Origin of the sequence: Pandoraea terrae (genome assembly GCF_902459695.1) — a bacterium.
In the GTDB taxonomy this organism is placed as follows: domain Bacteria; phylum Pseudomonadota; class Gammaproteobacteria; order Burkholderiales; family Burkholderiaceae; genus Pandoraea; species Pandoraea terrae.
Genome location: NZ_CABPRZ010000023.1, coordinates 1 through 56,020, shown reverse-complemented (window position 1 = coordinate 56,020; position 56,020 = coordinate 1). Strand labels below are relative to the sequence as shown.

The window sequence follows — 56,020 nt, the reverse complement described above, 5'->3', positions numbered from 1 at the left end:
CGACGCCTCGATCGCGCTGGCCGAGTTGGTCGGCGGCTCGCAAGCCGGCTTCGTCGAACTCATGAACCGCGGCGCGCAGCGTCTGGGCCTGAAGAGCACGCATTACACCAACGTCGACGGCCTGACCGATCCGCAGCATTACACGACCGTGGCGGATCTGGCCACGCTGTCGACGCGCATGATCAAGGACTTTCCGGAGTTCTACTCGATTTACTCGGTGAAGAGCTTTACGTACAACAATATCCGTCAGCCGAATCGTAACCGCCTGCTGTCGCTCGACCCGACGGTCGACGGCCTGAAGACCGGCCACACCAATGAAGCCGGCTACTGCCTGGTGTCGTCGGCGTCGCGCCCGCTGCCGAATGCGCCGGGCGTGAGCCGTCGCGTGCTGTCGGTGGTCGTTGGCGAGCCGACCGAACGTGCGCGCGTGCAGGACAGCCTGTCAGCGCTCAACTACGCGTACCAGAACTTCGACACGTTGCGCGTCTACGGCGCGAACCAGGCCGTCGCGACGCCGAAGATCTGGAAGGGCAAGGAAAACGAACTGAAGGTCGGCGTCAAGCGTGACCAGTTCATCACTGTGCCGAAGGGCATGGCCGACAAGATCAAGCCGGTGCTGGAACTGCGCGAGCCGCTGGTGGCGCCGATCGCCGACGGCGCCGTGGTCGGCGCGGTCAAGGTCGTGGCCGACGGAAAGCAACTGGCCGAATTCCCGGTCGTGGCCCTGTCGGATGTGCCTCAGGCCGGCATCATCGGCCGCGCGTGGGACGCTCTGCGCCTGATGTTCGTCAAGAAGTAAAAGGTTTTCCCAAATGGACAATCCCATTGTCTGGCTCAACGGCGAACTCGTGCCGCTGGCCGATGCCAAGATTTCGGTGCTCGACCGCGGCTTTCTGTTCGGCGACGGTATCTATGAAGTCGTGCCGGTCTATGCCGGCAAGCCGTTCCGGCTGGCCCCCCACCTCGACAGGCTCGAACGCAGCCTTGCCGAAGTGCGCATCGCGAACCCGTATTCGCGCGACGAATGGGCCGCCCTCGTGCAGCGCCTGGCCGATGCCTGCGGCAGCGATCCCTGCAGCGTCTATCTTCAGGTGACGCGCGGCGTCGCGCCGCGCCAGCATGCATTCCCGCGCGACGCCAAACCGACCGTGTACGGTATCGCCACGCCGCTGACGCTGCCGAATGCCGAGAAAGTGGAGCAGGGCGTCGCCGCCGTGACGCACGAAGACCGCCGGTGGCAGAACTGTCACATCAAATCGACATCGCTGCTCGGCAACGTCCTGATGGCCCAGCATGCGGCCGAGAACGACGCGATGGAGACCCTGCAGTTCCGCGGCGGTTTCCTGACCGAGGGATCGTCGAGCAACGTGTGGGTCGTGAAAAACGGGCAAATGTTCGCCCCGCCGCGCGATAATCTCATTCTGGAGGGCATCCGCTACACCCTGCTGGAGCAACTCTGCGCAGCGTGCGGGGTGCCTTTTTCGGCACGCGCCATCGGCGAGGCCGAAGTGCGCGCCGCCGACGAGCTGCTGATCACGTCGGCGACCAAGGAGGTGCTGGCTGTCGTGCAGCTCGACGGCAAGCCGGTCGGTGCGGGCGTGCCCGGACCGGTGTTCCGCGCGTTGTATGCCGCGTATCAGCGAGCGAAGGGGGCTGCATGACACCCGTCAACGAGTCGTTGCTGGAATTTCCATGCGACTTTCCCATCAAGGTGATGGGGAAGATGCAACCGGATTTCGCCGACACCATCATTGCCCTGTTGAAAACTTTCGATGCGCAATTCGACGCCGCTCGCGTCGAAATGCGGCCGTCGCGCGCCGGCAACTATCTGGGCCTGACCGTGACGGTGCGCGCCGAAAGCCGCGCGCATCTCGATGACATGTACCGCGCGCTGTCGGGCCATCCAATGGTGACTGTAGTGCTGTAGGGCCTGAACAGGCGCTGGGCACGTCTCATCCGCCGGGGGGCGATGCGGAGTCATCGGGGGATTCGGTGATCTCCGGCGCGCCGCGAATTCCGAGCGGCGGCAGCGCCAGAACATCGCCCACGCCGGGCACATCGGGGCGCAGGGCCGCCATGGAGCCGGCCGGCAGCGGCGTGCTGCAGCGATGCACGTTCATCGTCGCCTTGAACGCCGCGATTTCTTCCATGAACCACTGATAGAACACCCGCACGCGCTCCGTCTGGAAAGCCGCCGGCGGGCAGACGAAGTAGTACGTCCATTCGCAAGGACTGTCGACGTCGAACAGGCGTACCAGACGCCCCGCCATGATGTCACCGACGGCCAGTGAGCGCCGTACGAGCGCCACCCCTTGGCCGACGATCGCCGCCTGCGAGAGCATCCCTGAATCCTGGTACAGCATGCCGTGAGCGGGCTCGGGCCAGTCGCCATGGCCCGCCGCCTCGAACCACGGCTGCCAGGGCTCGCCCACCGACCGCAGCAACGTGCTCCCGCGCAGTTCCTCCAGCGTTTGCGGAAGCTTCCCGCCGTTGTAGCGCGGACTGCAGGCAGGGAAGAACACCTCCTGAAGCACGGCTTCGACATGCAGCCCGGGCCAGCCGCCCTTGCCAAGCCGCAGCGCCACGTCGACATCGTCGCGATCGAAATCGACGAGATCGGCGCTGCAGCGTAGTTCGACTTCGAGTTCGGGGTGGCGGTCGATGAACCGCCCGATGCGTGGCGTGAGCCAGCGGCCGGCGAACGACGGCATGGTCGACAGCACAAGCCGCCGTTCACTGCGCGTACCCGCCTGCAAGGTGCGCGTGGCCTGCGCGATGTCGAACAGGGCGGCGCGGATCGACGCGGCGTACTGGCGCCCGGCCGTCGTCAGGCTGATGCGCTTCCCGTTGCGCGCGAACAACGTCACGCACAATTCCTGTTCCAGTGCACGGATCTGATGGCTGATGGCCCCGTGCGTGACGAACAACTCCTCGGCGGCACGCGAAAAGCTCTCGAGCCGTGCAGCCGCCTCGAAAGCGCGCAAGGCGCTCAGATTGGGAAGTTTCCTCAGGTCCATGTGAGGAATACTAGCAAAAGCTTGAAAATTTGTCGTTTTGTTTATGACTTGGCAGTCCCTATGATTGAGTCATTCTCTTGTAAGAGACGGAGGCCGCAAAATGCAAAGCAATTTGACAAAGGTCCAATATTTCTACGGGCTGCGCCCGGGCGAAGTGATCAGTCTCGATTTTCACCACGAGCACACGCTGGTGGCGCGCGGCGCCGCCGTCTGGGTCACCCGCGCCGGCGATCCTGCCGACTACTGGCTCAAGCCCGGCCAACGTCTTCAAGTCGAACCGGGCCGCCGGTACTGGCTGTCGTCCGAAGCTGCGGCGCAAGCGCAGCTCGAGCGGCACGTGAGCCGCCGTTTCTCGCCGTTGCGTCTGTTGAGCCGGTGGCTGGCCGGTCGGCGGGCGGCCCGCGAGGACATCTCCTGCCCCGCTGCGGCGTAGATCTGCGTAATGGGGCTCGGCGGGCTCGGGGGCTCGGGGGGCTCGGGGGGCTCGGGGGGCTCGGCGGGAAATAACGCCGGCGGGCGCCGGGTACGGTTTCGCCGGGTAAAACCTCACCAGCAGAATGGCGCCGGTTTGGGTAAACTTGCGCCATGAATGTTCCGATTGAAGTGTGCTGGCGCGGCACGGAAGACTACGCCACGACGTTCGACGCGATGCGTGCGATGACCGACGCACGTGGCCCGGACACGCCCGACCAGCTCTGGCTGGTACAGCACCCGCCCGTCTATACCCTCGGCCTCGCCGGAGATCCTGCGCATCTGCTCATCGCCGACACCGGCATCCCGCTCGTCAAGGTCGACCGGGGCGGCCAGATTACCTATCACGGCCCCGGTCAGGTGGTCGCCTATTTGCTGATCGACCTGCGCCGCCGCAAGCTCATGGTGCGCGAAATGGTGCGTCTGATCGAGCAGGCGGCGATCGACACGCTGGGAGCGTATAATCTCGCCGTTGAGCGCCGGGCCGGCGCGCCGGGCATCTATGTGAGCCAGGGCGAGGCCGTCACGGCGTATGCCGGCGCCAAGATCGCCGCCCTCGGGCTCAAGATCCGCAACGGTTGCAGCTATCACGGCGTCAGTTTGAACGTCGCCATGGACCTGCGCCCGTTCGACTGGATCAATCCGTGCGGCTACGCCGGCCTGCAAACCGTTGACATGGCCACGCTCGGCGTGGCCGCCCGCTGGGATGAAGTGGCCGCGCGCCTGGCGCAGCAGCTTGGCCGCCACTTCGAACAGCAATGCGCGTCGGGCCAACCGATCACCGCCGCGCCCTGACTGGAAGCCTCATGACCACCACCGTGACCACCCCCGAATCCGCGACGAAGGAAGTCCGTACCGTCGACGGCGAATACGACGCCACCGCCAAGCAGAAATCGCAGGCCAAGACGGCGCGCATCCCGATCAAGGTGGTGCCGATCGAGCGTCTCAAGAAACCCGAATGGATCCGCGTCAAGGCGGCCACCCATAACTCCCGTTTCTATGAAATCAAGCAGATCCTGCGCGAGCATAATCTGCATACGGTCTGCGAAGAGGCCAGCTGTCCGAACATCGGCGAATGCTTCGGCAAGGGCACGGCCACGTTCATGATCATGGGCGACAAATGCACGCGCCGCTGCCCGTTTTGCGACGTCGGTCACGGCCGGCCCGATCCGCTCGACGCGGATGAGCCGCTCAATCTCGCGAAGACCATCGCCGCGATGCGCCTCAAATACGTCGTGATCACCAGCGTCGACCGCGACGATCTCCGTGACGGCGGGGCCCAGCATTTCGTCGATTGCATCCGCCATGTGCGCGAACTGTCGCCGACGACGCGCATCGAGATCCTGACGCCGGACTTCCGCGCGCGTCTCGACCGTGCGTTGGGGATTCTCAATGCCGCACCGCCCGACGTCATGAATCACAATCTGGAAACGGTGCCGCGCCTTTACAAGGAGGCGCGCCCGGGGTCCGACTACCAGCACTCGCTCAACCTCCTCAAGGAGTTCAAGGCGAAGCACCCCGACGTGGCGACGAAGTCCGGCCTGATGGTCGGTCTTGGCGAAACTGACGAGGAAATCCTCGACGTCATGCGCGATCTGCGTGCGCACAACGTCGATATGCTGACCATCGGCCAGTATCTGCAACCGTCGGAGCACCACCTGGCCGTGCGCCGTTACGTCACGCCGGATACGTTCAAGATGTTCGAGGAAGAGGCCTACAAGATGGGCTTCACGCACGCCGCCGTGGGGGCGATGGTGCGCTCGAGCTACCACGCCGACGTGCAGGCGCACGAAGCCGGCGTCGCGGACGCGATCTGATCGCTGCGGAATAACGACTGTAAGTCGACAAACATCCCGTAATAAGCGGGACCTTGCCCGACACCGGTTTTCGTTTCAGAATGAGAGAACCATGTTTCGCTCCATGAAACGCGTGCCGGCTTGCGAGGAGGTCCCATGTCGCGTCACGTCATCGACGGTCGTTACTTCGTGGAAGTCCCCAAGGGCGGACGTCTGCCGCTGGTGCTCGATTCCCCGCACAGCGGCATCGTCTTCCCGGCTGACTTCGATCCGGTCGCGCCAACGTCGGCTATTTACGCCAGCTGGGATGCGCACGTCGACGAACTCTGGTCCGCCGCGTCGCAGCACGGCGCCACGCTGATCGGCGCGCTGTTTCCGCGCGCGTACATCGATCCGAACCGCGCGCCCCATGATATCGATCCCGACCTGCTGGACCAGATGTGGCCGCATGATGCGCGTCCGAGCGATTACAGCGCCCGCGGCATGGGGTTGATCCGGCGCCTCGCCTTGCCCGGGGTGCCGCTTTACGACCGGCCCTTGTCCGTCGCCGAAGTCGAACGGCGTGTGCACGACTACTACACGCCCTACCGGCACGCCGTGCGCGATGAAATCGACGCGGCATGGCATCGCGCCGGCATCGTCTGGCACATCAATTGTCATTCGATGAAGTCGCGCGGCAACGCCATGAATCTTGATCCGGGCGAGCTGCGCCCCGACATCGTTGTCAGCGATCGGGAAGGCACGTCGGCCGATCCATCGTTCTCCCGTTGGGTGGTGCAGCACTTCAATCAGTTCGGTTACAAGGCGACGTACAACACGCCTTACCGCGGCGGCGATCTGGTGCGCCTGTTCGGCCATCCCGAACACCGCCGGCACAGCATCCAGATCGAAATCAACCGCGCCCTCTACATGAACGAAGAAAGCTGCGAGAAACATGAGGGTTTCGCGCAGTTGCAGGCCAACCTCACGCGCTTTCTGGCGGCGCTTGCCGCCTACGCGGAACGACACAGCGAGGAAGTTTGATGGATTACAAGGTAGCTTCGGTCGACACGGCGCTCTCGCTGTTGTCGCTGGTGGGCGAGTGCCCGGGCCTCGGCGTGACGGAATTGTCGCAGCGCGCGGGGCTCAACAAATCGCGCGCGTTCCGGTTGCTGGCCACGTTGGAGATGCATCGCTGGGTGGTCCGCGAGGGCGATCCCGTGACCTATGTGCTCGGCCCCCAGGCATTGGTGCTCGGCGTCGCCGCGCATGAACAGGTCAATCTCGTGAAGATTGCGCATCGCCACATGCAAACCCTCGGCCGCGCGCTCAACGAAAACATCCAGTTGCGCGTGCGTGACGGTCTCGAGTCGCTTTGTGTTGCACGCGTGGAGTCGACGCACGAACTGCGTATGCACGGTGTCGTCGGCAATCGCCGTCCGCTGTACGTCGGCGCATCCGGCAAGGTACTGCTGGCCTTCTCCGCCGACGATGTACGCGCGCAGGTCCTCGGTCGTCCGCGGCGCCGCTTCACGTCCGGCACGCTGACGGAGCGCGACGAACTCTTCACCGAGCTCGGCAATGTGCGCAGCAAGGATTGCGCGGTCAGCTTCGGCGAATTGACGCCGGAGGCGGTCTCGGTGGCTGTGCCGGTGCGCGACGCGACGGGTGAAGTCGTGGCAGCGCTGTCGGCGTCGGGCCCGTCGTCACGCATGACACGCGCACTGCTGCCCGATATCGCCGCGCGGCTTTCGGCTTGCGCTGTCGCCATTTCTGCCGGTCTCGGCTATCAAGAGGCGCCGCTCGACGCGCAAGACGCCGCCTAGCGTGAACAGGCCCGGGTCTTTCTCCATCACCCGCGCCACCCCGCACATCTTCCGCGCCCGCACCATCCGTCAAAAAAATTCTGGATATCCAGACGGATCGGGCGTAGATTTTCTGTAATTCCGGACAAACCGCTATCGGGTTTTCCTGAGTCGACAACTTTAAAATCAAGGCGTTAGCAATCTGGCACGGTGCTTGCTTTATGTAACCCGTGTCGCGTCGACGTCTGCGCTTTCCGAAATTCCATAGACGGTCGGCGTGGCGACGAACAGCGAAAAGACCAAGAGGAGACTCCATGCTCAAGCAATGCCTTGCCGCCGCAGTTCTGTGTGCGGCCTCCCTTCACGCGTTTGCCGACGACGTTGTCCGCCTGGGCAATTTGAAATTCGCCCATTACGGTGCCGTGTCGTACATGAAGGTCATCGGACCGAAATACGGCTTGAAGATCGAAGAGCGGATGTTCGCCAAGGGCGTCGACATCATGCCGGCGATCGTGGCCGGCCAGGTTGACGTCTCCGCCAGCGCACTCGACGCCGCCATCGCCGGCCGAGCGCAGGGCGCCCCGATTTACGCCGTCGCCGGCTTCGCCAAGGGCGGCGTGCGCCTGGTGGCGAGGAAGGGGCTGACGGTCACGAAGGCCGCCGACCTGAAGGGCAAGAAAGTCGGCGTGGCACGCGGCGGCGCACAGGAACTGATCCTCTATGCCGAACTGGCCAAGGCCGGCCTGACGTGGTCCGATCAGCCGGGCAAGGACGTCCAGATCCTGTTCATGGCCTACGCCGATCTGAACCAGGCGCTCGCCGCCGGCAGCATCGATGCAATGTGCCAATCGGAGCCGCAAGCCTCGCAGGCGATCAACAAGGGCTTCGGCGTGGAAGTGCTCAAGCCGTACGACACGCCGCTTGGCGAGCCGGTGCGCGCGCTTGTCATCACCGAGAAGCTATACAAGGAAAAGCCGGAAGTCGCGCAGCGTGTGATGTACGCCTTCGTCGAAGCGACCGATACGTTCATCAAGAACCCCGCACTGGCCGAGAAGTATGTGCGCGAGGACATGTTCAAGAACCAGATCAGCCCGCAAGACTTCAAGGACGGCATCGGGAATTCGCCGTACAGCTATGACCTGACCGTCTCGCATGTGCAACTGACCACCGACCTGATGAAACAGTACGGGGTTGGCAAGCTGCAGGTCCCGGTGCCCAAGGCAGACGACTGGGTCAAGCTCGATTTGCTCGCGAAGGCCAAGGCCAAGCTGAACATCAAGTGAGGTCGTCATGGCTGCGCACGTGTCCAACCGGACTTTACGCGCCCTGCGTGGCGCGCTCATTCCTGTCGTCGTCGTATTGATCTGGCAGGCGGTCACCGGCCTGGGCTGGATCAATCCGATCATCCTGCCGTCGCCGCTTGCGGTGCTCGCCAAGTGGTGGGAGTACCTGTTGCCGACGCAGGCGCTCGCCGACAACGGCTTGGCCGCCTGGCTGCATTCGAGCGAACTGATGACCGACGCTGCGAATAGCCTGTATCGGGTGATCATGGGTTTCTGCGTGGGCACCATCATCGCGCTGCCGCTGGGCCTGCTGATGGGCACGAGCACGCGCCTGTACGGACTCTTCAATCCGCTCGTGCAGGTGGTGCGTCCGATTCCGCCGATCGCATACATCCCCCTCGCGATCCTGTGGTTCGGCCTGGGCAACCCGCCGGCGTTCTTCCTGATTGCGCTTGGCGCGTTTTTCCCGGTGCTGATGAACACCATCGCCGGGGTGCGTCACGTCGACGGCATTTTCCTGCGCGCCGCGCGCAATCTCGGCGCGAACAAGCTGACGATCTTCCGCCGCGTCATCATGCCGGCCGCGACGCCCTACATCCTGTCGGGCATTCGCATCGGCATCGGGACGGCGTTCATCGTCGTGATCGTGGCCGAGATGATCGCCGTGAACAACGGACTCGGCTACCGCATCCTGGAAGCGCGCGAATACATGTGGTCGGACAAGATCATCGCCGGCATGCTGACCATCGGCGTGCTGGGGCTCATCATCGACCTCGGCATGGACCGCCTCAACAACCACCTGCTCAAGTGGCACCGTGGCCTCGAGACGAAATAAGGAAGCGCCATGCTGATCCAGATCGAAAACGTCAACAAGCAGTTCCCGATTCCCGGCGGCACGGTGGACGCCCTCAAGGACATCGACCTGTCGATCGCCGAGGGCGAGTTCGTCTGCCTGCTCGGTCCGTCGGGTTGTGGCAAGTCGACCCTGCTCAATGCGCTGGCCGGCTTTGTCGCGCCGACCTCGGGCGAGATCAAGATCGACGGACGTGCCGACGCGGCTGCCGAACCCGGTCCGGACCGCGGCATGGTCTTCCAGGAATATGCGCTGTTCCCGTGGATGACGGTTGCACAGAACATCGCCTTCGGTCTGGAGATCAAGGGCATGAAGCGGGCCGATATCAACGCCCGTGTCGACCTGCTGCTCGGCAAGCTCAACCTGCGCGAGTTTCGCGATCGCTACCCGCGCGACCTGTCGGGCGGCATGCGCCAGCGCGTGGCGATTGCCCGCGTGCTCGCGCTCGACAGCCCGATCTTGCTGATGGACGAGCCGTTCGGCGCGCTGGATGCATTAACGCGCCGGACCTTGCAGGACGAGTTGCTGCGCATTTGGCAGGAATTCAAGAAGACCATCATTTTCGTGACCCACAGTATCGAGGAGTCGATTTACCTCGCGGACCGCGTGGTGGTGATGACGTACCGGCCCGGAACGGTCAAACGGGACGTCATCATCGAACTGCCGCGGCCGCGCGATACGGCCGGCACCGAATTCAACGAGTTGAAGAAGGAATTGGCCCAGATGGTGATGGAGGAGCAAATGCGCTTTGCGCAAAGCGAGATTCGCGGATACACGGCGGACTGATAACGGAACGGCGGCTTGCCCCGCAGTTCAAGAGGAAACATCATGCATACCCAGACCAAAAAGCCCTTTTATCGCATCCTGTACGTGCAGGTGCTGATTGCCATCGTCATCGGCATCCTGCTCGGCTATGTCCGTCCGAGCCTGGCGGTCGAGATGAAGCCGCTCGGCGACGGCTTCATCAAGCTGATCAAGATGATCATCGGACCGATCATCTTCTGTACGGTCGTCGCGGGCATCGCCGGCATGCAGGACATGAAGAAAGTCGGCCGCGTTGGCGGCAAGGCGCTGATCTACTTTGAGGTGGTCTCGACCTTCGCGCTGCTCATCGGCCTGGCAGCGACGCACCTGCTCAAGCCGGGCGCCGGCTTCAACGTCGACATCGCCTCACTCGATCCGAAGGCCATCGCCTCCTACACCGAGAAGGCCGCGCACGGCGAGAGCTTGAGCGAGTTCCTGCTGCATCTGATTCCGAATACCTTTGTCGATGCGTTCGCCAAAGGCGAGATCCTGCAGATCCTCGTGATCGCGATCCTGTTCGGCGCAGCGCTGGCCATTGTCGGCGAACGCGGCCGGGTCGTCTCCGAGTTCATCGAGAAGATCTCCAGCGTGTTCTTCCAGGTCGTGCACATCATCACGAAGGTCGCCCCGCTCGGCGCGTTCGGCGCGATGGCGTTCACCATCGGCAAGTACGGCATCGCCTCGCTGCTGCCGTTGATGAAACTGATGGGCACCTTCTACCTGACGGCCTTGCTGTTCGTGCTGATCGTGCTCGGTGGCATCGCCAAGATGGTCGGCTTCTCGATCCTGAAGTTCATCGCCTACATCAAGGAAGAACTGCTGATCGTGCTGGGCACGAGCTCGTCGGAAGCCGCGCTGCCGCAACTGATGGAAAAGATGGAGAAGCTGGGCTGCTCGAAGTCGGTGGTGGGTCTCGTGATCCCGACGGGCTATTCCTTCAACCTTGACGGCACCAACATCTACATGACGATGGCCGTGCTGTTCATCGCACAGGCGACGAACACCGACCTGACGTGGGCGCAACAGCTGACGCTGCTCGCGGTGGCGATGTTGACCTCGAAGGGCGCCTCGGGCGTGACCGGCGCGGGCTTCATCACCCTGGCCGCGACGCTGGCCGTGATTCCGACCATCCCGGTGGCCGGGATGGTGCTGATTCTCGGTATCGACCGCTTCATGAGCGAGTGCCGCGCGTTGACGAACATCGTCGGCAACGGTGTGGCGACGGTCGTCGTGTCGGCCTGGGAAAAGGAACTCGATCACAACAAGCTCAAGCAAACGCTTGCGCGGGGCGAGCTCGAAATGGTCTGACACGTCATGTGAGTGACGGCGGGGGCAGCACGTCATGTGACGCGCCCCGCCGTTCACCGCGATGGAGAGGACCTTGCTGATACGCCGATGGCTGTGGATCGTCGCCATCCTGGCGGCGTGCGTAGCGTTTTGCCTGATGACTTATTCGCTCAGTTGGCAGCGCGGCGTGGCGGAGTTGCGCGTGAACGCCGGCGCGCGTGTCGAGCGCTACGCCGGCAGCCTGAAAAGCACCGTCGACCGTTACGAATTCCTGCCCTACCTCTTGTCGCTGCATCCGTTCGTTCACGACCTGCTCGCGAATCCGAAAGATCCTGCGCGCGTGCAGCGCGCGAATGACTATCTGTTCGACGTCAATCAGCGCGCGAAGGCGTCGGCGGCTTACGTCATCGATGCGGGCGGTGTCGCACTGGCGTCCAGCAACTGGCGCGAGGCGGCGACGTTCGTCGGTCAGGAATATCGTTTCCGTCCGTATTTCATCGATGCCATCAAAGGGGCGACGGGCCGTTTCTATGGCGTGGGCACGACCACCGGCGAGCCGGGGTATTTCGTGTCGCAGCCGATTGTTGTCGATGGCCAGATTCGCGGCGTGGTGGTTGTCAAACTGAATCTCGAATGGTTCCAGCGCGCCGGCGCAGACGCCTCCGAGCCGGTCGTTGTCACGGACGACCACGGCGTGATCTTCCTGTCGTCGGAGCCGCGCTGGCAATACCGTTCGCTCGCGCCCTTGCCCGAAGATGTGCGGGCGGCGCTCGAGCGCACGCGCCAGTACTACAACCAGCGCATCACACCCTTGTCGATGACCGGTGACGAAGCGCTCGACGCCGACGGCGACATCGTGACCATTCGCGAAGGCCGCGCGGGCCGCGACAGCCGGCGCTTTCTCGCCGTGCGCCGCAAGATGGGCGAGCCGGACTGGACCCTGATCTATTTCGCGCCGCTCGACCAGGTCGTTGTCAATGCGCGTATCGCGGCAGTTGCGGCCGCGTGCCTTGCAGCGTTTACCTGCCTGCTCGGCGTGGCGTGGAACCAGCGGCGCGAACGCATGGCCGACATGCTCCGCAGCCGTACGCTGCTGCAGACCGCCTATGCCGAACTGAACGAACGCGTCGCGGAGCGCACGGCCGATCTGCAATCGGCCAACGCGCGCCTGCAGACGGAAGTACAGGAGCGCGCGCGCACGGAACACGAACTGCGAGAGGCGCAAAGCGAGCTCGTGCAGGCCAGCAAGCTGGTGGCGCTCGGGCAGATGGCCGCGGGCATCACGCATGAACTGAATCAACCGCTGTCGGCATTGCGCAGCTTCTCCGACAACACACGCCTGCTGTTCGATCGCGGCGATCATGACGCCGTGCGCGAGAACCTCGAAGCGATTGCATCGCTCACCGATCGCATGGGCAAGATCACCGGCCAATTGCGGCTGTTTGCCGGCAAGGCGCGCCGTTCGGCAGGCCATACGGCGTCGGTGCGCCGGGCGCTCGACAACACCTGCACGCTGCTGCGCGCGCGGTTGCGCGACATTGCGCTGGTGATCGACTTCGCCGGCGATATCCCGGGCGCCGACGTCGATGTCGCCTGCGAGAGCCTGCGGCTCGAGCAGATCCTGATCAATCTGATCGGCAACGCCGTCGACGCCGTCTCGAACGGCCCGCAGCGAAGCGCGCATCCGTCCATTCGGGTCGACGTCACGGCCGACGATACGTGGGTGCGCATACGTGTTGGCGATAACGGGCCGGGCATTGCCGACGCGCATATGGCGCGCCTGTTCGAACCCTTTTTCAGCACCAAGGAAGGCGGCCAGGGCATGGGCCTTGGCCTTGCGATTTCGTCGTCGATTGCACAGGAGCATGGCGGCCAGCTGGTCGCGCGCAACGTGCCCGGCGGCGGCGCCGAGTTTCTGCTGACGTTGCGACGCGCAGCGCCTTGCGCTTCACCGTCTGGCTCACAAGCTTCCCCCCGGAATGATGTATAACGATCTCCAAATCCTCTTCGTCGAAGACGACGAACTCGTCCGCCGCGCCACGCTGCAAAGCCTGCAGCTCGCCGGCCTCGAGGCCTTCGGCCTCGCCTCGGCCGAAGCCGCGCTCGAACGCCTTTCGCCGGAGTTCGCCGGCGTCGTGGTCAGCGACATCCGCCTCATCGGCATGAGCGGGCTCGAACTGCTCGCCCACTGCCGCCAGCATGCGCCGGAGATCCCGGTCATCCTTGTGACGGGGCATGGCGACATTTCCATGGCCGTGCAGGCGATTCGCGACGGCGCCTACGATTTTATCGAGAAGCCGTTCGCGCCTGACCGGCTCATCGAATCCGTCAAGCGTGCGCTGGAAACGCGCAAGCTCGTGCTGGAGAACCGTGCCCTGCGGCGCGAACTTGCCCAGCAGGGCGGCCGCGCCTCACGCATCATCGGACGCAGTCCCGCGATGGAGACGATGCGCGCACTGATCGCCAACGTTGCAATGACGGACGCACCGGTGCTCATCAACGGCGATACGGGCACCGGCAAGGAGATGGTCGCGCGCAGTTTGCACGATCTGTCGCCGCGCCGCGACGCGCCGTTCGTCGCACTCAATTGCGGCGCGTTGCCCGAAGCGATCTTCGAGAGCGAAATGTTCGGACATGAAGTCGGCGCTTTCACCGGCGCGGCGAAACGTCGTGTCGGCAAACTGGAACACGCTTCGGGCGGTACGCTGTTTCTCGACGAAATCGAGAGCATGCCCGCCGCGCTGCAGGTCAAGCTGCTGCGCGTGCTGCAGGACGGCGTGCTCGAGCGCTTGGGTTCGAACCAGCCGATTCGTGTCGATTGCCGCGTTGTGGCCGCCGCGAAGGGCGATATGGAGGCGCTGGTGCGCGAAGGCGCGTTCCGCCGCGATCTGTATTACCGCCTGAACGTCGTGACCTTGTCGCTGCCGCCGCTGCGCGAACGCCGCGAGGACATCCTGCCCCTGTTCGAACACTTCCTGCTAGATTCGGCCGTGCGCTATGGGCGACCGGCGCCGCTGCTGTCCGAGCGGCTGCGGCAGGAACTGATGCAAGCCGATTGGCCGGGCAATGTACGTGAGTTGCGTAACGCCGCGGATCGGCTCGTGCTTGGCGTGGCCAGTACGCCCGAGGGCGGCGAGAACACGCCGTTGCCGCTCAAGGAGCAGGTCGAGCGCTTCGAGCGCAGCGTGTTGCAGGAGGCGCTGGAGCACAGCAAGGGCAATGTCGCAGCGACGGCCGAGGCGTTGCAGGTGTCAAAGGCGACGCTCTACGAGAAGCTGAAACGTTACGGATTACATACTCGCGGCGCGGGCGCTGAGGAAGGAGCGCGCTGACCGCGCCGCGGCGTAAAAACAAAAGCGCCCCGAGGGGCGCTTGTTCGTTGGTCAGGCCGCGAGGCCGCTCAAGCCTGCTTGGCCAAGGCTTTTTCGAGCAGCCGGTTGAGCTCGGCATACTCCGGTTCGCCGACATACTGCTTGAGAATCTTGCCGTCGCGATCGACGACGAAAGTCGTCGGCGTCAGTTGCACGTTGCCGTACTGCTTTGCGACACTGCCGTCGGAATCCATGGCCACCTTGAACGGCAGCTGGCGCGACTGCGCGTAATTCATCACGTACATCGGCGGGTCGTAGCTCATGGCGACGGCGACGAATTCCAGGCCCTGGCCCTTGTATTTCTCGTATGTCTGCACCATCGTCGGCATTTCCTTCATGCACGTGACACAGCTCGTCGCCCAGAAATTCACGAGGTAGACCTTGCCGCGCAATTGCTTGGTGTCGAGTTTTTGTCCAGACAGCAGCGTGAAGTTCGCTTCGGGTGCGCGCTTGGCGCCGGCGAACGCAAAATACGCAGCGATCGCGACGGCGAGCACCAGCACGACGGCGACAAGTTTGCCGAGCGGAAGCGGACGGGAGGTCGATGCAGTCATGGCGCAAACGGGAATGGCAGTGAGGTTTCGACGATTCTACCCTTATTCAGCCGCGCGCGTACGGCCCGCCCCCGTGTGCATTTGCGTGCGCGCGATGGCGCCGTCGGGCGCCGGGATGTCTCATAATGGACGCCTTGCCCACGACACGCCATCCGTCGCCCATGTTGCCTGTTGTCCGAGTCGTTGCCGCGCTTCTTTGCGCCCTGTTCCTGATGGCCTGTACGCCGCATTTCGACTGGCGCGAGGTGCATGCCGCCGATGCCGGCTATGGCGTGATGTATCCGGCGAAGCCGACGCAGGACGCCCGCGACGTGTCGCTCGCCGGCGAAAAGCTCCCGATGCTCATGCAGGCGGCGCGCGTGGACAAGACGCTGTATGCCGTCGGCGTTGTGACATTGCCGCGTGACGACGCGCAACTCCGGGCGGCCGTCCTCGCCGACCTTCAGCGCGGATTGCTCGCCAATATCGGCCAAACCGACGCCGCACCGAGCGCGGTCGCCATCAAGCAGGCGGGCAATGCCGCGTCGGTGCCGGGCGTCGCCGTGCAAGCGACAGGGCAGGCGTCGGACAAGAGCGAGCGCTTCGTGGCGGCGCGCTTCGTAGCGCGCGGCTTGCATGCCTATCAGGTGGTCATCCTCGCGCAAACGCCGCCGCCACAGGACGTCATCGACCAGTTCTTCGACTCGTTCACCCTGGAGTGAGCCACCGCGGCGCGCATTTTTTGACGCGCGCTATATATGCCGGCCGTCGCGCCGGCCGTCCGCAATGCCCACCATCCCCTGCGGATGACCGCCGCGCTTGATAAATCAATCAAATTTATGGATGTATAAATAAACAAAATTATATTTATACAAGGGCGTTCCCTATAGTTCGGCCTGCGCTGCCGTGATCCCCACGCGCGGTTTCCGAACTCCTATACGCCAGAAATACCATGAAGACTTCGATTCTTGCCCGCTGCGGGCTGTTGGGCACGTGTGCCATGCTCGGGATCGGCGCGGGCGCCGCCCATGCCCAGAGCAACGTTACGATGTACGGCCTGATTTCCGCCGGCGTGGGCTATGTGAGCAATCAGGGCGGCAGCAAGACGTGGCAAGCGCTGTCCGGCACCAACCAGAATCCGCGCTGGGGCATGCGCGGCAGCGAGGATCTCGGTAACGGTACGAAGGCGATCTTCACGATCGAAGCCGGCTTCAGTGTCGTCAACGGGACGGCGGCGCAGAACGGCCGTGCATTCGGCCGCCAGTCGTACGTGGGGCTGTCCGACAAGTCGCTGGGCACGCTGACGGTGGGCCGCCAGTACGATACGGTGCACGATTACGTCGGCCCGGTCATCATCTCGAGCAACGGGGTGAATATCGGTGACAACGACAACGGCTACAACGACATTCGCATGCAGAACTCGGTCAAGTACGTGAGCCCCACGTATCGCGGTCTGCAAGGCACGGCACAGTACGGCTTCAGCAACTCGGCCACAGGTTTCCGCAATAACAATGCCTACAGCCTGGGTCTCGGCTATACGCATTCGGATTTCAGCTGGAACGTGGTGTACGCGCAGTTCAACTCGCCGTTCAGCGGCACGAATCCGGATGGCGCGATCGCCAATGACTACGCCAGCCCGCTGCTACTGTTTTCGAAGAGTGCCGTACACACCAGCGTCTCCGCGAGCCAGCAACGCATCTTCGGTACCGGCGGCTTCTACACGATCGGACCGGCCGTCATCGGGGCGCTGTTCACCGACGTCCGCTTTACTTACCTCGATCAGACGCATCTTCATCTGCAGAATTTCGACCTGACCTTGAACTACCACGTCACGCCGGCGCTCGTGCTCGGCGCGGCCTACGGCTTCACGAACGGCAAATACGACGTGATCGAGACGCGTCCGCAATGGCACCAGGTCAACCTGCAGGCTGACTACTTCCTGTCCAAGCGGACCGATATCGCGTTGACGCTGAATGCACAGCAGGCGGCCGGCGACGCGAAGTACGCACAGTTGTTCGGATATTCGGCATCGAGCACGAAACGCCAGACGGCGGTGACGCTTGGGATGCGTCACGTGTTCTGATCCTCGTGGGCGATATCTGATCTGCGCGCCGGATATTCCCCGCCGGCGCCGAGTCTCCCTGCCATTGAGCATTTTTGACGCCACCGCCATGTCCAATCAACGTTTCGAGAACCGTTCTTCGCGCCGGGGTTTTCTGCGCACGACATTTGCCGCCACCGCCGCAACGCTTGGCGCCGCGGCCCTGCCTTCGCGGGGCTGGGCGCAAGTCGAAATGGTGCGGGGCGCGTCGCGTTTGCCGGCCGACGCCTCGGCGCGCAGCGTCATCATCGACACGGATCCCGGACAGGACGACGCCATCGCCATTCTGTTTGCGCTGGGCGCACAGGGGCGGCTCGACGTGAAGGCATTGACGGCGGTTGCCGGCAATGTGCCGCTGACATTGACCGAACGCAATGCGCGCATCGTGCGCGATTGGGCCGGCCGTACGCATACGCTGCCGGTATATGCCGGCTGCGCGCGTCCGTTGATGCGCGAACTGTTGACCGCTGCCAATGTCCATGGCCGCACCGGCCTCGACGGCGTGCCACTGCACGATCCGCAAGCCCCCCTCGCGCCGCAGCATGCGGTGACGTACCTGATCGATACGCTGCGCGGCGCCGCACCGGGCAGCGTCACGCTGTGCGCGTTGGGCCCGTTGACGAATATCGCGACGGCCCTCACCGTTGCGCCGGAAATCGGGAAGGCACTGCGCGAGATCGTGTTGATGGGGGGCGCGTTCTTCGAGCGCGGCAATATGACGCCGGCGGCCGAGTTCAATATCTATGTCGATCCGGAGGCCGCACGCATCGTGTTTGCCAGCGGCGTGCCGATCACGGTGCTGCCGCGCGACGTCGCCGTCAAGGCACCGATCACGCCGGCGCGCATCGCACCGGTGCGTGCGCTCGGCAATCGTTGCGGGGCGCTCGTCGCCGACATCATGGCGGCGGAAGTTGCGTACCAGAAGGGCCGTTTCGGCGTCGAGTCGGCGCCGATGTATGACCCGTGCACGGTGGCGTATCTCATCGAACCGTCGCTGTTCAGCGGCCGCAAGGTCAACGTCTCGGTCGAGACCACAGGCGAGTACACGCTGGGCGAGACGATCGTCGACTGGACTGGCCGCAGCAAACGGCCGGTCAATGCGACCTGGGTCACCGACGTCGATGCGGACGGCTTCTACAACGCTTTGAACGCCAGCATCGCCCGCCTGCCGTAACTTGCGCCGTGCGATGCGATGCGTGGCGGCCGCAGACGCGGGATGTTGCCGCGTCACGCGGTTCAACTCACCTGCGTTGCGATCCAGTCGCGGCAACGGGTGACCTGCGGGCTGCGCTCGCCGCCGTCGAGGGACATGAGGGCGATGGTGCGCGTGACCGTCGGCGCGATCAGCGGCAACGCGGTCAGCGCCGGATCGTGCAGATGCAGCGTATAGAGGCGCGGCAGCACGGCCACGGCCAGGCCGCTGCGCACCAGGGCATAAAGCGGCTCGGTATATTCCATGCGGTATTTCGGGTCGAGACGCAGGTTCTGTGCGCCACCGGTGCGTTGCAATGTGTCGCTGACGTTGCCGCGCACGAACACCGCCAGGTCGCGCTCGACCAGCGACGCCCAGCCGACGCTGCCAGCGTGCGCCATCGGATCGTCGCGGTGCACGACGAGCACGATCTCGTCGACAAACAGATCGTCGTAACGAAAGTGCCTGGCGTGACTGCCACCGTCTGCCGCGTCGTCGGCCGCCACGTCATCGCGTACACCGACGGCGAGGTCGATTTCCCCTTTGCCAAGGGCTTGCACCAGTTCGCTGTTCGGCAGGTCGGACAGTGCGAATCGCACGGACGGATCCGCCTCGCGCAACGCGCCCAAGGCCGGCAACAGGCGGCCGGCGACCGACGGGATGAAACCGATGCGCACGGTCTGCACTTGTTCGGCGAAGGTACTCGTCATGTCGTCGAACGTGCCGCGTGCCGCATTGAGCAGGCGTTCCGCGAGCGGAAGCACGGTCGCGCCCGCGCTGGTCAGTGTGAGGCGGTGCGACGACCGTTCGAACAGCCGGCCGCCGAGCAGGAACTCGATTTGGCGGATTGCCGCGGTCAATGCCGGCTGAGTGACGGACAACGCTTGGGCGGCCTGCGTGAAACTGCGCGAATGGGCAAGGGCGACGAAGTACTGAACCTGGCGCAGCGTCAGCGCCGGCAACGGCGGTATCGGCTCGAGGGACGCCTGCGAAAGCGCGCCGCCACGCGTGGCTGTTGCGGCGGATGCGGAAGGGCCGGATGAACCGGACGAAGCCGATGGGGCAGACGTCTTCATGGGGATAGCGGGCGCGAAATAACGGGTCCGGCAGCCGGATGCGGCGCCTTGGCAATCAGTATAGATTGAAATTATTGTTTTATAAGAATTTTGATTTTTTATTTATAGACGGGTGCGCGTAGAGTGCGATCCATTGTGCGGCTGCCGCGGGGCGTGTGCTGAAAGCGGCCTGCGCAGCACGGCTTCGGACCCGTTTGGCTCAACCTGAGTATTCTAGGCTTATGCATTCGACTCCATCCTCTCAAGACGGCGCAGGCGCTTCGCGCGCCGCACCCTCGGCGGTGACCGCGACGGCCCCGGCGAGTTGGCTCGACCGTCGTTTCGCGATTTCGGCGCGCGGGTCATCCGTGCGAACGGAGGTGTTGGCCGGGGTGACATCGTTCCTCGCGGCGGCGTACCTGCTCGTGGTCATTCCATCGCTGCTCGCCACCGGGGGCATGGAGCGCGCCGCGGCGACGACGGCGACCCTGCTCGTGTTCGTCGTCTTCACGGTCTTGATGGCCTTGTACGCCAATCTGCCGTTCCTCGTCGGCCCCGGCATTGGCGGTTCGGTGATCGTCGGCGTGACCCTCGCCGCGACGGAGCACGTCGCCTGGCAAACCGGCGTTGCGATTGCGTTCCTGTCGGGCGTGCTGTTCCTGTTGTTGACGGTGCTTGGCGCTCGCAGCGTGGTGGCGCGGCTCATCCCGACATCGATCAAATTGGGTCTGGGCGCGTCGATCGGTCTGTTCATCGCAGTGCTCGGTGTGCGCAACGCCGGCATGGTGGTGGCGAATGCGAAGACGAATGCGTTCGCCTTGGGCGACTTCAGCCGTCCGGGCACGATGGTGGCGTTGATCGGTCTGGGCGCGGCGGTATTGCTGCAAGGGCGCAAAGTTCCTGGCGCGATTCTCTGGTCGATCCTGCTCGCTGCATTGGCAGGTGTGCCGCTCGGCGTGACGAAGGTGCCGGACGTCTTCGTGTCGCTGCCGCACAGCATCGCTCCGGTCGCATTCCAGTTGGATATCGCCAGCGCGCTGTCGGTTTCCGCGTTGCCGTATCTGTTCGCGTTCTTCGCGGCGGAATTTTTCTCGACACTCGGCACCACGCTTGCGGTTGGCGGCAAGGCGGGACTGCTCGACGAACACGGCAACATGGAGAACATCAATCGGCCGTTTCTTGTCGACTCGATCGCCGCAACCGGCGGTGCCATGCTCGGCATTCCGGCGCTGACGGCGCTGGTCGAATCCGCCGCAGGGGTGGAGGCCGGTGGCCGCACGGGGCTGACCGCACTCTCGGCGGCGCTGATGTTCGCATTGGTCTGCTTTTTCGTGCCGGTGGCGTTGGCGATTCCGAAGGAGGCGACCGCGCCGGCGTTGATCCTGATCGGCCTTTCGATGTTCAGCACGATTCGCCACGTACCTTTCGACGATTTCAGCGACGCCTTCCCGGTGCTGGCGATGGTGTTGCTCACGTTGCTGTCGAACAGTTTCGGCACGGGCATCGCGGGCGGTCTGCTGTGCTACGTGCTGGTGAAGATGCTGGTGGGCCGCTTCAAGGACCTGCCGTGGGGCCTGTACGTGCTGGCGTTGCCGCTCGCGTATTACTTCTGGACAGTGGTGGGGCGCCACTGAGCCTGGCGCGGCGCGATGCCCTGCGATGCAGGACGTCGTGCCGCAGTTTGTCGTTCGCACTCAAAAGATCCACTCATGAAAGAGACACCGGGCCATGTGCCCGCCGCCCGCACCGGCGTGGAGGTAACCGACGCGCATCGTGCATTCTTTGCCGCGATCCCGAAGGTCGAATTGCATTGCCACTTGCTCGGCGCTGTGCGTTACGAAACGTTCGTGTCACTCGCCGAAAAGTCGAACGCGCCGCTGTCGCGCGCGGAGATCGACAGCTTCTACACGCGCGGCGAGAAGCCCGTGGGCGTATTGCGGGTGTTGCGCGCGCTGGATGAATTCCTGCTGACGACACCCGACGATCTGCATCGCATTGCTTACGAATACCTTGCGGACGCTGCGTCGCGCGGCGTGCGTTACAGCGAGTTCTTCTGGAACCCGACGGGCACGGTGCGCACGTCGAAGATCGCGTATGCAGATGCGCAGGACGCCATCGTGGCGGGGATTCGCGACGCCGAGCGCGATCATCGCATCGCGGGGCGGCTGGTGCCGAGCATCGACCGCGAAGCCGATGCGCGTGAAGCGGTCGAGATGGTCGAATGGATGCGCGCGCATCGCGCCGATGAAGTGATCGGCATCGGCATCGACTATCGCGAGAACGACCGTCCGCCGGAATTGTTCTGGAAGGCGTATCGCAACGCGCGGCGTGCCGGTTTCAAGACGACGGCGCATGCGGGCGAGTTCGGCATGCCGTGGACAAACGTCGAGACGGCCGTGGAGCTTCTGCAGTGTGACCGTATCGATCACGGTTATACGATCGTCGACGCGCCCGATTTCGCCCGGCAGTGTGCGGAACGCGGCATCGTCTTCACCGTCGTGCCGACGAATTCATATTATTTGCGCACACTGTCGCCCGAGCGGTGGGCGCAAGACCATCCGATCCGCCGCATGCCGGAACTCGGGCTCAAGATTCATCCGAATACCGACGACCCGACGCTGCACAAGGTGAACCCGGCCGAGGCATGGGAGCTGATGTTCAGTCATCTCGGCTTCTCGCTCGACGATTTGCGCGCCTTCACCCTCAATGGCATCGATGGCGCGTGGCTCGATAGCGTGACGCAGCAACAATGGCGCAAGGAGTTCGCAGACGAATTCGACGCGTGCCTGAGCACGCTCAAGAAGGCGTTGGCCGCGCAATAGTGCGCTAATGATTTTTCCTTCGGTCTCTCCAGACCTTGCGGCCGCCACCCCCAGTGCGGCCGCTTTTTTTTTAAGGCGGGGACGCACGGTCAATTGGCGGCGGGCACTGAGCGGCGATACTGAATGGCTTCGGCGACGTGAGGGAGGCCGACGGTCTCCTCGCCGGCGAGATCGGCCACGCTGCGCGCGACGCGCAGGACCCGGTGATACGCGCGCGCCGACCATTGCAGCTGGATGGCCGCCTGACGCAGGAGTTGTGCGCCGTCGCCGGATGGCGTGCAGTACCGCTCCAGAATAGGGCCGGCGAGCGACCGGTTGAGCATGCCCTGTCGTGCGTGCTGACGGTTTCTGGCGGCGCACACGCGCCGGGACACCGCGTCGCTGGTTTCGCCGGCCGCCGGCGCGGCGAGTTCGTCCGGCGTGAGCGCCGGGACTTCCACTTGCACGTCGATGCGATCGAGCAGCGGGCCCGACAATTTGCCACGATAGCGGGCGACCGCTTCGCCCGGGCATCGGCACGGACGCTGCGGATGGCCAAGGTAGCCGCATGGACACGGATTCATCGCGGCGATCAATTGAAAGCGGGCCGGGAACTCGGCTTGCAACGCGGCCCGCGAGATGGTGACGCGGCCTTCTTCGAGCGGTTCGCGCAGGACCTCGAGAACGCGCCTCTGGAATTCGGGAAGCTCGTCGAGAAACAGCACCCCGTGGTGCGCCAGGCTGATTTCCCCGGGGCGCGGCAGGCTGCCGCCGCCGACAAGCGCGGCGGGCGACGCCGTGTGATGCGGCGCGCGAAACGGCCGCACACCCCAGCGCTGTGTGGAAAAGCCGTGCGCGCTAATGCTGGCGACGGTGGCCACTTCCACGGCTTCGTCGTCCGACAGTGGTGGCAACAGACCGGCGAAGCGCATGGCAAGCATCGACTTGCCGGTGCCGGGCGGACCGGACAGCAGCAGATGATGCCCACCTGCGGCCGCGACCTCGAGTGCCCGTTTCACGGGCGCCTGACCTTTCACGTCAGCGAGGTCCAGCTGCCGGCTGTCTGCGCCGCACTCCTGCGGCGCAAACGCGGGCGTCAGCGTTACCGGCAGCCGTTGCCCGGCGTCGCCTTCCGCCAGATGGGCGCAAACGTCGAGCAGCGTCGCCGCGGCGTGGACGGTCGCGTGACGTACGAGGGCGGCCTCGTGCGCGTTTGCCGCCGGCACGATCAACGCGCGCGGCGTTGACAGCCGCGCCACGGCGCCGGCCATGGCGAGTGCGCCCCGGATCGGCCGCAACTCGCCCGACAGTGACAACTCGCCCGCGAATTCGTGTGTCCGCAACCCGCCGGCGGGCAATTGCCCGCTCGCGGCAAGTATGCCAAGCGCAATCGGCAGGTCGAAGCTGCCGGAGGCTTTGGGAAGATCGGCGGGGGCGAGGTTGACAGTGATGCGCCGCGCCGGAAATTCGAAGCCGCAATTCTGCAGCGCGGCGCGCACGCGCTCACGGCTTTCCTTCACTTCCGTATCGGGCAGGCCGACCAGCGACAGGCTCGGCAAACCGTTGGCCAGATGGACTTCGACCGTAACGGCGTGTGCCTGCATGCCGGACAGTGTTCGGCTGTTGACGACGGCTAACGACATGGCGCCTCCTTTTGACTGCGATGACGCGCGCATCACAGCCGGGGGCGCCACGACCACGCATGCGGCCACTATAGGCAGCGGCGGTACGTCAGGTCAAAGGGGCGAGGGGACTTTCGGAGTCGCGGCCGAGCGTCGTCGGACGACCCCCATGCCGCGAACGGGACAACAGGCCATCAAGCGCTGGGGCAGATCGGCGCAAGCGATGAAACGTCAGGCGGCTGGCGCCCGAAACGCTCAGTCTTGTGCGTGCCGCTCGCCCTCGAGTTCGGCGACGCGCTTTTCGAGTGCTTCGAGTTTCTCGCGGGTGCGGGCCAGGACTTGCGCCTGGATGTCGAATTCCTCGCGCGTGACCAGATCGAGCCGGTTGAAGCCTTGGTTCAGCAGGCTTTTGACGTTGCGCTCGATATCCTTGGCCGGCGATTGCTTGAGCAAGTCGCTCACCTTGGCTTGCATGTCTTGCAGGATTTCGTTCGGTTTCATCAGCCTTCCCCCTCTCGTTACTTATCCCATCATAGGACTTCGCCGGCCACGCAGCATGCCGGGTCCGCTCGCGCACCGAGTTGGTGCTTGCACCGCCGACGTGCTTTGCCCGGCGGTGGTGCGCGGTGCACGATGGTGCATCGGTCCGGCCAGCCGGCTTGGGCGCCACTCTACCATGAAACGCCCGTGCCACAAGCCCTGGCGCGCTTTTCCGAGCGATTCCATCCCGAAAATTTTGCCATTTTTTTACCCCGGAGTCCGTATCTTGCGTCTTGCAGCGTGCCCTTTTAGTGGGCCTGGCACGGGAGTTGCTTTGCTTACCTCTGAAGCAAAGTCGCAAGCTGCGCCAAGACTATCAGTTTCCAATTGGGGGAAGTTATGAAGAATAAGTCAACTGCGAATAAGTCAACTGCGATGGTTGGCTGGGTGTTCTTCGGGGCGCTTGCCGCCTCGGCGGGCGCGATGGCGCAAAGCACGGACGCCGCGCCCGCCGCGGCGCCTGCTGCGGCCGCGCCCGCCGAACCGTTCAGCGTGACTGCGAACGTCGGGCTGTTCTCCGACTACCGTTTCCGCGGCATCTCGCAAACGGCGAAGCGCCCGGCAATCCAGGGCGGTTTCGACGTGGCGCACGAGTCGGGCCTGTACGCCGGCGTGTGGGCATCCAACATCAGTTGGCTGTCCGACGGCAACCCGGCCGTCAGCGCGCCAATTGAAATGGACATCTACGGCGGTTGGAAGAAGGAACTCATCCCCGACTGGACATTTGACTTCGGCGGCCTGCAGTACTACTACCCGGGCACGTACCCGTCCGGCACGTTCTACCCGCGCCCGCACACGTTTGAACTGTACGCGGCGGTGAGCTGGAAGACGATCACCCTGAAGTATTCGCATACGCTGACGCGCCTGTTCGGCCTGACCAGTCCGACCGGCAAGGATACCGACGGCAGCGGCTACCTTGACCTGACGGGGACGTACGACACCGGCTTCTGGGGGCTTGGCCTGGTCGGCCACGTGGGCCACCAGTGGGTGCATAACTTCGGCGCCGCCTCGTATACCGATTGGAAAATCGGCGTGACGAAGGATCTTGGCAAGAATTTCAGCGTATCGTTGTCCTATATTGATACCAATGCCGACAAGCAGTTCTACACGGCAGCCAACTCGGGCAAGGTGCTGAGCAAGGCGACGGTCGTGGCGGGGCTGAGCAAGACATTCTAAGTAAGGAGCAATCTCATCATGAAGCTGATTACTGCAATTGTGAAGCCGTTCAAGCTCGACGAGGTTCGTGAAGCCCTCTCCAATATCGGGGTGTCGGGTATCACGGTGACCGAAGTGAAGGGCTTTGGACGCCAGAAGGGTCATACCGAGTTGTACCGCGGTGCGGAGTACGTCGTGGATTTCCTGCCCAAGGTGAAGATCGAGGCGGTGATCGGCGACGCACTGCTCGATCAGGCCGTCGAGGCGATCGAGCAGGCGGCCCGCACCGGCAAGATCGGCGACGGCAAGGTCTTCGTGTCGCCGGTGGAACAAGTCATTCGCATCCGTACCGGAGAAACGGGCGAAGACGCACTCTAAGAACAGAGACAACATAATCATGAAAAAACTTTTTGCCAAACTCGTGCTCGTCGGCGCCTTCATGGGCGTCGCGGGCGGTCTCGCAGGCTACGGGGTCACGGCCTCGGCCCAGGACGCTTCGGCACCGGCTGCCGCCGCTGCCTCGGCGCCCGAGGCCAGCGTGCCAGCTGCGGCTGCCCCCGCTGTCGCTGCACCGGCTGCGCCGGCCGCGGCAGCACCTGCAGCCGCCTCGGCCGCCGCCGCACCGGCGCCGGTGCCGGTGCCGAACAAGGGAGACACGGCGTGGCTGCTCATCTGCACGGCACTCGTCATCCTGATGACGTTGCCGGGTCTCGGCCTGTTCTACGGCGGTCTCGTCCGCTCGAAGAACATGCTCTCCGTCCTGATGCAGTGCTTCATCATCTTTTCGTTGATTATCGTGTTGTGGTCCATCTACGGCTACAGCATTGCCTTCACGGAAGGGGGCGCCTTCTTCGGCGGATGGGACCGCTTGTTCCTGAAGGGCATGACGCCTGATTCGGTGGCGGCGACCTTCAGCAAGGGCGTGGCGGTTCCCGAGTACGCGTACATGGCATTCCAGGCGGCATTCGCGGCCATTACCTGCGCGCTGGTCATCGGCGCCTTCGCCGAACGCGCCAGGTTTCCGGCCGTGTTGCTGTTTGTCGTGATCTGGTTCACATTCGCCTACCTGCCGATCGCTCACATGGTCTGGTTCTGGCCGGGGCCTGACCTCTATGTCGATCAGGCCGCTGCGGATGCCGCGACGGCCAAGGGCGGCTGGTTGTTCCAGAAGGGTGCGCTCGACTACGCGGGCGGTACGGTGGTGCATATCAACGCAGCCATTGCCGGTCTGGTGGGTTCGTACATGGTTGGCAAGCGCCTGGGCTTCGGCAAGGAGGCCTTCAAGCCGCATTCGCTGACGATGACCATGATCGGTGCTTCGCTGCTGTGGTTCGGCTGGTTCGGCTTCAACGCCGGCTCGGGGCTGGAAGCGAACGGTGGCGCTGCGCTGGCCTTCGTGAACACGTTGCTCGCGACAGCCACCGCCACGATGTCGTGGACGTTCGGCGAATGGATCGGCAAGGGCAAGCCCTCGATGCTCGGCGGTGCTTCGGGTGCGGTGGCCGGTCTCGTGGCCGTCACGCCTGCGGCCGGCTTCATCGGTCCGATGGGCTCGATCGTGCTGGGCCTGATCGCCGGTCTCGTCTGCCTGTGGGGTGTTAACGGCCTGAAGCGCATCCTCAAGGCCGACGACGCGCTGGACGTGTTCGGCGTGCACGGCGTGGGCGGTATTCTCGGCGCACTGATGACTGGCGTTCTGGCCTCGCCGGCCTTGGGCGGCACGGGTATCTACGACTACGTCACCAACAAGGTCTCGCCGGATTATTCGATCCCCGGCCAGCTGTGGATTCAGTTGCAAGGCGTGCTGACCACGCTGGTGTGGTCGGGTGTGGTCGCTTTCATCGCCTACAAGATCGCCGACGTGATCATCGGTCTGCGGGTGCATGAAGATGCCGAGCGTGAAGGCCTGGACATTTCCTCGCACGGCGAGTCTGCCTATCACGATTAAACGGGCGAGCGAGAGGAGTTGCCGGATTTCGGCCGGACAGCCGGAACCGGCATTGAACGGGCGCGTTTTGCGCCCGTTTTTTTATGGTGCGCTTGAATTGCGGCGAAATGCCCCCAAATGACAGCATGATCGGCATATGCTGAACGCAGAACATCCCTGCGGCGACCAAGGCGATCCGCGGTGTGCCGAGGCATATGCTCTACAATCAAAGCTCCATTTGGATATGAGAGAAGCATGGTTCCGCATCTCGTGACGGCCCTGAAGGGGCCCCTGCTCGACCTGGAAAAGAAGATTCTCGACGCCACCCCGGCGATTGAGCGCTGGTTCCGGCTCGAATGGCAGGAGCACACGCCGCCGTTCTATTGTTCGGTCGATTTGCGCAATGCCGGCTTCAAGCTCGCGCCTGTCGACACCAACCTGTTTCCGGGCGGTTTCAACAATCTCACGCCGGAAGTGCTGCCACTTGCCGTGCAAGCGGCCATGGCCGCCATCGAGAAGATCTGCCCGGACGCGAAGAACCTGCTCCTGATCCCGGAGCGGCACACCCGCAATACCTTCTATCTGCAGAATATCGCGCGGCTGTCGACCATCATGCGGCACGCCGGCCTGAACGTGCGCCTGGGCAGCCTGTCGGAGGACATCACCGAGCCGACCCCGATTGAATTGCCCGACGGCCAGCATCTCGTCATCGAGCCGCTCGAGCGCTCGCAGCGCCGTCTTGGCCTGAAGAACTTCGATCCGTGCTCGATCCTGCTCAACAACGACCTGTCGGCCGGCATTCCGCCGATCCTCGAGGGGCTGCACGAGCAATACCTGCTGCCGCCGCTGCACGCCGGGTGGGCGGTACGCCGCAAGAGCCACCATTTCGCGGCCTACGATGACGTCGCAAAGAAGTTCGCCAAGCTGATCGATGTCGACCCGTGGATGCTGAATCCCTATTTCGCCAAGTGCGAGAACATCGATTTCGCTGAGGGCGTGGGCGAAGCGTGTCTGGCCGACACCATCGACGCGTTGCTCAAGAAGATCGGCAAGAAGTACCGCGAATACGGCATCGACGAGAAGCCGTTCATCGTGCTGAAGGCCGATGCCGGCACCTACGGCATGGGCGTGATGACGGTGCACGATGCGAGCGAGGTGAAGAACCTGACGCGGCGCGACCGCAGCAAGATGAGCGTGGTCAAGGAAGGCCTCGAAGTTCACGACGTCATACTGCAGGAAGGCGTGCACACGTTCGAACGCATCAATGAAGCCGTGGCCGAACCGGTCGTGTACATGATCGACCGCTATGTCGTGGGTGGCTTCTATCGCGTGCACACCGGGCGTGGCAGCGACGAAAACCTCAACGCGCCCGGCATGCATTTCGTGCCGCTGGCCTTCGAGCACACCGCCTTGCCGGATGTGCATGCGAAGCCCGGCGCGGCGCCGCCGAACCGGTTCTATATGTACGGCGTGGTTGCGCGTCTCGCGCTGCTGGCCGCATCGATCGAGCTGGAACGCACGGACCCCGATCCGGAAACGTACTGACGTAGGAAAATTCTGAATACGCCAAGTTACGACGGCACGCGTTTTTGCGCTGCCGCCGCAGTGGCGCATCACGAAAAACGCCGCGGATACGCGGCGTCCAAAATGAAAAAGACGCCCGGCTGGCCCCCCGACTAGCCGGGCGTCACATTTGCCGGGCCGCGTCACGCGGCGCCAGGCAAATCGCAGCATCCCACGAACAGGAAACTGCGCAAACTTTCAATTCCCGCCGTCCAGCGGCATTCGCCGCCGTTATGCTGATGACCGTCGCATCCAGCCGCTTCGCCATAGGGCGCGGCGGTGTCGGGATGGCGTTGACCATGGTGTCATGATGCTGCGGATTTCCATCTTGAACATCCCCTATATGGGGGATGTTTCGACGAATGGGCGCTCAATAAGAATTTTCCTCATGAGGCGGGACGATGAAGGGGCAGGCGGACCTACGCGCGTATCTGCGGCAGCTGAGCCGGGTCGGATTGGGCTCGCTGCTGGTCATGCCGGAGTGGCTTGCGGCCGCAGGACGGGGTTTCGGCGCCGATGGCGTCGCCTGCGTCTGGCTGGACCGGACACTGCGGCCAGGCGATGTTTACGCGCCCGATCTGAACGGCGAGGCGCGTTTGCAGATGGCGGGGCACCTGGCGAATCTGACCGGCGCGCCACAGGCGCCGGGGCACCCCGGTTCGCGGATGCCAACGCCTCCGCCCGGCGGGTTGGCCGGGGGCTACGCCATCGGGTGGTGGCGCGCGCTTTATCGCGCCGGTCACGGGGGCGACCTGGCGCCGTGGCTCATGCAAGCCGGCCAATTTGCCGATGCACTCGACGGCTGGATCCGTCTGCCGAACGGCACGGCAATGCTGGCCCTGATGTTGCGCAGGGCGCGTTCCGGACCGTTTCACGCGTCGGACGTGCGCCGGTTTGGGCCATTGCTGGGCGACCTGGCCGATGGCTTGACGCAAGCGCATGCCGAGACGGCAGCGGGCGTGGCGCCTGCCAGTATGCCGGCGTGCGCGCCGCCAGGCGACGCCTTCGACGCGCCAGGCGCCGAGGGCACGATGGTCATGCGCGCCGGCCGGCCGGAATGGCTCGATCAAGGCGCGCAGGGGCTGCTCTGCATGCGGCTGCAGGCAAGGCCGGGAGGCGGTGGCTGGCCGGAGATCGCGCCGGTGGCGCAGACGTGCCGGGAGCTGGCGGCCGAGGCGTCGACGGGCGCGCCACGGGACGCCGGGAACATGGCCCCGGATGCGCGCAATCGCGAGGCGGATTGTGGCGTGTCCGTGACGGGACAGGGCTGGCCTCAGTGCGACAGTCCACCTGAGCCGGCTGAGCGTCGGATTGTCGTGCCCGGTGGTTGCGTGACCGTGCGCGCGATGCGGCTTCGCAGTCCGGGCGGCCGGCCGACGGACCGCGTCGGCATCTCGATCCGGCATCAGCCGCCACGCGCCGTGCGCCTCCTGCGTCAATTACGCGCTACGGCCCTGTCGCCGTTGCAGCGGGAAATCGCGTACCGGCTCGCCTGTGGCCAGTCGCGTGCCGAGATTCGCGAGGCTTGCGCCATCGGGGCAGAGACGTTGAAGACCCACATCAGCCAGATTCGGATTCGCCTGCACCCGTGTGGCGACGCTGCCTTGCTGGCCGATGTCGGCCTGGCGCCCGGGCCGCCGCCGCTCGGCGCTGGCGGCGGTCGGTTCGCCACCTGACGGCGTCCACAGCGAGGAAGTGGCGGGTCGGCTAGAATGAAGGCCTGTGCGCGCCGTTTGGCGCGGTCCGCCCCCTCGAACTCCAGCCCGTTTCCGATCGATGCAGATTCTCTTTATTGCCGACCCGCTCGACCAGTTCAAGATCTACAAGGACACTACGTTCTCGATGATGCGCGAGGCGGCACGGCGCGGCCATCGCCTGTTCGCATGCGAGCCGCACGATCTGGCCTGGCAGGGCGACGTCGAAGCGCAAGTGCGCGAAATTCGTCTGACGGGCGACAAAACCGCCTGGTATGACGTCGTTCAGACGCGCGTGGCCACGCTGACCGAGTTCGACGCGGTCCTGATGCGCAAGGATCCGCCATTCGACATGGAATATGTCAATTCGACGTGGCTGCTGGAAATTGCGGAGCGCGCCGGCGCGCGGGTCTTCAATCGCCCGCAGGCAATTCGCGATCATTCGGAAAAGCTGGCGATCGCCGAGTTCAAGCAATATGTCACGCCGACGCTCGTCACACGCGACGCGGCGCGTCTGCGCGCGTTCCATGCCGAGCATGGCGACGTGATCTTCAAGCCGCTCGACGGCATGGGCGGTACCGGCATCTTCCGCATTGGCGAAGATGGCCGCAATTTGGGCTCGGTCATCGAAACGCTGGGGGAACACGGCCGCCGGTCGGTCATGGCGCAGCGCTTCATCCCCGAGATCAAGCAGGGCGACAAACGCATCCTGCTGATTGGCGGTGAGGTCGTACCTTTCGCGCTTGCGCGCATCCCGCAAGGCAATGAGGTCCGCGGTAACCTGGCGGCCGGCGGTTTGGGCGAAGCGCGCCCGATTACCGCGCGCGACCGTGAGATCGCCGAGGCGCTCGGCCCTGTACTGTGGTCACGCGGCCTGTTGCTGGTCGGCCTGGACGCGATCGGCGATTACCTCACGGAGGTCAACGTCACGAGCCCGACGTGCTTCCAGGAAATCACCGACCAGACCGGCTTCGACGTGCCGAAGATGTTCATCGACGCGCTCGAGAGGGCCGTCTGACGCGGCAACGGCCGCCATCGAAACAAATGGGCTGTCGCTCGGGATTGTCCCTGAGATAATGAAAATACGGGCCCTTTGCACGCCTGCTAAAATGGTAGCCCCGAAATCGACAGGGCAAGGTTCCGGCGTGCGTGTCAATGCAGACGCACCGCTGACGCCGCGCGCCTAGCATCATGGCTGGAATACTGATCATTGCCCACGCGCCGTACGCTTCCGCGATGCGCGAGTGCGTTACGCATATCTATGGCGGCTGTCCGGCGCGCATTGGCGCATTGGACGTCTCCCCCGACCAGGACACGGCAGCGCTGCTCGACACGGCGCGCGAACGCGTTGAGCATCTGCGCGAGGAAAACGGAGTGCTGGTGCTGACGGATCTGTTCGGCGCGACCCCGTCGAACATCGCTGCGCAGTTGGTCGGCCGCGACGTGCGCGTGCTCGCGGGGGCGAACCTGCCGATGCTGATAAAGGCGGTCTGTTATCGCTCGGTGCCGCTTGATACGCTCGTCGACAAGGTGCTTTCGGGCGGATCTCACGGTATTCTTCAAATTGGCGCATGTGCGCCGGCGAATCAAACAACACCACGCTGATAAATGCTTCAACAAGAAACCACGATCGTGAATAAATTGGGGCTCCACGCCCGGGCATCGGCCAAGCTCACGCAACTGGCCGCGCGTTTTCAGAGCGAGGTCTGGCTGACCCGGAACGGGCGCCGCATCAATGCCAAGAGCATCATGGGCGTCATGATGCTTGCCGCCGGCATCGGCTCGTCGGTGGCTGTCGAAACCGAGGGTCCCGACGAGGATGACGCCATGCAGGCGATTCTCGGCCTGATCGCCGACCGATTCGGCGAAGGCGAGTAAGCGGAATTAGGCCCGCCACGCCGCCCATGGCGTTGCGGCAGGCCATGACCGGACGCGGCGGAAGGCCGCTGCGTCCACGCCGGTGCTGCGCCCGCGCCGCGCGGGCCATACCGGTTGGCTGATTTTGATCTGGGGAGCCTCTCTTGTCGTTCACCCTGCACGGAATACCGGTTTCCCGCGGCATCGCCATCGGGCGTGCGTACCTGCTTAAGCCGGCCACGCTCGACGTGCCCCATTATCTGCTCGACACTGACCAGTTCGAGAGTGAGATCGCGCGCTTTCGTCTTGCACAAAGCACGGTCCAGCATGAACTGGACACCCTCAAGGCCGAGTTGCCGGCCGATGCGCCCGGCGAGATGGGCGCCTTTCTCGACGTCCACTCACTGATTCTCAACGATACCCTGCTGGCCGATTCGGTTATCGAACTGATCCAGACGCGCCGCTACAACGCGGAATGGGCGCTGGCCACACAACTGGAAGTGCTGGCGGCCCGTTTCGAGGACATCGAGGACGAATATCTGCGTGAGCGCCGGGCCGACATCGAACAGGTGACGGAGCGTGTGCTCAAAGTGCTGGCGGGTGCGCCCGGCATTCGCCATGTCGCGGCACAAGCGCCGCGCGACGACATGGTCGTGGTCGCCCGTGATATTGCGCCGGCAGACATGCTGCAATTCAAGACGCAGGCGTTTCACGGCTTCGTCACCGATCTTGGCGGCAAGACCTCGCATACCGCGATCGTTGCGCGCAGCCTCGGCATTCCGGCGGCCGTCGGCGTGGCGCAGGCGAGCCAACTGATCAAGCAGGATGACGTCATCATCATCGATGGCGACACGGGTATCGTCATCGTCGATCCCGCGCCGATCGTGCTCGAGGAGTACAGCTACCGCCAAAGCGAACGCGCGCTCGAAGACCGACGACTGCAACGCCTCAAGCATTCTCCCGCACAGACGATCGATGGCACGCCGATCGATCTGCTCGCCAACATCGAATTGCCGGAGGACGCCACGACGGCGGTCGAGGCGGGCGCTGTCGGCGTCGGACTGTTCCGTACCGAATTCCTGTTCATGGATCAGGAGGATCCGCCCGAGGAGGAAGCGCAGTTCGAGGCGTACCGGCGCGCGGTCCAAGCCATGCATGGCTTGCCGCTGACCATTCGCACAATCGACGTCGGCGCCGACAAGCCGCTCGACAGCCACGAGACCTACGAGACGGCACCGAACCCGGCGCTGGGGCTGCGCGCGATTCGCTGGAGCCTGTCCGAGCCGCGCATGTTCCTTGAGCAACTGCGCGCCATCCTGCGCGCATCGGCGTTCGGCCAGGTGCGGGTGCTGTTCCCGATGCTCGCGCACGCGCAGGAAATCGACCAGACGCTCGAGCTGGTACGCGAAGCCAAGCGTCAACTCGACGCGGCAGGGCTGGCGTACGATCCGAACGTGAAGCTCGGCGCGATGATCGAAGTGCCGGCGGCGGCGCTCACGTTGCCGATGTTCCTCAAGCGGCTCGACTTCCTGTCGATCGGCACGAACGACCTGATCCAGTACACCCTCGCCATCGACCGGGCCGACAACAGCGTTGCGCATCTTTACGATCCGCTGCACCCGGCGGTCTTGCGGCTGATTGCCATGACGATCCGAGAGGCGCATGCGTTCGGCGTGCCGGTGGCCGTCTGCGGCGAAATGGCGGGCGACCCGACTGTGACGCGCTTGCTGCTCGGCATGGGGCTGCGCGAGTTCTCGATGCATCCGAGCCAGTTGCTGCAGGTGAAGCAGGAAATCCTGCGCGCGCATCTGCCCGATCTCGAACGTCCCGTGCAGGATCTGCTCGCGGCGACCGAGCCCGAGGAAATGCAGGCGGCATTGGCGCGGTTGACCGTGGCGTAATCCGCCTGCGGCGTGTCCGTCAAACACAACGGCCGGTGGCTTTGCAGCGCACCGGCCGTTTTTCATGGGTGACGCATCGCGCGTTCAGTGCCGCGCGCCGCACACGCGGCATTCCGGGTTCGGGGCGCACCGCATCGTGTGCCACGACATTTTCGTGGCGTCGAGAATCAACAGGCGGCCGGCGAGGGATTGGCCGATGCCCACGATCAGCTTGATCGCCTCGGCGGCCTGCATGCTGCCGATAATGCCGACGAGCGGCGCGAGCACGCCCATCGAGGCGCAGGCTTGCTCCGGGAACGGCTCGTCAGCCGGGAACAGGCATTCGTAGCAGGGCGAGTTCGGATCGCGCACGTCGAACACGCTGATCTGGCCGTCGAAACGCAGCGCGGCGCCCGCGACGAGCGGCACACGCGCCGCCACGCACGCGCGGTTGACGGCGTGGCGCGTCGAGAAGTTGTCGCAGCCGTCGAGTACTACCGTGGCATCTGCGATCAGGCTTGCCAGCCGCGCTTCGTCAACGCGTTCGTTGATCACGTCGACCTGTACGCCGGGATTGATCTGCGCGAGCCGCGCGCGGCCCGATTCGACCTTGGGGCGCCCCACGCTGGCGCTGTCGTGCAGGATCTGGCGCTGAAGGTTGGTAAGGTCGACGTCGTCATTGTCGATGAGCGTGATGCGGCCAACGCCCGCCGCGGCAAGGTACAGCGCGGCGGGTGAGCCGAGCCCGCCGGCGCCCACGATGACCGCGTGCGCGGCCAGCAGTTTTTCCTGGCCCTCGATGCCGATTTCGTCGAGCAGGATATGGCGCGAGTAGCGCAGCAGTTGATCGTCATTCATACGGCGGATGTCTCAGGACGAAAAAAAACCGTGCCGGCTTTCGCGGGCACGGTTCGTAGTGTAAGCCGTTTTACTTTTTGCTGTTCGGCTTGGCCGGGGCCGTCGTGTCGGTTTTCGCCTCAGGCTTGGCGTCGGGCTTGGCCGGTGCCGCGTGGGCGTCCTTGGGCAGCGGCCCTGCATTGGCTTCGAGTCGCGACTTGGTACGTTGCACCAGTTCGCCCTTGAGCTGATGGAGCGCCTGCTGCAGCATGAAGTCGTCGTTGCTGCCCAGGTCCGGCAGCTTCTCTTCGCGTTCCTTTTGGCGTTGCTCAGGCGTCTTCTTGGCGTTTTCTTCCTCGAGACGGCGCAGTTCTTCCAGGCGGCGGGATTCGCGGGCGTCGATTTCCTTCTGCTCGTCAGGCGACTGCGTGTTGTGCAGATGGTTCTGATAATCGATTTCGCGCGTGACCAGCACGTCGTCCGGATCACCCTTCGGATTCTGATCGACCGGCACGTCCGGCTTGATGCCGATCGACTGGATCGAGCGTCCGCTCGGCGTGTAGTAGTAGGCGGTGGTCAGGCGCAACGCGGTATCCGGCGACAGCTGACGCACGGTCTGCACAGAGCCCTTGCCGAAGGTCGTCTTGCCCATGATCAGCGCGCGCTTCTGGTCTTGCAGCGCACCGGCCACGATTTCCGAGGCCGACGCCGAATAAGCGTTCACCAGCACGACGATCGGCACCGTCTTGTAGATCGCCGGTTCGCCCTTGAGCGGATCTTCCGGGCTCGCCGACAGACGATAGTTGTCGAAGGTGGCCTTGTAGCTCTGCTTGGCGTCCTCGATCTGGCCGTTGGTCGTGACGACGACGGCATTCGACGGAAGGAACGCCGCGGACACGCCGACGGCCGACTGCAGGATGCCGCCGCCGTTGTTGCGCAGGTCGAGCACGAGACCCTTCAGGCCCGGCTGTTCCTTGGCGATTTCCTGAAGCTTCTTGGCCAGATCCGGCACGGTGCGTTCCTGGAAGCTCGTGATGCGGACGTAGCCGATGCCCGGTTCGAGCACCTTGCCCTTCACGCTCTGCACGCGGATTTCGGCACGCGTGATCGAGACCGGGAAGGTGCGCTCCTCGGACTTGCGGAAGATGGTCAGCGTGACCTTGCTGCCCGGGGCGCCGCGCATGCGCTTGACGGCCTGGTCGAGCGTCATGCCGCGCACGGGCTTGTCGTCGATGCGCGTGATCAGGTCGCCCGGACGCAGGCCGGCACGAAACGCAGGGCTGTCTTCGATCGGGGAGATGACCTTGACGAGGCCGTCTTCCTGCGAGATTTCGATGCCGAGCCCGGCGAAGCGGCCGCGCGTCTGCTCCTGCAGCTCCTTGTATTCATCCTTGTCGAGGTACGAGGAATGCGGATCGAGACTGGACACCATGCCCTTGATGGCGGACGTCAGCAGCTTCTTGTCGTCGACGGGTTGCACGTATTCCCGTTTTATCTGGCCGAACACCTCGGCCAGCAGGCGCAGTTGCTCGAGCGGCAGCGGCGAAGTGGCGTTTTGGGCAGAGGCCTGGGAGAAAGCGAGCGTGGCGGCCGCGCCGGTCGCCAGGCCGAGCACGATCAGGCCGATGTGTTTGAGGGTTTGGCGCATATAGGCGTGGAAGTCCGAATTTTGGGCGCGCCCGCCAATGGGCGCGGTGCTTGGCGAAGTATAACCGTTTGCCCGCGGGGCAGGCATTGAGCGTTCGACAGGGATTTTTCCCAAGTGGTTCGGGAAAAATGGCCCAGTCGCGCTCTTTTTCGCGAGAATCGCCGGCTTTACTTGGCCTTGCCTTGCGCGGCCACGGCGGCCAGCGCGCCGGCAATCTTGTCCTGGTCGCCGAGGTAGTAGTGGCGAATCGGCTTCAGATCGGCGTCGAGTTCATACACGAGCGGCGTGCCGTTCGGAATGTTCAGGCCGGCGATGTCGTTATCAGAAATGCCGTCGAGGTGCTTGATCAGCGCGCGCAGCGAATTGCCGTGCGCAGCGATCAGCACTTGCTTGCCGGCACGAACGGCCGGGGCGATGGATTCGTTCCACAGGGGCAGCACGCGCGCGACGGTGTCCTTCAGGCATTCCGTCAGGGGGACTTCCCCGGGCTTGAGCTTGGCGTAGCGAGGATCGCCCGCCGAGCTGCGTTCGTCGCCGGCGTCAAGGGGCGGCGGCGGCGTGTCGTAGCTGCGGCGCCACACGTGGACCTGCTCGTCGCCATACTTGGCGGCCGTTTCCGCCTTGTTGAGGCCGGCGAGCGCACCGTAGTGACGCTCGTTCAGGCGCCAGCTGTGCACCACCGGGATCCACATCTGGTCCATGACGTCCTGCACGTGCCACAGGGTGCGGATGGCGCGTTTGAGCACCGAGGTGTAGGCGAGATCGAATTTGAAACCGGCATCGGCGAGCAGGTCGCCGGCCTGTTTGGCTTCGGCGATGCCCTTTTCGGTCAGGTCGACGTCGATCCAGCCGGTGAAGCGGTTTTCCTTGTTCCACGTTGATTCGCCGTGGCGGATGAGGACTAGCTTGTACATATGCGACTTCGGTCAGAGTGATAAAGCGGGGGCTGCCAGACAGCCATGATGCGGGATATCCGGCGCATTAACCGGAATATTTTATAATGACCGGATTACTTTGATACTTTTAGGTGGTTTGTGAAGTTCTTCGCCGATTACACCAACCTCGCTTTGATTGCCATCGCGCTGGTTTCCGGGGGCCTGCTGGCCTGGCCGGTGTTCAAACGGGGCGGCAAGGGTCTGTCGACGATGGAAGCGACCCAGCTGATCAATCGCAAGGGCGCCGTCATCCTCGACGTGCGCAGCAGCGAGGAGTTTGCCGGCGGCCACCTGCCGCAGGCGCGCAACCTGCCGCTCGACGATGTCGAGGGCAAGGTCGCACAGGTTATCAAAAACAAGGCGGCGCCCGTGCTGATCGTCTGCAAGAGCGGTCAGCGCTCGGCCAAGGCTCAGTCGCTGCTGCGCAGTCTCGGCTACGCGGAAGCGTTCAGCTTGCAAGGTGGGCTGGCCGCGTGGCAGGAAGCCGGTCTGCCGGTGGTCAAGTAAGGGAGCCAAAATGCCGAAAGTCCTGATGTACAGCACCCAGGTGTGCCCGTATTGCCAGATGGCCGAGCGCCTGCTGCGCCAGCGCGGCGTCGAGGAAATCGAAAAAATCCTGATCGACCGGGAACCAGGCCGCCGCGACGAAATGATGGCGCGCACCAGCCGCCGCACCGTGCCGCAGATCTACATTGACGAGCATCATGTCGGCGGTTACGACGATCTGTCCGCGCTCGATCGCGCAGGCGGACTGTTGCCGCTCTTGCAAGTCGCGTAATACCCCCGGCACAATACCGATCGCCAGCCGCGCCCATGCGCGGCTGTTTTATCCCAAGGAAATGAAATGTCCGACCAGAACCAGCCGTTTTTCAGCATTCAGCGCGCCTACCTCAAGGATCTGTCGCTGGAGCAACCGAACTCGCCCGCGATTTTCCTGGAACAGGACATGCCGACCGTCGAAGTGCAAGTCGACGTCGCCGCGGAGCGCCTGGCCGAAGAAATCTTCGAAGTGGTGGTAATTGCCACGGTCACGGCCAAGATCAAGGACAAGGTCGCGTTCCTCGTCGAAGGCAAGCAAGCAGGTATCTTCGAAATTCGCAACGTGCCGGTCGAACAACTCGATCCGCTGATCGGCATCGCCTGCCCGACGATCGTTTATCCTTACCTGCGCGCCAACGTCGCCGACGCGATCAGCCGCGCCGGCTTCCAGCCGATCCACCTCGCGGAAATCAATTTCCAGGCCCTGTACGAACAGCGCCTGGCCGCGTTGACAGAGCAGCAGGGCGCCAACGGCAGCGCCGGCGGTGCGGGACTCGTGATGCCTGACGGCAGCGCGGCGCAGACGCACTAAGCAGCACAGTCACAGCGGTTCCGGCGGCAAGCCCCACCGGCGTACGAGAGAGAGTCATGAAGATTGCTGTATTCGGCGCCGGTGCCTGGGGTACCGCCATGGCGAGCCACATGGCGGCTCGCCACGATGTCCTGCTTTGGGCGCGTGATCCGCAAATTGTTGCGCAGCTGACCGCCCACAGGGAAAACCCGGTGTACTTGCCGGGGTGCCCCCTCAATCCCCAACTTTGCTATACCGGCGATTTCGCCGCCGCGCTCGCTCATGGCGCCGGCGAGGCCGATCTATGCGTGGCCGCCGTACCTGTGGCCGGCTTGCGCGCGCTCGCCCAGGCGATGCGTGCCGCCGGCATGCGGCCCCGTTATCTGGTCTGGCTCTGCAAGGGTTTCGAAGCGGAGACCGGCCTGCTGCCTCACACGGTGGTGGCCGAAACGTTTCCGGAAGTGGCCGGGGGGTCGCTGTCCGGCCCGAGCTTCGCGAAGGAAGTCGCGCAGGGGCTGCCCGCGGCGCTGACGATCGCGAGCACCGAAACCGCGTTGTGCGAGTTGGCCATTGACGCCTGCCATTTCGGGGCGTTGCGGATCTATTCGAGCGACGATCTCGTCGGCGTCGAGGTCGGCGGTGCCGTCAAGAACGTGCTGGCGATCGCCACGGGCATCGGCGATGGCCTCGGCCTGGGCCTGAACGCGCGCGCCGCGCTGGTCACGCGCGGGCTGGCCGAGATGACCCGTCTGGGTGTCGCCCTCGGCGGCAAACCCGAAACTTTCATGGGGCTGACCGGGGTCGGTGACCTGATCCTGACGGCGACCGGCGACCTGTCGCGCAATCGCACCGTCGGACTGGAGCTCGCCAAGGGCAAGCCGCTCGACGACGTCCTCGCCGCGCTGGGACATGTCGCCGAGGGCGTGCGTTGCGCGCGCGCGGTGCGCGACCTCGCGCACCGGCACGGCGTTTCGATGCCCATTACCGAAGCCGTGTGCGCGATACTGTTCGACGGACTGCCTGCGCGCGACGCCGTGGAAGCGCTGCTGCGTCGTGACGCCCGTGCCGAGCGAGAGGGCGGCGATACCGCCTGACGCTGCCGGCGCCCCTCGCCTGGCGGGCTATGCCCCGCCGGCGTATCCTTGCTGACGCCAAGCTTCAAACACCACGACCGCGACCGTGTTCGACAGGTTGAGGCTGCGGTTGTCAGGTCGCATCGGCAGACGCACGCGTTGCGGCAAGTCGAAGGTGTCGAGCAAGGCGGGCGCGAGGCCGCGCGTTTCCGAACCGAAGACGAACCAGTCGCCCGGTTGGAACGCCAATTCGCCGAACGGACGCGAACCGCGCGTGGTCAGGGCGAACATCCGTGCCGGGTCGGGTTTTTCGGCGGCGAGGAAGGCGTGCCAATCCTTGTGAACCTGCATTTGCGCATACTCGTGATAATCGAGCCCGGCGCGGCGCATGCGCGCGTCGTCGAGTGGAAAGCCGAGCGGTTCGATCAGGTGCAGCCGTGCGCCCGTATTGGCGCACAGCCGGATGACGTTGCCCGTGTTGGGCGGAATTTCGGGCTCGACGAGGACGACGTTGAACATGGTGAAGTTCTTAAGGTAAAAGGCGCGCGATGCGTGCCGGTGGTGTTCAGGAATGCCGCGTGCGCAGCACGACGGCGGCCGTGACCTCCCGTGCGCCCGCCTGTTTCAGTGCGTCGGCCGCTTCGTGGCAGGTGGCCCCGGTGGTCATCACGTCATCGACGAGCACGACGGCACGGTCCCGCACGGCGGCGCCAGCTGCGAATACGGTGCGCAGGTTGCGCTGACGCGCCGCACGCTCCAGCCGGCTTTGCTGCGCCGTTTCGCGCACCCGCCTCAGGCAGTGCGCATCGGCGGGACGCTGCAACCGGCGGGCCGCGACGCGTGCGATCTCCCATGCCTGATTGAAGCCGCGCGTGACCAGGCGTTCCCGGGCCAGCGGCACGGGCACGAGCAAGGTGTCGTCCGCTATCCCCCGCTCGCCGAGCGCATCCGCAAGACGCAGCCCGAATTCGCGTGCGAGCGGCAGCCGGCCATGAAACTTCAAACGCATCATCAATCGGTCGAGCGGAGGCCGGTAATCGGCAAGGGCCAGCGAATGGTCGAATGCCGGCGACCAGGCCAGGCACTGGTCACACACCCGGGTGCGACAATTTGCCGCACCCGTCTGCATTGCTGCGGCGCAGCGCAAACAGCGGATCGGGCGGTCGGCGGCCGGTTGTCCGGCATCGAAGACTTGCGCGCAGACGCCGCACATTTGCCGATCGGCGCGCACGCCGCACACGGCGCAATGCTCGGGCAGCGCAATGCGCAGGAAACCCGAAGTCAAGGCGGTGAACGACAAAGCGAGCGGCATGAGCGAACCATCGGCAAAAAGCGGGAGAATGAAACCGGCACACAGGTGACGGTGCGTCAAATGCACCGGCTGGCGCAGTGTCCCGAAAACCGGGGCGCAAGCCGCCGCCGGTGCGTTTATGCAGGGGCGAGTATACTGCCGACTCGCCTCCTAGCCTGTCCCATGAAGCCTGCCGAAGCCCAAGTCGTGCCACCGTCCGTGGCGCCGTTCCCGTCCCGATTCCTGCGTGCCGCGTTCGATCGCCGCGCGCCGCATTGGGCCGATGCCGATTTTCTGATGCGCGAGATCGCGGCGCGCCTGGCCAGCCGTCTCGAGTACATCAAGCTCCAGCCGCGGCGCGTGCTCGATGCCGGCTGCGGCACGGGTGCCGATCTCGTCGCGCTGGGCGAGCGTTATCCTTCGGCTTATCGGATTGGTCTGGATGCGTCGGCGGCGATGACGATTGCGGCAGCTTCCCAAGGAGCAGCCTCCGGCTGGCGCCGCCTGCTGCGCGCGGCGCCGGCGTTCGGCGTGGTGCAAGGCGACTTCTCGGCTTTGCCGCTGGCCGATGCGTGCGTCGACCTGGTCTGGTCGAACCTGGCGCTGCACTGGTTTCGTGAGCCGCATCGCGTGGTACCCGAATGGCATCGTGTCCTGTCGAACGACGGACTCCTGATGTTCTCCGCCTTCGGCCCCGATACGCTGCGCGAGTTGCGCGCCGCATGGGCGGAAGTCGACACGCTGCCGCACGCGCTCACGCCGACCGATATGCACGACCTCGGCGACATGCTGGTACAGAGCGGTTTCGATACGCCGGTGGCCGACATGGAGACGATTACGCTGACGTTCGAGACGCCCGAGGCGCTATTGCGCGACGTGCGTCTGCTCGGCGTGAATCCGCAGCCGGAGCGGCGTGGCGGGTTGACCGGCAAGCGCCGATATGGCGCGTTGCTTGGGGCCCTCGAACGGCAGCGGCGTGCGGACGGCACGCTCGCGCTGACCTTCGAGATCGTCTACGGCCATGCGTGGAAAGTCCCGTCGAAGACCGATGCCGCCGGCCATGCTGTGATCCGCGTGCAGGACATCGGGCGCGGCGGCCGTTCACGCGGCATGTAATCGTCCCGGCGCCGCGCCGCCCCGGGGGCCGCGTCGCTGTCGTGTTACATGATCGGCGACGCCCTCGGGGCGTTCGCACGCCTTTCTGACAGTCTCCTCGACCACCGCCCACCTACAAGACCTTGTAGTGTTTCGCGTCGCCGAAATCCGATCTAATGGTCTCTCGAAAGCCCCTCCGCTCAAATTGGATGTGGGGCGCTGATGCGTTGACTTGTTTGTCATGCGCGAACGGGAGGCATGCCGATGGACACAGATTCGACCGATATCCGCTTGAGTGTCGATGCGGGTTTCCTGACGCCCCCACCACCTCGCTTCGTGTCGATACACGGCCTGTGCCGTACGACCGTTCACCTCAAGCTCGAAGGTTTGAACGTGGCAGGGTCCATCAAGTTAAAGACTGCGTTGCAACTCGTCGAGGACTTCGAGCGCGAAGGACGCATCGCGGCCGATACCGAGTTGATCGAATCGTCGTCGGGAAACCTGGGCGTCGCGCTGTCCATGGTCTGCGCCAACCGCGGCTATCGCTTCACCTGCGTCGTGGACCCGAATACCTCCGAGTACGCGATACGGATCATGCATTCGATGGGCGCCCGCGTCATTCCCGTGACGAAGCGAGACAGTGCCGGCGGCTTCCTGGGAACACGCATCGCCTTGATCCGCAGCATGGCCGCCGGCGACCGGCGTGTCTTGTGGTTGAACCAGTACGCCAACGCGAGCAACTGGCGCGCGCATTACCGCTGGACCGGTCCCGAGATACTGAAGGCGTTCCCGTCACCGGACTACGTTTTCATCGGCGCGGGCACCACGGGCACCTTGATGGGCTGCGCGCGATACTTGAAAGCGCGCAGTCCGCGCACGCGCATTGTTGCCGTGGACAGTGTCGGGTCCGTCACGTTCGGCACGCCGGCCGCGCGTCGTCTGATACCCGGGCTTGGCACCAGCCGCAAGCCTGAGCTGTGCGATGCCTCGATGCCGGACGCCGTTGTGCATGTTCGTGAAGAAGACACGATCCGATGCTGCCGTGAGCTCGCCGCGTGTGGCTTGCTTGCGGGCGGATCGACCGGAACGGTGCTGAGCGCCGTGCGCGGCATGGCCGATCGGCTGGACAGCACGCAAACGATCGTCGCACTATCTCCCGACATGGGGGAGAAGTATCTGGACAGCATCTACGCCGACGATTGGGTCGAGGGGCACTACGACTTGCGCGTCGCTTCGCCATCCACCTTGAACCAGATCGCATGAATACGCCCTCGATCGCACCGCCGCCATTCCATGTATTCACCGGGCGCCAGGTTCATGATGTTCTGCACGACCGCAAGCGAGATGTGCTGCATGCTGTCGAGCGCGCGTATCGCGCGCACGCATGCGGGCGCACGCACAATCCGGATAGCCAGTTCCTGCACTTCCCACTTGCGCAGCGCAACCGTGTCATCGCACTGCCGGCACATATCGGCGAAGACAGCGAAGACGCCGCAATCGGCATCAAATGGATAGCGAGCTTTCCCGACAATATCCGGCACGGGATTCCGCGGGCGTCCGCCGCGTTAATTCTCAACGACCCCGCCACCGGATATCCGATGGCCTGCATGGAGGCGAGCATCATCAGCGCCTCGCGCACCGCAGCGAGCGCCGTCAGCGCGCTTCGCCTGCTCGCGGTGGAGCGTGCCGGCAAGCCCCATGTTGTCGCCTTCATCGGCGCGGGACTGATTGCACGCTACGTGGCGCAATACCTGCCATTAGCGGGCGTTTGCATTGAGCGGATCGTCATGCACGACGTCGAGCCGCGATACGCCGAAGCGCTTGCGGAGCGCGTGCATCGCGAGCAGGGCTTTGCCACGGCCACGGAAGCGTCCATCGGGCGCGCCATCGGCTGCGCGGATGTCGTCGTCTTCTGCACGACGGCGGCGACACCGCACGTTTTCGACGCGACGTTGTTGGCCCACGCGCCGATCGTGCTGCATCTCTCGCTGCGTGACCTGTCGAGCGATCTGATCCTGTCGTGCCACAACATTGTCGACGACGCCGATCACTGTCTCAAGGCATCGACGTCGCTGCAGCTGACACATCAGCAGACGGGCCGCCGCGATTTCATCACAACGTCGCTGCCGGAGATGCTTTGCGGCGGCGAGGTGCCGGCGCGTGACAAAGCGGTTGTCTTCTCGCCATTCGGTATGGGTGTGCTCGACATCGCCGTTGCGCAAATGGTCTACCGAACGCTGGCGCCGACGCAGCCGTCGATTTCCCAGTTTCATTTTGATGTCGAAAGAGGCTGATTCAATTATGGAAAACGCCCAACACGCCGCCGCTTGTTCCACCGCCTTTCGTCCTGCGGCTTCCCGCCCGGGGTATGCCGATGTCCTCGTCGGATTGCAGTATGGTGACGAGGGCAAGGCCAAGATTATCGATGTGCTTGCGCCGGAATATGATCTCATCGCCCGTTTTAACGGCGGCGCGAACGCGGGCCACACGATCGATACGCCGGACGGCCGCATCGCCCTGCGGCAGTTGCCGTCCGGCGTCTTCCATCCGCACGTGGCGCTCTACATCGGGTCCGGGTGCGCGCTCAATGTATGGAAGCTGGCGGATGAAATTCGCAGCGTCGAATCGCTGGGCGTCGATCTGTCCGGACGCCTCCACATTCATCCGCACGCCGCTCTCGTGCAAATGGCGCACATCGCGCGCGATGAAGTCGACGGGGGCTTTATCGGCACTACCGGCAACGGGATGGGACCGTGCTATGCCGACCGTGCCTTGCGTACGCACGATGGCTTGCGGGTCAACTTCCAGATCAAGGATCTGGTCGAGGCGACGGCCGCCACGGTCGACGCCATGGAACAGGGTGCGAGATACCATCTGTCGACGCTTGATGCCGGGTTGCGCGACAAGCTCACGACTCGCGTCGACGATCTTCGGGCCGGGCTTCCCGGTGCGCTCGAGGTGGTCGCGAAATATGTCTCGCCGAATGCCGACTATCTTGCGACGCGCGTCGATGCCGGCGCGCGCGTGCTGTTCGAAGGCGCTCAGTCCGTGCTGCTCGATGTCGTCCATGGCGAGCAGCCTTACGTCACGGCAAGTCATACGATCCCTGCCTACGCCTACGTCGGCGGGGATCTTCCGCCCAGATGCCACCGCCGTACCATCGGCGTCGCGAAAGCGATCATGTCGCGTGTGGGGCAGGGCCCGTTCCGTTCAGAGTTCGGCGGTAGCTTGTCCGAGGATTACTGCCGCAAAGCCGCATTGCTGTCATACGGCGCCGCGCGCGAGCGGGAGCTTTTCGATCCCGAGGCGTTGCTCAGATCGCGAGATGCTTTCGATATCGGCGTGGCATTGCGCATGCTGACTGGCGAATACGGCACGGGCACCGGCCGCCCGCGCCGCGTCGGCATGTTCGACGTGGCGCAACTGAAGGCAACCGTCCGGCAGCATGCGGTCGATTGCATCTACATCAACAAGATCGACAGTCTTGCGCTGTTCGCGAGTTCGTCGTTCGAAGGCATTCCGATCTGGACGGGAAGCGGGGGTGAGCAAAGCGAGGAGGATCGCCTCGGCACGCGCGTGCGCGACGGGTATGCGGTGTTGCCGCCGCTCTCGCGCGACGACGTGACGATGCGTCCGGACGGCAGTGTCAGCGAGAACGTGTTGCGCTTAGTGGCCACGCTCGAACGCTACCTCGGCGTTTCCATCGGTGGTTTCGGGCTGGGGCCGGAGCGAGGCAACACTTGGCGGCTTGAGATGGACACGACATGTTAGCGTCGGCACGGCGGGTGAACACGGCGGCGCGGACGGACGACGCCGAGACCGGCGGTAGGTCGGCCAGCGGATTGGATCGATCGCGCCGGCGGGACTGGCACCGGGTTGCGATGGTGAGGGTCCGCGATGACACAGCCGAATTTCCGCCGCTCGATGCCGCGCACGTGTTTTTCAACCCCGAACTCATGCCGTACTGCATGCATGCGAGGGTGCGTGAGCGTGGCATGGAGACGATCCGGTCGCTCAGCGCTCGCCGCCTCGCGGACTATCTGTCGACGACCGAGTGTGTCGAATTGAACATCGTCAACTACGCCGTCGAGGCCATGCTCGGGCGGGCGTGGGTATCCGATGAACTGCGCGCGGAGGCGTTGGCCGTCTACACCGACGAGGGATATCACACGCTCATGATGGAACGTTTTCGGCACGCCATATTTTCGCAGACCGGATACGCGTTGGCGCGCGCCCCTTCATCAACGATGGCGCGTCTGCGTCACCTGTGCGGGCCGTCAACGGCAGCGCGCTACACGCTCGCCGTGGTCTGTTGTGCGATCGTCACCGAAACCCTCATTACGACGACGTTGCGCAAGGCAGGGGCGTCGGATCAGGTCTATCCTCCGGTGGCGGCGCTGATGCTCGATCACGCGGCGGACGAGGGGCGGCATCAGGCGTTCTTCATCCGCTTTGCCGAGCGCTTTCTCCCTATGCTCGATGACGCCGCCATGGCGTTTGTCGAGCGGCTGCTGCCGAACGTCATGATGGCTTTTCTCGCGCCCGATCCCGTCGCCCTCAAACGCGATCTGGCCGCAGTCGGCATTGATGACGCCGACGCCAAAAGCATCCTCTTGGAATCGTTCGACATAACGATGGTGCGAGAGCAGATGATGACGGCGGCTGTCGCGCCGCGCCGCCTGTTCGAGCGATTGGGCATGACATGCGCGAGCGCTTTCGAAGCGAAAGTTGCACGTTGTCGCATCGATTTCACGGAGCACTGACATGACGCACGACGCAGGTGTAACTTCCGCGCTACGTGACTGGGTGGCGCCGGACATTGGGATGGACGGCCCAAACTATCGCGCGCTGATTCGGGAGGCACTGAAATTCAAACAAGGGTATCCCGATCGTGCCCGCGAGGTGCTGCTCGGGCGGGCGATTTACTTCCTGTTCTTCAATCCGTCATTGCGCACGCGAAGCAGCTTCGTGACCGGTCTGTCCAAGATGGGCGGCCTGCCGATCGTGCTCGATCCCGACGGCATCTATACACCAGCGCTTCCCGGCGACGAGATGCCTTACGCAACCGAACGGATCAGCGACGTCGCTCGCGTCCTTTCGGAGTTTGGCGACGCGATCGGCATCCGCATGTATGGCGAGCCAGCGAAGTGGGTCTACGGACACGCGCACCGCTGCATAGAGGCTTTCGCCAAATGGTCGGGCATTCCTGTGATCAACATGGAATGCGATCGCTTCCACCCCTGCCAGGCGCTGGCGGACGTGATGACGCTGACCGAGAAACTCGGATCGCTGAACGCCCGCCGCCTGTGCATCAGTTGGGCCTACTCGGGGAGTTGGCACAAGCCGGTGGCCGTGCCGCAAAGCCTTCTGCTGGCCGCCGCCAAATGCGGGATGGACATTACCGTCTCACATCCGCGAGGCTTCGAGTTGGACGCGGGCGTGGCCTCGACCGCCGGCGCGTTCGCGAAGGAATCCGGCGCGACGCTCCGATTCGTCAACGATTTTCGTGAGGGCATCAATGGTGCGGAGGTCGTATATGCAAAGTCCTGGTGCAGCTTGACATGCTTGCCAAAGCACCTTGGTTCGCCTGTCAACGAAGCGCGCATGACGGACCTGTTCGAGCAACATCGTGATTGGTGCGTGACTGACGAGGTGATGGCGCTGGCAGCGCCCGAGGCCGGCTACATGCATTGCCTCCCGGCCGATCGCGGGCAAGAGGTCAGCGACGGCGTGCTCGACGGTCCTCGATCGTGGGTGTTTGCACAGGCGGGCAACCGTCTGCACGCGCAGAACGCGATCATGACGAAGTTGCTCAACCCGATGTGCCTGTCATGAAGAGACGCAACTTCCACTACGTCTGCATGCATTGCGGCGCCTTCGATTCGGCGGATGGAATGCGATATGTGTGCGCGTGCGAAGGGGCGCAGAACCTGCGCATCGCGTACGACGACGTGGACGTGAAGACGGCACGCGGGCTGCGCGAGCGGATCGGCGGACACGGCATGTGGCGTTACGCGCCGTTGTTGCCGGCGCCGCAGGCGTTTGGCAGCCGATTGCTGGTCGGCGGCACACCCTTGCTCGATTGCGGCGACGGCGACGGCGTTCGTCTCCGGATCAAGGATGAAACCCGCAATCCCAGCGGATCGTTGAAGGATCGCGCCACAGAGTTGGCCGTCGCGGTCGCGCTGATGCATGGCTACCGTCATGTGGTCGCCGCGTCCACGGGGAACGCCGGTGCGTCGCTGGCGTGCATCGCGGCAGCGCAAGGCATCGCGGCAACGATCGTGGTGCCGCGCCGAACGCCATCGGCCAAGCTTGCCCAGATCGCCGCCTACGGCGCCGAGGTCGTGCGTGTCGACGGCGACTATGACGACGCCTTCGCGCACGCCGTGGACATGTCGCGCCGCGACGGCGTCTACTGCCGCAATACCGGCTACAACCCCTTCACTCGGGAGGGCAAGAAGACCTGTGCCTTTGAAATCGCCGAAGACCTCGGCTGGCGCGTTCCCGACTGGGTGGTGGTACCCACGGGGGATGGCAACATTCTCTCGGGGATGGCTGTGGGCTTCGCCGAGCTGCTTGCACTCGGGATGACGACGTCGATGCCGCGTCTGGTCGCGGCGCAATCGGATACGTCTGCCAGCATTGCGCGCGATTGGGTGACGGTCGCGTCTGGTCGCCCGATTCCGAGTGCACCGACGCCGGCCGCTCCGTCTACAGTGGCGGACAGCATCTCGGTGCGCTTCCCGCGAGACCATGCCGGTGCACTGGCCGGCTTGCGGCAATCGCGGGGCGTCGCCGTGACCGTTACCGAAAACGAGATCCGACGCGCCTCGCGACATCTCGCAAGACGATTCGGCTTGTGGGTCGAGCCGTCGTCGGCTGTGGGATATGCGGCGTTTCTTCGATGTGTTCAGGATGGCACTTTTCACGCCGGCGCGAGCGTGGTGTTGTTGAGTACGGGGTCGGGACTGAAGCATCCCGATCCGTGGGGCGACGTGAACGCCGCGCTCGGCAAGCGGGCAAGAACGCGCAGACCCAAGCCGCATGACAACGGCGACACGTCCGCGGCATTACGGAGGCCCCAATGAATCGTTCGCATGTCGGCATCGTCGGGTGCGGCGTTAGCGGACTGACGACGGGCATTGCGGTGCTGCTCTCCGGTCGGTCGGTGTCGATCCGGTCTGCGGAGGCGCCCGGCCACACGACGTCGATGCTGGCGGCGGCGATCTGGCATCCGTTCTTTCCCTCGCGCGATGCTGCCTATCTGAGGCGTGCGAGCCGAACGTACGCCACGCTTGTGGCGTTGGCGTCGGACGCGAACTCGGGCGTGTCGATGCGGGAACTGACCGAGTACTTCCGGACGGACGACGGCATCCCGTGGTGGGCTCAGTGCGTCCCGGATGTGTCCCGTGTACCTCGGAGCCGCGTGCCGTCCGCTTATGCCGGCGGGTATCGCATGCGTGTGCCGGTGGCCCACGCGGGCACGTATCTGAATCATCTGATGAGCACGTTCATCGAACTGGGCGGCGTATTCGAAAGCGGTCGCGTCGACGCACCGGACGAGATGCTGGTCCGATGCGACGCCGTGGTGAACTGCACGGGCTACGGCAGCGTCACCTGGGGTGATACCTCGCTGGGTTTGTCGCGCGGCATTGTCCTTCGGACGGAGCGGGGTGGCGTGCGCGGCTGCTTCATCGACGATTCGGACGCCCGTCGCCCGACGTACATCGTCGAACGAGACACCGACTGCATCCTCGGCGGTTTCGCGGAAGCGGGCCTGACCTCAACGTCGGTATCCAGGGATCAGATCGAGGATATCCGTGCGCGATGCATCGCGTTGTGCAGCGATGTGGCTGCATTGAAAGTGCTCGACGTGGGTGTCGGCTTTCGTCCGACGCGGCCTTCGGTGCGCGTCGAGCGTGACGGCAGCAATCCCGGGGTGATTCACAACTACGGACACGGCGGTGGCGGATTCTCGCTCTCGTGGGGCTGCGCGGCCGACGTCGCGGCACTTCTGGATGGCGTTGCTTGAGCGCGCGGCCGCCAACCCAGAGTGTGGCGGCGCGCATCGGTGTAGTGGAATGTCATTTGCGTGGAGGCGAACATGTTGCTGGAACCCGGCGATCTTAGCGAGCAGCAGATCTACAACTTCATGATGAGCACGATCCTGCCGCGCCCCATCGCGTGGGTCAGCACGGTGGATCGCGAAGGCAAGACGAACATCGCGCCCTATGCGTACTTCATGGGGGTGTGTTGCGTGCCGATGACCGTGCTCTTCTGCCCGGTGGTGCCGCCGCCGCCGCGCGCCAAGAAGGACACCTTGCTCAACATCGAAGAAGTCCCCGAGTTCGTCGTCAACGTGGCCTCGGACGACAATATCGGCGCAGTCAATCTCTCCGCAGCGCCGTTGCCGCGCGGTCAGTCGGAATTTGGGCTCACGGGCATTACGCCCGTGCCGTCGTTGCACGTGCGTCCGCCTCGCGCGAAAGAAGCCGCCGTCGCCTACGAGTGCAAGGTGCGGGACATCATCGAGATCAGCAATGCGCCAGGCGGCGGTTGGGTGGTGCTGGGGACGGTGCTGGGCATCTACGTCGACGACGCGCTGCTCGATGACGGCGCGTGTCGCGTGGATCTGCAGCAACTGCGGCCGATCGGCCGCTTGGGCGGCGGCGACTTCGTCCGTGCAGCGACGGATACGTTCACGTTGCCACGCTACAAGACGCTGGCCGATCTCGACGAATGCCCGCATGTGCGCGATTGAAGCGCGCAGCGAGGCGCACATCGTTTGCTTGGGCGAGCGGCGTTACCGCGTCGATCGCGACTGGTTGCGTTGGCCCACGCCGGGCGACAGGGGCTTTGTTTCGCACGTGGCCGTCAACTCACGCGACGAACTTCACGTGCTCAATCGCGGCAACCCCGTGATTCAGATCTTCTCGCCTTCGGGCCGTTTCCTCGGCGACTGGCACACTAATCTGGTGACACACGGACACGGCATCCACATCGACGCGCGCGATCGCATCTTCATCGTCGACTCCGATCGGCATTGCGTGCACGTGTTCTCGCCAACGGGGCAACACCAGCTTTCGCTGGGGCGGCGCGATAGACCGGTATACGGGCGGCCGTTCAATCATCCGACGGATGTGACCGTCACCCGTAATGGGCACATCTACGTCTCGGACGGTTACGGCAATTCGCATGTCCACCGGTTTGCCGCCGACGGACGCCACGTTGCGACGTGGGGTGGTGCCGGTGCGGCACCGGGGGCATTCGCGAACCCGCATGCCATTGCGACCGCATGGGACGACACGTTGCTCGTGGTGGACCGCGAAAACGGGCGGGTACAGCGATTTACAGGCGAGGGGGTGTACGTCGACGAAATCCGCGACTTGTATCTGCCGACGGCCGTCACCGTCGGCGAAGACGGGTGGATCTACGTCTCCGACCAGTGTCCGCGGCTGTCCGCCTACGCGCGCGATGGCCGCCTGATCGGCCGATGCAGAACCTTCGGCGCTGTCGGTCACGGCATCACTATCGACAGCACGGGCGATGTCTACATCGCCGACATGATGCCCAGCGGCGTGTCACGTTTCCGACGCATGTCCTGACGGACCGGTCATGGCATCTCCGTGTCGCCGATGAGTCCGTAGGCCGAGGCCACATGCACGGCGCGATGCCGGCTGGTCACGTTGAGCTTGCGCATGATGTTGCGCAGATGGTGAATGACGCCGTGTTCGGAGATCATCAGGATTCGGCCGATCTCCCAAGATGTCTTGCCCGCCGCCACCCATCCGAGGCACTCCCGCTCGCGTTTGGTCAGCATCGGCCGCGTCGGCGCGTCGGCGCTTTGCACGACCAGGCGATGGACCGCGTCGTGCACGTGAGCGGCCAGCGTGGCGCCCCACGGAATCGTCCGTCGCAGAGCGGCCGCGGGCACATCGGGACGATTGGCCGCCAGAGACAGGGTGCCTGACGCGCCGGAGGGCCCGAACACGGGGAACGTCAGACCCGACTTCAGGCCGAAGCCGGCGCGCTCGTCGCGAAACGCCCGTTCCCATGGCGTGCGGAACAGAGTCTTGTGCCAGATAAGCGGCGTCAGCCGATTGCATGCATGTCGGCGGATCGGATCGCGCACCCCATAATCGTTCTGCTCATACAGGCGTTGCCATTCCGCCGGGTAGTTCGACAAGGTGTGACTGACGCCATGCGTGAACATTCGCCCGAACTCGCCGTGATAGTAGAAATAATCGAAGTGAAGCAGCGCGGTGACTTCGCTCAGGCAAGCGGACACGTCGCCGAGGCGCGTTGCCTGCTCCAGACGGTGCAACGCGACCAGAAGCGGCGTACCTGCGCCATGCGCCGGGTCCGATGCGATCGCGTTGTCGTACGGAGCAAGGGCAGTCAACGTCGGTGTCGCGTGTTCGGCGACATGGGGCGTGCAGTTGTCAGACATCTCGGTCATCGAAGCATGCCGGGGCCGTTGTCAGGCACCGGCGTGTCCATGGGTGGAGGAGAAATATCTAACATGCAGTCGAGGCCGGCTTCTCCGGCGCCGGCCGGCATCGGCGCCGCGCGGTGTCACGCGCCGATGACCGGTCGCTGCGCAGGCCGTGCCGTGCTTGAACCTGTTGAAATCGGACGGTCTCCGGCGACGCGCGTGCGCTGCGGCGACTTTCGGAGTTGTCCCTAGACCATCGGCGAGACAAGGTGATGAAAAATGGGCCGATGCCGTGCCGGAACCGGAGCCGCGGATAGCGGAACCGAAGTGCCCACGGCGGGTGGAACTTTTGGTCGCCGAACCGACTTCAGTGTGCACTGCATCTAAGGGAATAGCCTAATTTCTTTTTTGCATCAAAGCGTTCAGGGGATTTTATCAAGACCCCTATACTCTGTATCAATCTTGTCGCGTCAAGAATCAGCGTTCTATAATGCGTAAGTTTGTCGCGGCCCGAACGAGAGAAGTTCCCCGTTCGGCCGCCGGACATGAACGACCCAATAGCCCCACGGGTGACGGCGATGCACGCAACTTCCTCTGACACCGATAGGGTGAAGCAGGAATGGACGCATAAGCGTAATTGCGCGATTTCGCCGCGCCAGTTTGTCCTGTTCTACCTGTCTCTGGCCGCCGTTTCGCTGGGTGTTGCCTGTATTGTGGCGTGGCGCGGCGGCTGGATGGTATTGCCCTTTACGGGTCTGGACTTGCTTGTGGTGGGCATTGCGTTTGTCATTTATGCCCGGCATGCCACAGATTACGAGGTCATTCGGTTGTCGCCCGAACGCCTTGTGGTTGAGCAACGTTCAGCACAGAGATTGAGGCAGTATGAATTCAATCCCCGCTGGGTGCGCATCGATATCGAGAACTTGCCACGCACACGGATCGTGCTGCGTTCGGCGGGCCGCTCGGTGGTCATCGGTGTCCATCTTGCGCAGCATCGCCGCGAAGCATTTGCGCGCGAACTGCGCCGTTGTCTTGCCCAAGTGTCGTAAGGTCCGCAAGAGAGGATTCGGATTGTAATTTTGGGTAAGGAAGCTATGAAAAAAATGAAACACGCCTTGGCGGCTTTCCTTGCGAGCGGCATGCTGCTCGCCGGCGCACCCGCTCTGGCAGTGAGCGATATGCCGGGGGGACCGGCCGTCAACGAGCTCAACTTCCAGCCTCCAGTCACCAAGCTTGCGGAGGAGCTGCACACCCTGCACAACATGATGCTGATCATCTGCCTGGTGATCTTCATCGGGGTGTTCGGCGTGATGTTCTATTCGGTCATCAAGCATCGCAAGTCAAAAGGCCATCAGCCCGCCAACTTCCACGAAAGCACTACCGTCGAAGTGATCTGGACGGTCGTACCGTTCATCATCGTCATCCTGATGGCGCTGCCCGCCACCAAGACGGTCGTCGCCATGAAGGACACGACCAACGCCGACGTCACCATCAAGGTGACCGGCTACCAGTGGAAGTGGGGCTACGACTACCTCAAGGGCGAAGGCGAGGGCATCAAGTTCCTGTCGACGCTGACCACGCCGCGTGAACAGATCAACGGCCAGCAGCCCAAGAGCAACACGTACCTGCAGGAAGTCGACAATCCGATGGTCGTGCCGGTCAACAAGAAGGTGCGCCTGATCACCACCGCCAACGACGTCATCCACTCGTTTTACGTGCCAGCCTTCGGCGTGAAGCAGGATGCGATCCCGGGCTTCGTGCGCGACACCTGGTTCAAGGCCGAGAAGATCGGCGAGTACCGCGGCTTCTGTACCGAACTGTGCGGCAAGGAACACGCGTACATGCCTGTGGTCGTCAAGGTCGTTTCGGAAGAAGACTACGGCAAGTGGGTCGACGCGCAGAAGAAGCTGATGGCGGCTTCGGCGGACGATCCGAACAAGACGTACACGATTGTGGAACTGATGGCGCGCGGCGAGAAGGTCTATGCCTCGAACTGCGCGGTCTGCCACCAGCCCAATGGCAAGGGCGGCGGCGCGTTCCCGGCGCTGGACGGCTCGAAGATTGCCACCGGCCCGATCGCAAATCACATCGGCATCGTGCTGCACGGCAAGAATGCCATGCCGAACTGGAGTCACCTCAACGATGTGGAGCTGGCTTCCGTGATCACGTATGAACGCAATTCCTGGGGCAACAAGACAGGAGACATCCTGCAGCCTGTCCAGGTCAAGGACGCTCGCGGCGGCAACATGCCCGAGGGTAAAACCGCCGAAGCCGGCGCTGCTGCCGGCCAGAAGAGTTAAGTGCCGACAGTGCGCATCGACCAGTTCGAGGAAGGAGATTTGGTATGAGTTCCATCGCTCACGATCACGTGGCGGGTCACGATCATGCACACGACCATCCGCATGGCTGGCGTCGTTGGCTGTTCGCGACGAATCACAAAGACATCGGCACGATGTACATGCTGTTCTCGTTCATCATGCTGCTCTCCGGCGGCGTGATGGCGTTGTTGATCCGCGCGGAGCTGTTTGAGCCGGGTCTGCAGCTCATGCGTCCGGAGTTCTTCAACCAGCTCACCACGATGCACGGCCTCGTGATGATCTTCGGTGCGATCATGCCGGCGTTCGTCGGCTTTGCAAACTGGATGATTCCGCTGCAGATCGGCGCATCGGACATGGCCTTCGCGCGCATGAACAACTTCAGCTTCTGGCTGCTGCCCGTGGGCGGTCTGCTGCTGCTGGCGTCGTTCCTTGTGCCGGGCGGCGCGACCGCGGCCGGCTGGACCATGTA

55 protein-coding genes and 1 pseudogene (1 of these 56 cut by a window edge) are annotated in these 56,020 nt (G+C 64.0%); 45 read left to right on the top strand and 11 right to left on the bottom strand.

Annotation, left to right across the window (positions count from 1 at the left end):
• The 3 genes in view from PTE30175_RS21655 to PTE30175_RS21645 are tightly spaced (at most 13 nt apart) and all read left to right on the top strand, a layout consistent with a single transcriptional unit that may run on beyond the window.
• On the top strand, window positions 1-799 hold the 3' portion of the coding sequence (locus PTE30175_RS21655) for a D-alanyl-D-alanine carboxypeptidase family protein (RefSeq protein WP_150699136.1). It extends 386 nt beyond the left edge of the window; 799 of the gene's 1,185 nt are visible here — the last part of the coding sequence; its start codon lies off the left edge, out of view; the stop codon is at window positions 797-799.
• 13 nt (window positions 800-812) lie between these two features.
• Entirely contained in the window at window positions 813-1,661 is an 849-nt protein-coding gene (locus tag PTE30175_RS21650) for a D-amino acid aminotransferase (protein WP_150699135.1), read from the top strand.
• Window positions 1,658-1,927, top strand: coding sequence for a DUF493 family protein (locus tag PTE30175_RS21645; protein ID WP_150699134.1), 270 nt, complete (start codon window positions 1,658-1,660; stop codon window positions 1,925-1,927). Before PTE30175_RS21650 ends, PTE30175_RS21645 begins: the two co-directional genes overlap by 4 nt.
• Window positions 1,928-1,952: 25 nt before the next feature.
• Here the strand turns inward: PTE30175_RS21645 and PTE30175_RS21640 are convergent, their stop codons facing one another.
• On the bottom strand, window positions 1,953-3,017 hold the full coding sequence (locus PTE30175_RS21640) for a transcriptional regulator GcvA (RefSeq protein ID WP_150699133.1): 1,065 nt from the start codon (window positions 3,015-3,017) through the stop codon (window positions 1,953-1,955).
• Between the two features lie 100 nt (window positions 3,018-3,117).
• On the opposite strand from PTE30175_RS21640, the gene PTE30175_RS21635 reads away from it, so the two are divergent.
• The 11 genes from PTE30175_RS21635 to PTE30175_RS21585 all read left to right on the top strand — a co-directional run bounded on the left by PTE30175_RS21635 (window position 3,118) and on the right by PTE30175_RS21585 (window position 14,627).
• Window positions 3,118-3,450 (top strand): DUF2917 domain-containing protein, encoded by a 333-nt coding sequence (locus tag PTE30175_RS21635; RefSeq protein ID WP_150699132.1) that lies wholly within the window; start codon window positions 3,118-3,120, stop codon window positions 3,448-3,450.
• 152 nt (window positions 3,451-3,602) lie between these two features.
• A complete protein-coding gene (lipB, locus tag PTE30175_RS21630; RefSeq protein ID WP_150699131.1) occupies window positions 3,603-4,283 on the top strand; it encodes a lipoyl(octanoyl) transferase LipB in 681 nt (226 codons plus the stop codon).
• Window positions 4,284-4,294: 11 nt separating this feature from the next.
• Entirely contained in the window at window positions 4,295-5,305 is a 1,011-nt protein-coding gene (lipA, locus tag PTE30175_RS21625) for a lipoyl synthase (protein WP_224788912.1), read from the top strand.
• Between the two features lie 135 nt (window positions 5,306-5,440).
• Entirely contained in the window at window positions 5,441-6,307 is an 867-nt protein-coding gene (locus PTE30175_RS21620) for an N-formylglutamate amidohydrolase (protein ID WP_150699130.1), read from the top strand.
• Window positions 6,307-7,089, top strand: a complete 783-nt coding sequence (locus PTE30175_RS21615; RefSeq protein ID WP_150699129.1) for an IclR family transcriptional regulator — start codon at window positions 6,307-6,309, stop codon at window positions 7,087-7,089. Before PTE30175_RS21620 ends, PTE30175_RS21615 begins: the two co-directional genes overlap by 1 nt.
• Before the next feature lie 293 nt (window positions 7,090-7,382).
• A complete protein-coding gene (locus tag PTE30175_RS21610; protein ID WP_150699128.1) occupies window positions 7,383-8,351 on the top strand; it encodes an ABC transporter substrate-binding protein in 969 nt (322 codons plus the stop codon).
• Between the two features lie 7 nt (window positions 8,352-8,358).
• The gene (locus PTE30175_RS21605) at window positions 8,359-9,186 is read left to right on the top strand and encodes an ABC transporter permease (protein WP_150699127.1); all 828 of its coding nucleotides are present in this window, start codon (window positions 8,359-8,361) and stop codon (window positions 9,184-9,186) included.
• Window positions 9,187-9,195: 9 nt separating this feature from the next.
• Window positions 9,196-9,990, top strand: a complete 795-nt coding sequence (locus PTE30175_RS21600; RefSeq protein ID WP_150699126.1) for an ABC transporter ATP-binding protein — start codon at window positions 9,196-9,198, stop codon at window positions 9,988-9,990.
• 42 nt (window positions 9,991-10,032) lie between these two features.
• Window positions 10,033-11,316, top strand: a complete 1,284-nt coding sequence (locus PTE30175_RS21595) for a dicarboxylate/amino acid:cation symporter (protein WP_150699125.1) — start codon at window positions 10,033-10,035, stop codon at window positions 11,314-11,316.
• Window positions 11,317-11,389: 73 nt separating this feature from the next.
• Window positions 11,390-13,285 carry a sensor histidine kinase gene (locus PTE30175_RS21590; protein ID WP_224788911.1) on the top strand — a complete coding sequence of 632 codons (1,896 nt, stop codon included), beginning with the start codon at window positions 11,390-11,392 and terminating at the stop codon, window positions 13,283-13,285.
• Window positions 13,278-14,627, top strand: coding sequence for a sigma-54-dependent transcriptional regulator (locus PTE30175_RS21585; protein WP_150699173.1), 1,350 nt, complete (start codon window positions 13,278-13,280; stop codon window positions 14,625-14,627). The genes PTE30175_RS21590 and PTE30175_RS21585 overlap by 8 nt, the downstream gene beginning before the upstream one ends.
• A gap of 68 nt (window positions 14,628-14,695) precedes the next feature.
• On the opposite strand, the gene PTE30175_RS21580 is transcribed toward PTE30175_RS21585, so the two are convergent.
• A complete protein-coding gene (locus PTE30175_RS21580; protein ID WP_150699124.1) occupies window positions 14,696-15,220 on the bottom strand; it encodes a TlpA disulfide reductase family protein in 525 nt (174 codons plus the stop codon).
• Between the two features lie 125 nt (window positions 15,221-15,345).
• On the opposite strand from PTE30175_RS21580, the gene PTE30175_RS21575 reads away from it, so the two are divergent.
• The 3 genes from PTE30175_RS21575 (at window position 15,346) to PTE30175_RS21565 (ending at window position 18,474) form a co-directional block, all read left to right on the top strand.
• On the top strand, window positions 15,346-15,921 hold the full coding sequence (locus PTE30175_RS21575; RefSeq protein WP_150699123.1) for a hypothetical protein: 576 nt from the start codon (window positions 15,346-15,348) through the stop codon (window positions 15,919-15,921).
• Window positions 15,922-16,151: 230 nt separating this feature from the next.
• A complete protein-coding gene (locus PTE30175_RS21570; RefSeq protein ID WP_150699122.1) occupies window positions 16,152-17,282 on the top strand; it encodes a porin in 1,131 nt (376 codons plus the stop codon).
• A gap of 88 nt (window positions 17,283-17,370) precedes the next feature.
• Complete coding sequence (locus PTE30175_RS21565; RefSeq protein ID WP_191629168.1) at window positions 17,371-18,474, top strand: nucleoside hydrolase; 1,104 nt, start codon at window positions 17,371-17,373, stop codon at window positions 18,472-18,474.
• Between the two features lie 62 nt (window positions 18,475-18,536).
• On the opposite strand, the gene PTE30175_RS21560 is transcribed toward PTE30175_RS21565, so the two are convergent.
• Entirely contained in the window at window positions 18,537-19,568 is a 1,032-nt protein-coding gene (locus PTE30175_RS21560; protein ID WP_150699121.1) for a LysR family transcriptional regulator, read from the bottom strand.
• Between the two features lie 281 nt (window positions 19,569-19,849).
• Here PTE30175_RS21560 and PTE30175_RS21555 point away from each other — a divergent pair, with 281 nt between their 5' ends.
• Both PTE30175_RS21555 and PTE30175_RS21550 read left to right on the top strand, forming a co-directional pair.
• The gene (locus tag PTE30175_RS21555) at window positions 19,850-21,181 is read left to right on the top strand and encodes an NCS2 family permease (RefSeq protein ID WP_224788915.1); all 1,332 of its coding nucleotides are present in this window, start codon (window positions 19,850-19,852) and stop codon (window positions 21,179-21,181) included.
• Between the two features lie 75 nt (window positions 21,182-21,256).
• Window positions 21,257-22,369 (top strand): adenosine deaminase family protein, encoded by a 1,113-nt coding sequence (locus tag PTE30175_RS21550; RefSeq protein WP_150699119.1) that lies wholly within the window; start codon window positions 21,257-21,259, stop codon window positions 22,367-22,369.
• A gap of 89 nt (window positions 22,370-22,458) precedes the next feature.
• Here PTE30175_RS21550 and PTE30175_RS21545 read toward each other — a convergent pair whose 3' ends face one another.
• Window positions 22,459-23,991 carry a YifB family Mg chelatase-like AAA ATPase gene (locus tag PTE30175_RS21545; protein ID WP_150699118.1) on the bottom strand — a complete coding sequence of 511 codons (1,533 nt, stop codon included), beginning with the start codon at window positions 23,989-23,991 and terminating at the stop codon, window positions 22,459-22,461.
• A gap of 234 nt (window positions 23,992-24,225) precedes the next feature.
• The gene (locus PTE30175_RS21540) at window positions 24,226-24,471 is read right to left on the bottom strand and encodes an accessory factor UbiK family protein (protein ID WP_420819665.1); all 246 of its coding nucleotides are present in this window, start codon (window positions 24,469-24,471) and stop codon (window positions 24,226-24,228) included.
• Window positions 24,472-24,849: 378 nt separating this feature from the next.
• On the opposite strand from PTE30175_RS21540, the gene PTE30175_RS21535 reads away from it, so the two are divergent.
• From PTE30175_RS21535 to ptsP, 9 genes are all read left to right on the top strand, one after another.
• Complete coding sequence (locus PTE30175_RS21535; protein ID WP_150699116.1) at window positions 24,850-25,686, top strand: TorF family putative porin; 837 nt, start codon at window positions 24,850-24,852, stop codon at window positions 25,684-25,686.
• Window positions 25,687-25,704: 18 nt separating this feature from the next.
• Entirely contained in the window at window positions 25,705-26,043 is a 339-nt protein-coding gene (locus tag PTE30175_RS21530; RefSeq protein WP_150699115.1) for a P-II family nitrogen regulator, read from the top strand.
• 19 nt (window positions 26,044-26,062) lie between these two features.
• A complete protein-coding gene (locus PTE30175_RS21525; protein WP_191629167.1) occupies window positions 26,063-27,613 on the top strand; it encodes an ammonium transporter in 1,551 nt (516 codons plus the stop codon).
• A gap of 234 nt (window positions 27,614-27,847) precedes the next feature.
• On the top strand, window positions 27,848-29,137 hold the full coding sequence (gene gshA / locus PTE30175_RS21520; RefSeq protein ID WP_150699113.1) for a glutamate--cysteine ligase: 1,290 nt from the start codon (window positions 27,848-27,850) through the stop codon (window positions 29,135-29,137).
• A gap of 419 nt (window positions 29,138-29,556) precedes the next feature.
• A complete protein-coding gene (locus tag PTE30175_RS21515) occupies window positions 29,557-30,831 on the top strand; it encodes a helix-turn-helix transcriptional regulator (protein ID WP_150699112.1) in 1,275 nt (424 codons plus the stop codon).
• 100 nt (window positions 30,832-30,931) lie between these two features.
• Window positions 30,932-31,867, top strand: a complete 936-nt coding sequence (gene gshB, locus PTE30175_RS21510) for a glutathione synthase (RefSeq protein WP_150699111.1) — start codon at window positions 30,932-30,934, stop codon at window positions 31,865-31,867.
• Between the two features lie 173 nt (window positions 31,868-32,040).
• Window positions 32,041-32,454 carry a PTS sugar transporter subunit IIA gene (locus PTE30175_RS21505; RefSeq protein WP_150699110.1) on the top strand — a complete coding sequence of 138 codons (414 nt, stop codon included), beginning with the start codon at window positions 32,041-32,043 and terminating at the stop codon, window positions 32,452-32,454.
• 3 nt (window positions 32,455-32,457) lie between these two features.
• Complete coding sequence (locus PTE30175_RS21500; RefSeq protein WP_150699109.1) at window positions 32,458-32,727, top strand: HPr family phosphocarrier protein; 270 nt, start codon at window positions 32,458-32,460, stop codon at window positions 32,725-32,727.
• 143 nt (window positions 32,728-32,870) lie between these two features.
• A complete protein-coding gene (ptsP, locus tag PTE30175_RS21495; protein ID WP_150699108.1) occupies window positions 32,871-34,607 on the top strand; it encodes a phosphoenolpyruvate--protein phosphotransferase in 1,737 nt (578 codons plus the stop codon).
• 84 nt (window positions 34,608-34,691) lie between these two features.
• Here the strand turns inward: ptsP and PTE30175_RS21490 are convergent, their stop codons facing one another.
• From PTE30175_RS21490 to gpmA, 3 genes are all read right to left on the bottom strand, one after another.
• Entirely contained in the window at window positions 34,692-35,444 is a 753-nt protein-coding gene (locus PTE30175_RS21490; protein ID WP_150699107.1) for a HesA/MoeB/ThiF family protein, read from the bottom strand.
• Window positions 35,445-35,514: 70 nt separating this feature from the next.
• Window positions 35,515-37,071 carry a S41 family peptidase gene (locus PTE30175_RS21485; protein ID WP_224788910.1) on the bottom strand — a complete coding sequence of 519 codons (1,557 nt, stop codon included), beginning with the start codon at window positions 37,069-37,071 and terminating at the stop codon, window positions 35,515-35,517.
• 167 nt (window positions 37,072-37,238) lie between these two features.
• A complete protein-coding gene (gene gpmA, locus PTE30175_RS21480; RefSeq protein ID WP_150699106.1) occupies window positions 37,239-37,985 on the bottom strand; it encodes a 2,3-diphosphoglycerate-dependent phosphoglycerate mutase in 747 nt (248 codons plus the stop codon).
• Window positions 37,986-38,105: 120 nt separating this feature from the next.
• Between gpmA and PTE30175_RS21475 the strand changes: the two genes are divergently transcribed.
• The 4 genes from PTE30175_RS21475 to PTE30175_RS21460 all read left to right on the top strand — a co-directional run bounded on the left by PTE30175_RS21475 (window position 38,106) and on the right by PTE30175_RS21460 (window position 40,430).
• Window positions 38,106-38,513, top strand: coding sequence for a rhodanese-like domain-containing protein (locus tag PTE30175_RS21475; RefSeq protein ID WP_150699105.1), 408 nt, complete (start codon window positions 38,106-38,108; stop codon window positions 38,511-38,513).
• Between the two features lie 10 nt (window positions 38,514-38,523).
• Window positions 38,524-38,784, top strand: coding sequence for a glutaredoxin 3 (gene grxC / locus PTE30175_RS21470; protein ID WP_150699104.1), 261 nt, complete (start codon window positions 38,524-38,526; stop codon window positions 38,782-38,784).
• Between the two features lie 66 nt (window positions 38,785-38,850).
• The gene (gene secB / locus PTE30175_RS21465; RefSeq protein ID WP_150699103.1) at window positions 38,851-39,357 is read left to right on the top strand and encodes a protein-export chaperone SecB; all 507 of its coding nucleotides are present in this window, start codon (window positions 38,851-38,853) and stop codon (window positions 39,355-39,357) included.
• A gap of 56 nt (window positions 39,358-39,413) precedes the next feature.
• Window positions 39,414-40,430, top strand: coding sequence for an NAD(P)H-dependent glycerol-3-phosphate dehydrogenase (locus tag PTE30175_RS21460; protein ID WP_150699102.1), 1,017 nt, complete (start codon window positions 39,414-39,416; stop codon window positions 40,428-40,430).
• A gap of 27 nt (window positions 40,431-40,457) precedes the next feature.
• On the opposite strand, the gene trmL is transcribed toward PTE30175_RS21460, so the two are convergent.
• Window positions 40,458-40,928, bottom strand: a complete 471-nt coding sequence (trmL, locus tag PTE30175_RS21455) for a tRNA (uridine(34)/cytosine(34)/5-carboxymethylaminomethyluridine(34)-2'-O)-methyltransferase TrmL (RefSeq protein WP_150699101.1) — start codon at window positions 40,926-40,928, stop codon at window positions 40,458-40,460.
• A 46-nt stretch (window positions 40,929-40,974) separates the two neighbouring features.
• Entirely contained in the window at window positions 40,975-41,721 is a 747-nt protein-coding gene (locus PTE30175_RS21450) for a ComF family protein (RefSeq protein WP_150699100.1), read from the bottom strand.
• A gap of 162 nt (window positions 41,722-41,883) precedes the next feature.
• Between PTE30175_RS21450 and PTE30175_RS21445 the strand changes: the two genes are divergently transcribed.
• The 10 genes from PTE30175_RS21445 to PTE30175_RS21400 all read left to right on the top strand — a co-directional run bounded on the left by PTE30175_RS21445 (window position 41,884) and on the right by PTE30175_RS21400 (window position 52,403).
• A complete protein-coding gene (locus PTE30175_RS21445; RefSeq protein ID WP_150699099.1) occupies window positions 41,884-42,816 on the top strand; it encodes a methyltransferase domain-containing protein in 933 nt (310 codons plus the stop codon).
• A gap of 243 nt (window positions 42,817-43,059) precedes the next feature.
• Window positions 43,060-44,058, top strand: a complete 999-nt coding sequence (gene sbnA / locus PTE30175_RS21440; RefSeq protein WP_150699098.1) for a 2,3-diaminopropionate biosynthesis protein SbnA — start codon at window positions 43,060-43,062, stop codon at window positions 44,056-44,058.
• The gene (gene sbnB / locus PTE30175_RS21435; RefSeq protein ID WP_150699097.1) at window positions 44,055-45,089 is read left to right on the top strand and encodes a 2,3-diaminopropionate biosynthesis protein SbnB; all 1,035 of its coding nucleotides are present in this window, start codon (window positions 44,055-44,057) and stop codon (window positions 45,087-45,089) included. Before sbnA ends, sbnB begins: the two co-directional genes overlap by 4 nt.
• A gap of 7 nt (window positions 45,090-45,096) precedes the next feature.
• On the top strand, window positions 45,097-46,566 hold the full coding sequence (locus PTE30175_RS21430) for an adenylosuccinate synthetase (RefSeq protein WP_150699096.1): 1,470 nt from the start codon (window positions 45,097-45,099) through the stop codon (window positions 46,564-46,566).
• Window positions 46,560-47,558 carry a diiron oxygenase gene (locus tag PTE30175_RS21425; protein ID WP_150699095.1) on the top strand — a complete coding sequence of 333 codons (999 nt, stop codon included), beginning with the start codon at window positions 46,560-46,562 and terminating at the stop codon, window positions 47,556-47,558. The genes PTE30175_RS21430 and PTE30175_RS21425 overlap by 7 nt, the downstream gene beginning before the upstream one ends.
• Window position 47,559: 1 nt before the next feature.
• Window positions 47,560-48,630 (top strand): ornithine carbamoyltransferase, encoded by a 1,071-nt coding sequence (locus PTE30175_RS21420; RefSeq protein ID WP_150699094.1) that lies wholly within the window; start codon window positions 47,560-47,562, stop codon window positions 48,628-48,630.
• Entirely contained in the window at window positions 48,627-49,886 is a 1,260-nt protein-coding gene (locus PTE30175_RS21415; protein WP_150699093.1) for a threonine synthase, read from the top strand. The genes PTE30175_RS21420 and PTE30175_RS21415 overlap by 4 nt, the downstream gene beginning before the upstream one ends.
• Complete coding sequence (locus PTE30175_RS21410; protein ID WP_150699092.1) at window positions 49,883-50,830, top strand: FAD-dependent oxidoreductase; 948 nt, start codon at window positions 49,883-49,885, stop codon at window positions 50,828-50,830. Before PTE30175_RS21415 ends, PTE30175_RS21410 begins: the two co-directional genes overlap by 4 nt.
• Window positions 50,831-50,902: 72 nt before the next feature.
• Complete coding sequence (locus PTE30175_RS21405) at window positions 50,903-51,559, top strand: flavin reductase family protein (protein ID WP_150699091.1); 657 nt, start codon at window positions 50,903-50,905, stop codon at window positions 51,557-51,559.
• Window positions 51,546-52,403, top strand: coding sequence for an NHL repeat-containing protein (locus PTE30175_RS21400; protein ID WP_191629166.1), 858 nt, complete (start codon window positions 51,546-51,548; stop codon window positions 52,401-52,403). The genes PTE30175_RS21405 and PTE30175_RS21400 overlap by 14 nt, the downstream gene beginning before the upstream one ends.
• A gap of 8 nt (window positions 52,404-52,411) precedes the next feature.
• Here the strand turns inward: PTE30175_RS21400 and PTE30175_RS21395 are convergent, their stop codons facing one another.
• Window positions 52,412-53,257: a helix-turn-helix transcriptional regulator gene (locus tag PTE30175_RS21395; RefSeq protein WP_150699089.1), complete on the bottom strand. Its 846-nt coding sequence runs from the start codon at window positions 53,255-53,257 to the stop codon at window positions 52,412-52,414.
• Between the two features lie 554 nt (window positions 53,258-53,811).
• Between PTE30175_RS21395 and PTE30175_RS21390 the strand changes: the two genes are divergently transcribed.
• From PTE30175_RS21390 to PTE30175_RS21380, 3 genes and pseudogenes are all read left to right on the top strand, one after another.
• Complete coding sequence (locus tag PTE30175_RS21390; protein WP_150699088.1) at window positions 53,812-54,282, top strand: DUF2244 domain-containing protein; 471 nt, start codon at window positions 53,812-53,814, stop codon at window positions 54,280-54,282.
• Between the two features lie 21 nt (window positions 54,283-54,303).
• Window positions 54,304-55,518 (top strand): annotated as a pseudogene (gene coxB / locus PTE30175_RS21385) (cytochrome c oxidase subunit II); the annotation flags it as partial.
• A gap of 59 nt (window positions 55,519-55,577) precedes the next feature.
• Window positions 55,578-56,020 (top strand): cbb3-type cytochrome c oxidase subunit I (locus tag PTE30175_RS21380; protein WP_191629165.1); only part of this gene is annotated, 443 nt, incomplete at its 3' end.

Excerpts from the sequence above, each read along its gene's own strand:
- PTE30175_RS21650 (WP_150699135.1), top strand. The coding sequence starts at position 813 with ATGGACAATCCCATTGTCTGGCTCAACGGCGAACTCGTGCCGCTGGCC.
- PTE30175_RS21645 (WP_150699134.1), top strand. The coding sequence starts at position 1,658 with ATGACACCCGTCAACGAGTCGTTGCTGGAATTTCCATGCGACTTTCCC.
- PTE30175_RS21640 (WP_150699133.1), bottom strand. The coding sequence starts at position 3,017 with ATGGACCTGAGGAAACTTCCCAATCTGAGCGCCTTGCGCGCTTTCGAG.
- PTE30175_RS21635 (WP_150699132.1), top strand. The coding sequence starts at position 3,118 with ATGCAAAGCAATTTGACAAAGGTCCAATATTTCTACGGGCTGCGCCCG.
- lipB (WP_150699131.1), top strand. The coding sequence starts at position 3,603 with ATGAATGTTCCGATTGAAGTGTGCTGGCGCGGCACGGAAGACTACGCC.
- lipA (WP_224788912.1), top strand. The coding sequence starts at position 4,295 with ATGACCACCACCGTGACCACCCCCGAATCCGCGACGAAGGAAGTCCGT.
- PTE30175_RS21620 (WP_150699130.1), top strand. The coding sequence starts at position 5,441 with ATGTCGCGTCACGTCATCGACGGTCGTTACTTCGTGGAAGTCCCCAAG.
- PTE30175_RS21615 (WP_150699129.1), top strand. The coding sequence starts at position 6,307 with ATGGATTACAAGGTAGCTTCGGTCGACACGGCGCTCTCGCTGTTGTCG.
- PTE30175_RS21610 (WP_150699128.1), top strand. The coding sequence starts at position 7,383 with ATGCTCAAGCAATGCCTTGCCGCCGCAGTTCTGTGTGCGGCCTCCCTT.
- PTE30175_RS21605 (WP_150699127.1), top strand. The coding sequence starts at position 8,359 with ATGGCTGCGCACGTGTCCAACCGGACTTTACGCGCCCTGCGTGGCGCG.
- PTE30175_RS21600 (WP_150699126.1), top strand. The coding sequence starts at position 9,196 with ATGCTGATCCAGATCGAAAACGTCAACAAGCAGTTCCCGATTCCCGGC.
- PTE30175_RS21595 (WP_150699125.1), top strand. The coding sequence starts at position 10,033 with ATGCATACCCAGACCAAAAAGCCCTTTTATCGCATCCTGTACGTGCAG.
- PTE30175_RS21585 (WP_150699173.1), top strand. The coding sequence starts at position 13,278 with ATGTATAACGATCTCCAAATCCTCTTCGTCGAAGACGACGAACTCGTC.
- PTE30175_RS21580 (WP_150699124.1), bottom strand. The coding sequence starts at position 15,220 with ATGACTGCATCGACCTCCCGTCCGCTTCCGCTCGGCAAACTTGTCGCC.
- PTE30175_RS21575 (WP_150699123.1), top strand. The coding sequence starts at position 15,346 with ATGGACGCCTTGCCCACGACACGCCATCCGTCGCCCATGTTGCCTGTT.
- PTE30175_RS21570 (WP_150699122.1), top strand. The coding sequence starts at position 16,152 with ATGAAGACTTCGATTCTTGCCCGCTGCGGGCTGTTGGGCACGTGTGCC.
- PTE30175_RS21565 (WP_191629168.1), top strand. The coding sequence starts at position 17,371 with ATGTCCAATCAACGTTTCGAGAACCGTTCTTCGCGCCGGGGTTTTCTG.
- PTE30175_RS21560 (WP_150699121.1), bottom strand. The coding sequence starts at position 19,568 with ATGAAGACGTCTGCCCCATCGGCTTCGTCCGGTTCATCCGGCCCTTCC.
- PTE30175_RS21550 (WP_150699119.1), top strand. The coding sequence starts at position 21,257 with ATGAAAGAGACACCGGGCCATGTGCCCGCCGCCCGCACCGGCGTGGAG.
- PTE30175_RS21545 (WP_150699118.1), bottom strand. The coding sequence starts at position 23,991 with ATGTCGTTAGCCGTCGTCAACAGCCGAACACTGTCCGGCATGCAGGCA.
- PTE30175_RS21540 (WP_420819665.1), bottom strand. The coding sequence starts at position 24,471 with ATGAAACCGAACGAAATCCTGCAAGACATGCAAGCCAAGGTGAGCGAC.
- PTE30175_RS21535 (WP_150699116.1), top strand. The coding sequence starts at position 24,850 with ATGAAGAATAAGTCAACTGCGAATAAGTCAACTGCGATGGTTGGCTGG.
- PTE30175_RS21530 (WP_150699115.1), top strand. The coding sequence starts at position 25,705 with ATGAAGCTGATTACTGCAATTGTGAAGCCGTTCAAGCTCGACGAGGTT.
- PTE30175_RS21525 (WP_191629167.1), top strand. The coding sequence starts at position 26,063 with ATGAAAAAACTTTTTGCCAAACTCGTGCTCGTCGGCGCCTTCATGGGC.
- gshA (WP_150699113.1), top strand. The coding sequence starts at position 27,848 with ATGGTTCCGCATCTCGTGACGGCCCTGAAGGGGCCCCTGCTCGACCTG.
- PTE30175_RS21515 (WP_150699112.1), top strand. The coding sequence starts at position 29,557 with ATGAAGGGGCAGGCGGACCTACGCGCGTATCTGCGGCAGCTGAGCCGG.
- gshB (WP_150699111.1), top strand. The coding sequence starts at position 30,932 with ATGCAGATTCTCTTTATTGCCGACCCGCTCGACCAGTTCAAGATCTAC.
- PTE30175_RS21505 (WP_150699110.1), top strand. The coding sequence starts at position 32,041 with ATGGCTGGAATACTGATCATTGCCCACGCGCCGTACGCTTCCGCGATG.
- PTE30175_RS21500 (WP_150699109.1), top strand. The coding sequence starts at position 32,458 with ATGCTTCAACAAGAAACCACGATCGTGAATAAATTGGGGCTCCACGCC.
- PTE30175_RS21490 (WP_150699107.1), bottom strand. The coding sequence starts at position 35,444 with ATGAATGACGATCAACTGCTGCGCTACTCGCGCCATATCCTGCTCGAC.
- PTE30175_RS21485 (WP_224788910.1), bottom strand. The coding sequence starts at position 37,071 with ATGCGCCAAACCCTCAAACACATCGGCCTGATCGTGCTCGGCCTGGCG.
- gpmA (WP_150699106.1), bottom strand. The coding sequence starts at position 37,985 with ATGTACAAGCTAGTCCTCATCCGCCACGGCGAATCAACGTGGAACAAG.
- grxC (WP_150699104.1), top strand. The coding sequence starts at position 38,524 with ATGCCGAAAGTCCTGATGTACAGCACCCAGGTGTGCCCGTATTGCCAG.
- secB (WP_150699103.1), top strand. The coding sequence starts at position 38,851 with ATGTCCGACCAGAACCAGCCGTTTTTCAGCATTCAGCGCGCCTACCTC.
- PTE30175_RS21460 (WP_150699102.1), top strand. The coding sequence starts at position 39,414 with ATGAAGATTGCTGTATTCGGCGCCGGTGCCTGGGGTACCGCCATGGCG.
- trmL (WP_150699101.1), bottom strand. The coding sequence starts at position 40,928 with ATGTTCAACGTCGTCCTCGTCGAGCCCGAAATTCCGCCCAACACGGGC.
- PTE30175_RS21450 (WP_150699100.1), bottom strand. The coding sequence starts at position 41,721 with ATGCCGCTCGCTTTGTCGTTCACCGCCTTGACTTCGGGTTTCCTGCGC.
- PTE30175_RS21445 (WP_150699099.1), top strand. The coding sequence starts at position 41,884 with ATGAAGCCTGCCGAAGCCCAAGTCGTGCCACCGTCCGTGGCGCCGTTC.
- sbnA (WP_150699098.1), top strand. The coding sequence starts at position 43,060 with ATGGACACAGATTCGACCGATATCCGCTTGAGTGTCGATGCGGGTTTC.
- sbnB (WP_150699097.1), top strand. The coding sequence starts at position 44,055 with ATGAATACGCCCTCGATCGCACCGCCGCCATTCCATGTATTCACCGGG.
- PTE30175_RS21430 (WP_150699096.1), top strand. The coding sequence starts at position 45,097 with ATGGAAAACGCCCAACACGCCGCCGCTTGTTCCACCGCCTTTCGTCCT.
- PTE30175_RS21425 (WP_150699095.1), top strand. The coding sequence starts at position 46,560 with ATGTTAGCGTCGGCACGGCGGGTGAACACGGCGGCGCGGACGGACGAC.
- PTE30175_RS21420 (WP_150699094.1), top strand. The coding sequence starts at position 47,560 with ATGACGCACGACGCAGGTGTAACTTCCGCGCTACGTGACTGGGTGGCG.
- PTE30175_RS21415 (WP_150699093.1), top strand. The coding sequence starts at position 48,627 with ATGAAGAGACGCAACTTCCACTACGTCTGCATGCATTGCGGCGCCTTC.
- PTE30175_RS21410 (WP_150699092.1), top strand. The coding sequence starts at position 49,883 with ATGAATCGTTCGCATGTCGGCATCGTCGGGTGCGGCGTTAGCGGACTG.
- PTE30175_RS21405 (WP_150699091.1), top strand. The coding sequence starts at position 50,903 with ATGTTGCTGGAACCCGGCGATCTTAGCGAGCAGCAGATCTACAACTTC.
- PTE30175_RS21400 (WP_191629166.1), top strand. The coding sequence starts at position 51,546 with ATGTGCGCGATTGAAGCGCGCAGCGAGGCGCACATCGTTTGCTTGGGC.
- PTE30175_RS21395 (WP_150699089.1), bottom strand. The coding sequence starts at position 53,257 with ATGACCGAGATGTCTGACAACTGCACGCCCCATGTCGCCGAACACGCG.
- PTE30175_RS21390 (WP_150699088.1), top strand. The coding sequence starts at position 53,812 with ATGCACGCAACTTCCTCTGACACCGATAGGGTGAAGCAGGAATGGACG.